Here is a 55,324-nt window from a genome sequence, read left to right as displayed (position 1 = left end):
CCGGCACAATTCGACGACGCCTACACCGCGACCGCGTGGGTGGGTGCGCATGCGGACGAACTGCGCATCGACGCACAGCGTGTGGCGGTGGCGGGCGACAGTGCCGGTGGGACCCTGGCCGCCGGGGTCGCCTTGGCCGCCCGCGACCGTGGCGGTCCGCATCTCTTCGCTCAAGTGTTGATGTATCCGGGCGTCGATAAGGACCTCAGCGTCCCGTCGGTGCGCGCCATGGCCGATGCACCGATGTTGAACCTCGCCGACATCGAGTACATGCACGAGTTGGCCGACGGGCCGGACCATCCGTACGCGGTTCCCGCCCGCGTAGCGGACCTGTCCGGGCTTCCGCAGGCGATCGTGGTGACCGCGGAGGCAGATCCGATACGCGACTGGGGCGAACGCTACGCGCAGCGACTCCGCGATGCCGGCGTGCAGACCACCGTCACTCGGTATCCCGGTGTCTACCACGGGTTCCTGATGCGCTCGGAGGCAACGGCCCGCGGACGCTTAGCGGTAGCCGAGGTGGGCGCGCTGCTGCGTGCCAAATTCACCAACCCGCTTCCGTTCTAGCCCAGCGAGCAGACGCCATAGTGCCGCACTCCGGGCCGAGTTGGACACCTTTGCGTCTGCTCGCGCGAGATAACCGGTGTCCCGATCACCGGACACCTCGCACCCTCACGCAGACCCGCCGCGCCAGAATCAAGCCATGCTTACCCAACAGCAGCGGATGGAGCTTTCCGACGTCCTGCGGCCGGCCTCGCCACCCCGGGAGATCGACAACGTCTACACAGACGACCAGCGCGAGCGCCTTCTCGATGTGGTTCGCACCAAGGGACCCTGGCGGCTGATCATCGCTCAGCACTTCGCCTCTCCGGAGGAGTTGATGGCCACTATGAGCGGGATGTTCCCCGATGGGTTCACCCCGTCGCTGGACCTCTTCCTGACCGCGACGTTTCGCGGGTACCTGGCGAACTACGGCACGGTGCTGTACCCCGAGGTGCACGACTGCTTCTACAACCAGCGGTTCGTGGAGTACGCCAAGAGCTACTGGAATGCCGAGTACGCCAAGCCGGAACTGATGCTGTTCAACATCAACGGCCCGTGCGCCAACCGCGATCCCGGCCACCTCGACTCCCCCAGCTTCCGTGGCGTTCGCCACGAGAACGCGCCGACCTGGTTGACCAGCGTGATGGGCAAGTCCGGACTGTTCCGCGACTACCTGATCAAGATGGCGCAGGTGATCACCTGGTTCTCGCTCGACGAGTCCAGCGGATTCACCTACTGGCCCGACGGGCCGCTCAGGCCGCCACAGCGCCTCCTGCCGCCGGTCTACAACCGGGGTGTGCTGGTGCAGAACGAGATGATGGTGCATCGGGGCGAGGCCAAAGGCCCTCTCGAGCAGCAGACCCCGGCGGGCCTGGCGTTCGACACCGTGTTCACCGGCGACCCGGCGGACAGGAACTCCTGGCTGTTGAAGAACGGGAACGACGTCATCGCCCGCCACCACACCGACGAACTCCGCTTCCTCGTGCACTGGTCGGCTGAGGTGTTCGCCGACTACGACGAGCTCAAGAAGAACATGGACGGCAGTGACGATCTGACGATCGACAAGGCCATCGACATGCTCGTCGACGACGTCCGCAACAAAGGCATCAAGCTCGACGTGCCCGGCGAACCGCTGCACGACCCCGAATTCATCGCCGCTCTGAATGCGGTCTACGACCTCGGCGGACCCGCGGAGTATCCGAAGGAAGCCCCGCTGTCGGCTTTCCAGTTCGCCTGATCCGAAAGGGCTTGGCATGGAACGCTTCGGCGATCGGCGCATCATCGTGACCGGTGCCGGCTCCGGCATCGGTGCGGCCATCGTGGCTCGGCTACTGGACGAGGGTGGCACGGTGGTCGCGTGTGACGTGTCCGCGGACGGATTGGCGTCGACACGCTCCGCGGCTGATGAGGCCGGGACCGGTAAGAGACTCACCACCACAACGCTCGACGTGTCAGACGAACATGCGGTGGCCACGGCGGTGGATGCCGCTGTCGCCGACATGGGCGGACTCGACGTCCTGGTCAACGCCGCGGCCATCCAGCGGTGTGCGCACACCCACGAGCACACACTCGACGACTGGAGCGCCACGCTGGCGGTCAACCTGACGGGCACCTTCCTGATGACGCGGCGCGCCCTGCCGGCGCTCATCGACTCGGGACGGGGCGTGGTGGTGAACTTCACCTCGACGGCGGCCTCATTCGCACATCCCTACATGGCCGCGTACGCCGCCAGCAAAGGAGGGGTGCTGGCCTTCACCCACTCTCTGGCACTGGAATACTCGAAGCAGGGCCTGCGCGCGGTCAACATTCAACCCGGCGGCGTGGCAACGGCTTTGGCGATGTCAACGCTGGACAAGATGCCCGATGGTTACGACCTCGGCCTCTGGGCCAAGCAGACACCACTTCTGCACGGTGCCGAGAACGAGATCCTCGGCGACCCGAGTTCGGTCGCGTCGGTGATCGCGATGGTCGCCTCCGACGACGGCGCATTCATCACCGGCACCGAGATCCGCGTCGACGGCGGCGCCCACGCCTGACGGGCGCCAGGTTCGTCACGTTGAAGCCTCGTCGACGATCGGCAGCGCTCCTCGGCGTGCCGCGTCCTCTATCGAGTCACGCAGTTTGAAGCAGACCAGGAAGGGCCGGTCGGTGCGCTGAAGTGAATCCAGTTCGCGGCGTTGGACACACCGCGACTCGGCTTCGCGGTTCCATTGCACGCTCGTCTGCTGCCAGGAACTCTTGCGCGCCATCACCTCAGCCCCGCAGGCACCGCAGACCACCGGCACCATCGGTAAGTCCTCGAGCCGGTTGTCTGGACGAACGGTCATCTCGCGCTCGTCACCGACGACTTGGCGGCCAGGTTCGCTTCGACCTCCTTCATCCACTCCTCGCGGGGACGGGTGGTGTCGATCTCGTACTCGAAGCGGTCCACCATGTCCGGGGTCACGTCGGCGACATCGACATAGAACTGCTCATACCAACGCCGGAGTTGGTAGACGGGACCGTCCTCTTCGCACAGCAGCGGATTGTCGATGCGTGCCTTGTTCTTCCAGATCGCGACGTCCTGCTCGAAACCCATCTTGACGAAGTCACCGAGTCCGATGGCGGTCTGCATAACCAGATCCTCGGGCAGCGTCTCGGACTTCTTGACGATGATCCCGTACTGCAGCACGAAAGAGTTCTCGTCGATCGGATAGTGGCAGTTGATCAACACCGTCTTGTGGTCGACGTTGGTGTAGTGATAAGTCAGGTCGTCGATCATGAAAGAGGGCCCGAAATACGAAGCGACCGAGGTGGTTCCGAGCATCTGCGTCTCACCCGGTTCGCCGATGTCGGGACGGCCGGCGCTGTTCATGTACTGGGTCGCCACATGGCCTTCGAAGATGTTCTTGAAGTGCGTCGGCAACGAGCCGTGGATGTAGAAGAAATGCGCCATGTCCACGACGTTGTCGATGATCTCGCGACAGTTGATGTCGACCACCGTGGTGTACCAGTGCCAGTCGGTCCACTCGTCACTCATCGCACCCTCGATGCGGGGGATGGTGACCTCCGGTGGCGGCGGGTTGCCTTCCGGATCGTTCCAGACGAACAGCATGCCGTCCTGCTCGAGTGTGGTCCATGTGGCCGTCCGGGCCAGTCTCGGTACCCGCTTGCTGTACGGCACCTTCCTGCATCGTCCGTCCCCACCCCAGCGCCAGTCGTGGAACGGGCATGCGATCTCGTCGCCCTTCACCTCGCCTCGTGAGAGGTCTCCGCCCATGTGCCTGCAAAACCCGTCCAGCACATTGATCTGACCGTCCCCGCCACGGAAGGCGACCAACTTCTTACCGAAGGCGCGCACGGCGTGTGGCGTGCCGTCTCCGAACTCCCGGAGTAGGCCGAGGCAATGCCAGCCGCGGGCGAATCTCGCCGGCGCCGCATCAGCTTCGATCTGGCGGACCTCGATATCGGAATCCAGCGTCATACGGCCGTTCTAGCAGCCGGTGAGGGCTGCGGTCAGGATCTGTTCCGCTCATCAGGAGACGGGTTCCGCCCGGTGCGCCGTCCATCTAGCTTTGCATCGTGAGCAGTGCACACGGAGCGACGATCCCTGACGGCTTGCCGGTCGCCGACACCACCGTCGATCTGCTTGTCGTCGGGTCGGGCACCGGTATGGCAGCAGCCCTGGCCGCTCACGAGAGAGGCTTGTCGGTCCTCATCGTCGAGAAGTCCGTGTACGTCGGCGGCTCGACCGCCCGCTCCGGCGGGGCACTCTGGCTCCCTGCCAGCACGGTGATCAGCGAAGACGGTGGCAGCGACACCGCGCAGCGGGCTGAGACGTACCTCGACGCCGTGGTGAATGGGACGGCGCCGACGGAACGCTCGACTGCGTTCCTGGCCCACGTCGGCGCGACTGTCGATCTGCTGCGCCGCGCGACACCGATGCGCCTCTTCTGGGCCAAGGAGTACTCCGACTACCACCCGGAGGCACCCGGTGGCGCCGCCGTGGGCCGCACCTGTGAATGCCGGCCACTCGACTCGACGGTGCTGGGCGAGTACCTGTCGCGGCTGCGGCCCGGCGTGATGGAAGTCAAGATCCCGATGCCGACCACCGGCGCGGATTACCGCTGGCTGAACCTGATGTCGCGCGTGCCGCGAAAGGGTCTTCCGCTGGTAGCCAAACGGCTCGGCCAAGGCGTCGGCGGTCTGCTGCTCGGACGGCGATACGTCGCCGGTGGCCAAGCACTGGCCGCGGGCTTGTTCGCCGGCGTGCTGGGCGCCGGAATCCCGATCTGGACGCAAGTCACGCTGCGGCGCCTCGTCACGCACGCTGACAGGGTGACCGGTGCGGTGCTGAGTCATGGCGGCGCGGACATCACCGTGACCGCGCGCCGCGGCGTCGTGCTCGCGGCCGGCGGGTTCGACCACAGCATGGACATGCGGTGGAAGTTCCAGTCCGAATCGTTGGGCGAACACACGAGTCTCGGCGCGGAGACCAACACCGGCGACGCCATCAGAATCGCGCAGGATCTCGGCGCGGCGATCGACCTCATGGACCAGTCCTGGTGGTTCCCGGCGGTCGCCGCGCTACCCGGCGGGGACCCGAAGGTGATGCTGGCCGAGCGGTCACTGCCCGGCTCGTTCATCGTCGATCAGACCGGCAATCGCTTCGTCAACGAGGCAACCGACTACATGTCTTTCGGTCAGTGCGTGCTGGATCGCGAACGCTGCGGCAATCCGGTGGAGGCGATGTGGATCGTGTTCGACCAGAAGTACCGGAACAGCTACGTCTTCGCAGCCGACCTGTTCCCCCGGATGGCGATTCCAAAGTCGTGGTACGACGCCGGCATCGCCCATCGCGCCGACAGCATGGCCGAATTGGCGGCCATGATGGGCGTCGACGAATCTGCGTTCGTGGCGACGATGACCCGGTTCAACGAAAATGCCGACGCCGGAACCGATTCGGACTTCCAGCGCGGTGCAAGCGCCTACGACCGCTACTACGGCGACCCGACCGTCACCCCCAACCCGAATCTGCGCGCGCTCGACCGCGGCCCGTTCTACGCCGTGAAGATGGTGCTCAGCGATCTCGGCACCTGCGGCGGCCTGCGCGCCGACGACCGCGCCCGGGTCCTGCGGGAGGACCGCAGCGTCATCGACGGTCTGTACGCGATCGGCAACACCGCGGCCAACGCGTTCGGAGCGACCTACCCCGGGGCCGGGGCGACGATCGCTCAGGGCTTGGTCTACGGCTACATCGCCGCTGCCGACACCGCCGGGTAGTCAGTCGTCGGCTTCGGCCTTCTTCTCGATTTCGTACCAGAATTCGGGTGTCGGCCAGGGGATCCTGCTGCCACGCTCGATCCCGGCTTCGGCGAAGGTCGCCTCCGCTTCATCGAGTTCCTTGAGCATCTTCAGTGCAAGCTCGCGTTCGGAGGCGTAATAGCGTTCGGCCCACTGCAGCGCGACATGGGCGTAGGCCCAGGACGGCTCGACGCCGGACCACTTGGCATCCTTGGCCGCCTGGCGCTGCATTTCGTCGGCGTAGGCGACGTGCTCCTGAAGAATCTCTTTCAACCGCGCGGGATCGGTCAGGTGTCCGAACGTAACCCGCAGCAGCGGATTGTGCTTGAGCACCGGCGGATCAACGGGTGCCTGGTTGGCCCACCGGGTGACCGCCTCGAGTCCTGCCTCGGTGATCTTGTACAGCCGGCGATTCCTGGTGCCGCCGGTGTTCTCGACCCGCGATGTCAGAAACCCGAGTTGCTCCAGCTTCTTCAGTTCGGAGTAGATCTGGCTGTAGGCGGGGCTTCCGTAGAAGAACCGCATGCTCCACTCGATCCACTTACGAATGTCGTAGCCCGACAACTCGTGCTCGTACGACAGCATGCCCAACAACGCCCAACTGGTCGCCGCCAGATTCGGCTTCGCCCGAGACGCGTCGTCACTCACCCGCCCAGCCTAACAACGCCTGCTCACGCCGGTCGTCAAGTCACCACTGGCTGGGACGATGCGTTGCGGCGCGCCATCGGCATATGCATTCTGAGGCCATGACCATCCCACAGCTCCACACACCTGATGCGGTGGGGATGCGCGCGATGCTCGGCCATTCTGCACGGGTGTCGCCGTGATCACCGACCATGACGGGCAACGGCTTGCGGGGTTCACCCGCCAGTCCGTGACGTCGGTGTCTCTGGGTCCGCCGTACGTGTCGTTCTGCCCGGGGCGAAGCTCGTCGAGCTGGCCCGCGATCCGATCGGTGGGACGGTTGTCGATCAATGTCCTGCCCGACGACCAGCGCGATGTGTGCGCCGCACCGGCATTGGACGGCGTCCTCGCCACTATCGAGGCCGAACTCGCCTGTGAGCACGACGCCGGCGACCACACGATCGCCGTCGCGCATGTCACCGGTCTGCGCGTGCATGAGGAGCGAAAACCGTTGCTGTTCTACCGCGGCGGCTTCGGCGGCTTCGAGGACGCCGCGACAGATGCCTGAGTTACGGGCGCTGCGGTCGGTCTACGAACCGCTGGCGCAATCCGTGCGGCGACTGATCGACGTCAGCATCCGCAGCGAAGCCGATGCACGGACCGTCAAGTCCGCGATGGACAAGATCGACTCTGCCGCTGCCGAACTCGGCACCTCGCTGCACGAAGGCTCCTTCGGACTGCAGCACTCCAGCGACGGGCAGGCCATGGTGTGGGGCAATGTGGTGATCGGCTTGCGCAATCCGGCCGCCCCACCGCTGACCGTCCACCACGAGGCAGACGGCACGGTGTGGGCCGAGTTCACCTTGGGCGCCGCGTACGAAGGCCCGCCGGGACATGTCCACGGTGGTGTCTGCGCCATGATCCTCGACCACGTCCTCGGTGCCACCGCGCACAAGCCGGGAAGGCCCGCGTTCACCGGCACCCTGAGCGTCCGCTATCTGCGTGGCACGCCGCTGGGGCGGCCGCTGCGAGCGCAGGCCCGCATCGAGCGGGTCGAGGGTGCGAAGACGTTCGCCGCCGGGCACATCTCCGACGACGAGGGCGTCACCGTGCAGGCCGAGGGGATCTTCATCCATCGCAGGGACGACGCACGTCGTTGACTTCGCCCCCGCGGCGGCCAATTGTGTTAGCGGGACTCACGAGAGGTGACGATGACGAACAACGCGGTCGGCAGAGTGGCCGGCAAGGTCGCATTCATCACGGGAGCCGCGCGCGGCCAGGGCCGCGAACATGCCGTCCGGCTCGCCGAGGAGGGCGCCGACATCATCGCCGTCGACATCTGCGAGGACATCGACGGCGTCGGCTATCCCGGCGCGACGGAGGCCGACCTCGACGAGACCGCGGCGCTGGTCGAGAAGTCCGGCCGGCGCATCGTCACCGCCAAGGCCGACGTGCGCGACCTCGACAGCCTCACGGCCGCGCTCGAGCAGGGAGTGGCCGAGGTGGGCGCCATCGACATCGTCGTCGCCAACGCCGGCATCAGCGGCACCCCGGCCCCGGCGGCGATGATCGAGCAGTCCGCGTGGCAGACGATGCTCGACATCAACCTGACCGGCGTGTGGCATACCGTCAAGGCGGCGATTCCGCACATGACCAACGGGGGCGGGTCGATCATCCTGGTGAGCTCCATGTTGGGGCTGCGCGGCGGCGGTTACATGGCTCACTACGCATCGGCCAAGCATGCCGTCGTCGGCCTGATGCATTCGCTGTCCAACGAGCTTGCCCCGCAGTGGATCCGGGTGAACTCGATTCACCCCGGCAACATCCGGACACCGATGCTGGACAACGAGCAGTTCCGCCGGATGATGCGGCCGGACCTGCCCGACCCGACCGTCGACGACGCCGGCGATGTGGTCGGGCAGTTCCACATGCTGCCCAAGCCGCTGATCGAGCCGCGCGCGGTCAGCAACGCGGTGTTGTTCCTCGCCTCCGACGAGGCACAGTACATCACCGGTGCGGCGCTGCCCATCGACGCGGGGGCCGTCGCGAAGTTCTGAGTGCCGGCACGACCCTTCGCCGAGTGTGAAGCCACGGTGAGGATCCGGCCGGAATCTCGCTGTGGTTTCACACTCGCGATCGGGGGCAGCGGAGCGACGGGCGTCAATTCATCGCGATGCGAATATTCTTCGTCTGCGTGAACTCGTGCAGGCCGTCGACGCCCCCGGTGCGGCCGAAGCCGCTCTGCTTGTAGCCGCCGTAGGGTCCCTGCGGCGAGATGTCGCTGAAGGTGTTGACCCACACCGATCCCGCCTCGAGACGCCGGGCGACGTAGTGCGCGCGGTTCAGGTCCCTGGTGTGCACAAAGGCGTTGAGGCCGTAGCTCGTGTCGTTGGCGATATGCACCGCTTCGGCGTCGTCACCGAACCTGATGACGGACACCACGGGCCCGAACGTCTCGTCCTGCGCCAGTTTCGAGGCGTTGTCGACATCGGTGAACACCGTCGGTTCGACGTAGTAACCGGCCGCCAGCTCGCCACCCATCCGCCGGCCTCCGGTCAGCAGCGTGCCGGCGCCGCACTGAACCGCGTCCTCGACCGTCTCGAGGATGCGATCCGCGGCGGCCTGGCTGACGACCGGACCGAAGCTGACCGCGGGGTCGAAGGGGTCACCGATCTGCGCGGCGCCGATGACGGCCAGGAACCTCTCGAGGAACGCATCGTGCACCGACTCGTGCACCAAAATGCGACTGGCGCAGGCGCAACTCTGACCGGACTGCATCAGCGGTCCCTGATGCGCCGACAGCATGGCGGCGGTGTCGAGGTCGGCGTCGGGGAAGATGAGATTCGCTGATTTGCCGCCCAATTCGGTGACGACCGGGGTGAGATTGACCGCCGCGGCCCGCAGGACACTTCGGGCGGTGGCACCGCCACCGGTGAAGTGGATCTTGCGGATACCCGGATGCCGGACGAGAGCATCGCCACCCTGCGCATCGGCGGGCACGACGTTGACGAGTCCCGGGGGAAGACCTGCTTCGAGACAAAGCTCACCGAAGCGCAACGACGCCAGCGGCGCGATATCGGACGGCTTGAAGACGACCGCGTTGCCGGCCGCCAGCGCCGGGGCCACACACGAACCGGCGACCGCGAGTGCGCCGTTCCACGGTGCGACGACGCCGACGACGCCGTAGGGCTCACGCTCGACGAGGTTGATGTCGAACGAGCCGTCGACGGGCGTGCTCGCGCCGTACGCCTTGTCGACGTAACCGGCGAAATGGCGAAGGAACCGCTCGAGCATGATCGCGGTGCCCGCGAAGGACACCGGAACGGCGTAGTCGTGCACGTTCAGTGCCGCGAGCTCGTCGAGGTGCTCGTGGACGGTGTCGGCCAGTCCGATCAGCAGGTCGCGGCGCCGGTCCACGGTCAACGCCATCCACTGCCGCTGCGCCTCTCCCGCCGACGCGACGGCGCTGTCGATCTCCGGCGCACCGGCCAGTGCGACGGTGGCGTTCACGTGACCGGTCGCCGGGAAGATGTGGGCACGGGACGGCACGGAGGTCGCCGTGACGCGGTCACCTCCGATCAGCAGGCCGTGCGGATCGCTCGCCGTCAGCGCCGAAACAGTGGCGGCCGTCATGACGCGGCCCCCTCTTCCTGCGCCCATTCCGCGGTGACCCGCCGCTTCTGCTCCTCGATGACCTGGCTGAGGTGCGCGGCCTTGGGCCAGCCGTAATAGGCCGCGAAATGCAGTGCCAGTTCGTCCATTTCGTCGAAGCTGACGTCGCGGCTCTTGAGCGCTGCGTAGACGTGGCTGAGGATCGGGATGGGAGCGTCCTGGAACGCCACACAGGCCACGGTCACCAGCCGTCGCTCCTTCATCCCGAGCCCCGGGCGCAGCCACATCTCGCCGAACACGAAGTTGAGGATCCCCGCACCGGAATACGGGTTGTCGCGAACCGGCGCGAACGGAATGCAGTTGATGTCTTTGAACGACTGCTCGCCGACCACCAGTCGGGCCTCGGGGTCACTGGGTGTGGTGAGCGGGAGCAGCGGCTCGGGCGGCGGCGCCTGCTCCCCGCGGTCGCGATGGATGCGGTCCCACTGTTCGTCGACGACGATGTTGAACCGCGACGCCTTCGGCCATCCCGCGTACACCGCGAAATGCAGTACGGTCTCCTGGATTTCGCCGATCGTCAGATCACCGCTGTTGAGTGCCGCGTACACGTGATCGCGCAAGGGGCCTTCCGCGTCGGCGGCCGCGACGCACGGCAGCGTGACGAAGCGACGGTCGCGGCGGCTCAGCCCGGGCCGTGGCCACACCTCGGCGAAGACGAAGTCGAGCATCGCGGCCTCCGCGGGACTGGAGTCCTCGGGCGGCGTGAAGGTCATCACCTCAGCGAAGTTGCCTCGGCTCGCCTCGTGTCGTTGCGCCTCTGTCGTGATCACGTCATCACTCTCTTTTCAGCGGTCAGCGCAGGGTGACGCCGGCGTCGACCTTGAACTCGAGCCCGGTCACGTAGCGGGACTCGTCGGAGACCAGGAAGAGCACCGCATTGCTGATGTCGATCGCCTCGGCCATCGCAATGGGCAAGGCGTTGAGGAAGATCGGCACCAGATCGGACCGTTTCTCCCCGAGCAGGCCGTGCAGCGACTCCGGCTGCATGCCCGTTGCGACGCCGGTCGGATGCACGGTGTTGACGCGGACATTCTGAGCGGCGACCTCGTTGGCCAGCGCGCGGCACAGCCCGACGACTCCGTGTTTGGACGCCGTGTAGGGAAGGTGCAGCGGCGTGCCCTTCAACCCCGCCGAGGAGCTGATCAGTACCAGGCTGCCGCCGTGGTTGACGAGATGGGGCAGCGCGGCGGCGCAGGTGTTCCACGAACCGATCAGGTTCACGTCGACGACTGTGCGCCATTGTTCGGCGGTGGTTTGGTCCCACGTGCCGACGGTCAGCACGCCGGCGTTGGCCACCGCGGCGTCCAGGCCGCCGAGTTCGGCCACCCCGGCATCGACGGCCGACGCCAACGCCGCGGAGTCGCGCACGTCGACGACGTGAGTCACCGCGCGGCGGTTGTGCTTTTCGACCAGGCGGGCGGTCTCCTCGAGGTCGTCGCGCGACGCCAGCGGGTACTCGACCTCCGGCAGCGACTCGCAGATGTCGATCAGGATCAGGTCCGCACCCTCCTCGGCGAGCCTGACCGCGTGGCTGCGTCCCATGCCCCGCGCAGCGCCCGTGACCAGGACGCGCTTGCCGTGGACCCGCCCGTGCGGCGTGGTGCTGTCGCTGCTCATAGCTTGTTGCAGAACCCTGCGTCGACCGGGAACGTCACTCCGGTGACGTACTTGGCGGCGTCGGATACCAGGTAGGCGATCGCGGCGCTGATGTCCTCGGGCTCCAGCAGTTCGACCGGCATGGGGTTCTGCAGATGCGGCCCGCCGTCCGGGTAGTTCTCGAGGAACTCCGTCATGGCCGGGTTCACCGCCATCATGGTGTTCACCGCCGTCGGGTGCACGGTGTTGACCCGGATATTCGCCGGGGCAAGCGCATTCGCGAGGGTGCGCATGAGACCGACGATGCCGTGCTTGGAGGCCGCATAACCCAGGCCGCCGCCCTGCATGCCGCCGAAGCCCTTCAGCCCCGCTGTCGAGCTGGTGAACACGATCGCCCCACCGCGGTTGCCGGCGAGCAGGTGCGGAATCGCCGCCGATGCAGTGTGATACGCCCCGTCGAGATTGACGCCGACCGCCGCTCTCCACTGCGCCAACTCTTCTTCGACGGTCAGTTCGCGGAACGCCACGGGGGCAATGCCAGCGTTCGCCAACACGATGTCGAGGCGACCGAACTGTTCGACACCTGCGTCCACGGCCGACTTGACTTGGTGGAAATCGCGCACATCGGCGACCGAGGCCGCGATCTTGCCGCCCTCGGCTTCGACGAGCGCCACCGTCTCGGCGAGGTCGGCACGAGTGGCCATCGCATAGTGATTGGCGGGAATGTCGGCGCAGATGTCGATTCCGATGATGCTCGCACCGTCTCGGGCGAGCCGGACCGCATGGCTGCGGCCCTGGCCCCGGGCGATACCGGTGATGAAGGCGACTCTGCCGTCAAGCTGACCCACGACGTCCTGCTTCCCTGTCGACTCGTCGGCGCGGACGACGCGCCGGTAACACGGTTACTCAGACAGCAGAGTAACATGGTTACCGTGCCTGCGAAAGAGGGTCTGCGCGAAGTCGCGACCGTTCCCCCCGCACCCGGCGAGGACGCCGATCCGATCATCACGACCGTCGTGGAATTGCTAGATACCGAAGGAGATGAGGCCGTCCAGCTCCGTGCGGTGGCCCGGCGGGCACGGGTGTCGTTGTCGACCATCTACAAGCGGTACTCGACCCGCGACGAACTGATCGTCGCCGCGCTGCAGTGGTGGATGGAGACCAATCGGTACGCGGGCTTGCCGGCGCCGGCCGACAGCGCCTCGACGGGATCGCTCTATGCAGACCTGATGCGGGTGCTGCGCACGATCTTCGAGCCGTGGGAGAAGCACCCCATGATGCTGAGGTCCTACTTCCGGGCGCGCTCCGGCCCCGGTGGCGACAGGCTCATCCAGCGAGGAGTCGACGTCGTGGTACCGGTCATCAGATCGATTCTCGGGCCGGTGGATTCGGACTTCGCGCAGGACTTGGAACTCGTTCTGACCGGTGTCATCTATGGCTTCCTGGGCCGCTTCGCCGAGGGCGAGATCGAGGTGACCGAAATAGTGCCGGGGCTGGAGCGGGCGGTGTACTGGATGACGGCCGCCTACGAGAGCCAGCCGCGGAGATAGCAGCCGACCGCCCGCCCCGACCCGTTACGCGCCGGTCTTGGCCGCCTCCACCTTCTCCGGATCCGGAATCCCGTATTCAGTTGTCCTGCAGAGGAATAAGCGGCGGCTACTTCAACATACTGCCGGCATCGATCGTCATGGTGAGTCCGGTGACGTAACGCGACTCGTCGGAGGCCAGGAACAGCACGGCATTGCTGATGTCCACCGGATCCACCCAGCCGACAGGAAGCACATGCATGAACTGTGCGGCGACGGCCAGGTCATCGGGTCCGGGGTTCTCGAGGTCGGGCCGGAAGAGCTTCATGGTGCCCTCGTTCATGAACAAGGGCGTATCGACGTTGGTCGGGTGAACCGAGTTGACGCGGATCGAGTGGGCGCCGAGTTCCACGGCGAACGTGCGCATCAGTCCCACCACGCCGTGTTTGGCGGCGATGTAGTGGCCGGTGTGAGGGTAGGCCTTGAGCCCGCCGACCGAACTGGTCAAGATGATCGAGCCGCCATGACCCTGCGAAATCAGATGCGGTACCGAGGCTTTGACGGTCTTCCAGACCCCCGACAGATTCACGTCGATCATGTCCGACCAGTCGGCCTCACTCGTTTGATCTAGTGTCTGACCGCCGTTGCCGATACCGGCGTTCGCGCAGACGATGTCGAGCCTCCCGAGTTGTTCGACGCCGCTGTCGACGGCCGACTTGACCGCGTCGAAGTCGCGAACGTCGACCTCGGCTGTGACAATGCGCCGGTTGAGGCGTTTGACCAGATCCGCGGTCTCGGCGAGATCGTCCACTGTGGCGGGGGCGATCTGCGTATTGCTGCTGACCGGACCACAGACATCGACCGCGATGATGTCGGCGCCTTCCTCGGCAAGGCGAACCGCATGGCTGCGGCCCTGACCGCGGGCCGCCCCGGTGATGAACGCGACCTTGCCCTCTACCCGCCCCGGCACTCGTGGCTCCTGACTCTCGACAATTTGATCGATCGATCAGGAACATTGGCACATGCGGGCAGACCTGTCAACGGTCGGGTTCTCGCCGACCGCCGGCACTCAGCGGTGCGCGCACAAGATCAGCGCCGCGTGTCGTTCGGCGCCGAAGGAGGTTGGGCGGTTAGCCGCGGACCGTCGCGGCGGGCTTGGTCAACGCTTCGATCTGGCGGTCGACGAGCGCCCGCAGCTCATCGTGTCCCTGCGTCACCCCCACGGCTACCTCGTTGGCGAGACTGCGCGCGATCTGCGCGACGATCATCGCGATGGCGACGGGCGGATACGCGTTCAGGTCGATCCCGTTGGCCCTCAGTACCAGGGTGACGGCCGCGGTTTCGATATCGCGCACCCGTTCGGCGTAGGTCTTGAGTTCCGCACCTATCACCTTGCGATGGTTGGCAAGTGCCATGAACTCCGTGTTGAGGATGCTGCGCCGGGAGTCGCTGTTGAGTCGCCACAGGGCGCGCAGCGGATCATCGTCTGTCAACGCCGCTCGCATCTGCCCGAGCGCGATGTCGGCACCGGTCCTGAGCACCTCCACAAAGAGGTCGTCCATCGTCGGAAAGTAGTAGTAGACCAACGCCTGCTTCACACCCGCCTTGGCGGCGACCCGCCGCGAGGTGGCAGCGGCATAGCCCTCGTCGTGCATGATCTGCGCGGTGGCCTCGATCAATCGGAGTCGCGTGCCACCGTCGTCGGTCTTCGACTTTCGGGAGGCGGCCACTCAGCGCCTCACTGCTGAGTTGGTTGACCGTGCTCCGCGGCGCGTGCTAAACATGCGACACCATACCATTTTGGTCGATCGACCAACTTGGCAACGGCTTGTGTGGAGAGGCCCGCCATGACACAGCTCGCCGACGTCGACTACTTCACGGACGCCGACATCGCCCAGGATCCGTACGCCTACTGGGATCACCTGCGCAGTCAGGGACCGGTGGTTCGCGAACCGCATCACGGGGTCGTGGCCGTCACGGGCTACCAGGAAGTGCAGGCGGCGTTCAAGGACGTCGAACACTTCTCGGCGGTCAACGCCATCGGCGGTCCGTTCCCGCCCCTGCCGTTCACCCCCGAGGGCGACGACATCAGCGAGCTGATCGAGGCGCACCGGCACGAGTTCCCCATCTTCGAGCACATGGTAGTGATGGACCCGCCCGAGCACGAGAAAGCCCGCTCGCTGCTGTCGCGGCTGCTGACGCCGCGCCGCCTGCAGGAGAACGAGGACTACATCTGGCAGCTCGCCGACCGCCAGCTCGACGAGTTCATCGCCGACGGCCACTGCGAGTTCCTCGGCGAGTACGGCAAACCCTTCGCCACCCTGGCGATCGCCGATCTCCTCGGGGTGCCGCACGGCGACCGGGCTCAGATCCGCCGCAATCTCGGCGCCGGAAACGCGCCGGGAGCCAGGGTCGGCGCCCTGGATCACGAACCGGTCGGCAGCAATCCGCTGCAGTACCTCGATGACCTGTTCAGCGGCTACATCGACGACCGGCGTCGCGAACCCCGTGACGACGTCCTCACCGGCCTGGCCACCGCCACCTACCCCGACGGCTCCGTTCCGCCGCTCCTGGAAGTGGTGCGGCCGGCCACCTTCCTGTTCGCCGCGGGGCAGGAGACCGTCACCAAGCTGCTGAGTTTCGCGGTGCAGGTGCTCGGCGACCGCCCCGACATCCAGGAGCGGTTGCGCGCCGACCGCAGCCTGATCGGGCAGTTCATCGAGGAGTCGCTGCGCCTGCAGAGCCCGACCAAGGTGGACTTCCGGCTGGCGCGCAAGACCACCATCCTCGGTGGAGTGCCCATCAAGGCTGGCACCGTCCTGATGCTGTGCCTGGGCGCCGCAAACCGGGATCCACGAAAGTTCGACGATCCCAACGAATTTCGCATCGACCGCAAGAACGTCCGCGAACACATCGCGTTCGGCCGCGGCATCCACACCTGTGCGGGCGCTCCCCTGGCCCGCGTCGAGGGCCGCGTCACAGTCAACCGCCTGCTCGACCGCATGCGCGACATCACCATCAGCGAGGCCAAGCACGGCCCGCCCGGGCAGCGCTCCTACGCCTACGAGTCGACGTTCCTCCTGCGCGGGCTCACCGAACTGCACATCGAGTTCACCCCGACGGACCGACCCCGACGGACTTCTCGAGATCGCTCAGTGCATCCTCGAGGTGGGTGAGCAGCCGCTGCAGATGTGGCACACTGCGACGGCAGCCGACGAGCCCGAAGTCGAGATTGTCGGCGTTGTTGGTCAGCGTGATGTTCAGCGCCTGCCCGTCCAGCGCGATGGAGAACGGGTAGTTGCCGTCGAGCCGGGCGCCGTTCCAGTACAGCGGCTCGCGGGCGCCGGGCACGTTGGAGATGACGATGTTGAACGGCGGCGGCGCCGAGGACACGAACCCGGGCACCAGGCCGAGCGCGATGCCCGACATCAGGAACGCCGACAACGCGAGCGCCTGGTTGCGGGGCAGCTCGGCGAACACCTTCTTGTTGTCGCGCATCGAGGTGCTGATCGCATCGAGCCGCTTGGCGGGATCCACCATGTCGGTGGCCAGATTGCACAGGATGGTGCCCACCATGTTGCCGCCCGCATCGATCTCGTCCTGTGCGCGGAGGCTGACCGGAACCATTGCCACCAACGGCGTTTCGGGCAGCGCCTCCTGCTCGATGAGGTAGGCGCGCAGGGCTCCCGAGCACATGGCCAACACCACGTCGTTGACCGTGACCCCGGCCGCGGACTTGACGGCGCGGATCCGCGCCAGCGGATACGACTGGGCGGCGGTCCGCCTCGCCCCGCCGATGGGGACGTTGAACATCGTCTTGGGCGCACGGAACGGCAGGGTCAGCTGCTGCTCGAGCAGTGCCGCCCGGGCCACGGTGAGTGCCGACGGAGCAAGCCCCGCAACCGAACTCACCGTGCCGGTGAGCGACTGCAGCAGGGATCGCGACTCGCCGGTGTCCTTGCTTCTGCGCTTCGGTCCGAGTGCCCACGGCACCCTGACCTCACGGTCGTCGGGGTCGGGCGTCATGGACCGCATCATGAGGCGCTGGGCCGAAATCCCGTCCAGCAGCGAGTGATGGATCTTCGTGTACACCGCGAACCGACCGTCGTCGAGGCCTTCGACGAGGTTCGCCTCCCACAGCGGCCGGTGCCGGTCGAGCAGGGTGCCGTGCAGACGCGACGTCAACTCGAGCAATTCGCGAACCCGGCCGGGCCGCGGCAAGGCCGACCGGCGCAGGTGGTAGTCGATGTCGACCTCGTCGTCGAAGGCCCACGCGAGGTTGGAGATGCCGCCCAGCAACCGGCCCGGGTGCTTGCGGAACGTCGGCTGTAGGTCGTCGTTCTCGACGATCGTCGCGTGCAACTCCCGGATGAACTCCGGGCCGCTGCCCTCGGGCGGCTCGAAGAGTTGCAGGCCCGCGACGTGCATCGGGTGCTCGCGGGATTCGCCGACGAGGAACAAGGAGTCGGTCGGCGAGATGATCTTCATCGTCGTGACGGTACCCACATCGCCTGTGATCTACGCATCTTCGCGGGGATATGCGGGTTTTGTCACCGTGGCGTCATGCGTGCCGCAGCACCAGCAGCTCGCCGGTGAGCGCGCCCCGCCCGAGGAGCCGTCCGATTCTCGCGCTCTGCCGTTCGGCCAGTTGCCAGGCCCGGGTATGGCCGTACCGCTCGGCGAGCGCGGTGGTGACGGTCTGTTCCCGCTCGGTCCATGCCGACGGAATCGCGGGCAGGTCGGCGGTGCCCAGGCGCTGCTGCACGCGCAGATCGGCCTTGGCGACCAGCTCGGCGAGCCGGCTCGGCGTCGGAAAGTGGTTGTCCTCAAGCTCATCGGCCGGAATGCGCCGCTGGGCGACGAAGGCGAGCAAGCCGATCCGTCCCCCGGGCCGCACCGTGCGCCGCAGTTCGTCGAGCAACGCCTGTTGGTCCGTGGTCGTGCACAGCACGCCCAGCGACCAGGCGGCGTCGAAACTGTCGTCGCCCATCGGCAGCGCCGAACCCACCGCCTGGACAACGGGATGGTCGAACAGCGTCGCCGCGGCGCGGCACGCGCCGCGCTCGGGGTCGACGAGCACCGGCCGCACCGAGCGCGACATCGCGGCGTACGCGGCGGGACCACCGACACCGGCCCCGCTGTCCAACAACGCCTGACCGGGCGCCAGGCGCATCTGGTCGATGAGCCAGTCGAGGGCGGCGGGGCTGCCGCTGCCCCGGCAGGCCGCGGGCACGAAGTACTCGGGCCCCAGGTCGGCGGCCACCTCAGCGGTCCATTCCGCGACGGTGTCGAACTCCGCCTCCATCGCCTCGCTCACAGCGCCTCCGCCCTGACCCGCCGACCGACCTCCGCCTTGATCTCGGCACCGGCCCGTGCGCCGGACGCCGACGCGAGGCCCGAGACATTCACTCCCTCAATCCCTTCGATCGCCAGCAGCGCCCGCGCCTCGGCGACGGCCGCCGCGATTCCGGCCGACACCGGATCCGCGGCGCCGAGCACCTCCCGCAGAACCGCGTCGTCGAGGTCCAGGCCGGGCAACCCCTGCAGCACCGCCGCCGACACCTCGTCGGTGAAGACGGCGACGGCGGCGATCACCGGGATGGTGAGGCCCACTGACCGGGCCGACTTCATGAACTCGGCGATGAGATACGGATACGGCACGTGGTTGAGCACCGCCAGGCTGGCACCCGCGCGCTGCTTCTCGACCAGGCGGGCCGGCCGACCCGCAACCGGCGGGGCGGTCGGCGTCTCGGGCACCGCCGCGGTCATCCCGATCGACGCGGCCAATGCCACCAGGCGTGGCCCGTCGAGGTCGAAGGTCTGCGTGACGTCCGGCCGGACGTCGTAGCCGCGGCCGTCGCCGGTCACGCAGAACACCGTGGTGGCCCCGACACTGCGCAGCCCGCGCAGTTCCTGCTCGAGGACCACCCGGTTGCGGTCGCGGCAGGACAGCGTGACCCACGGTGTGACGCCCGCGTCGAGCAGCAGCCGGGCCATCATCGTCGGCGGGAAGTCGGGTTTGTTCTGGTGCTCACCGACGAGGACGGCGTCACAGGACGGCGCGAGGACGGCCGCCGTCGTTGCGAGGTCGGCCTCGTCGAAGGGCAGGCAGCTGAAGTCCGTCAGGACGGTGGGCGCCGGGGCCTGCCGCGGCTCGGGCGCGGGTCCCGACCACGGCACCACCGCGGGGAACGCGCACGGACCGTCGCGCATCTCGCACTGCCCGTCGGGCCGCACCCCGCCGCACGGTCCGAACACCATTTTCTTGGGGCACGCCGCGGCCCGCGTCGTCCCCGCCTCGCCCACCGGCATTCGCAGCCTGTACCCGGCGGACGGTTGCTTGAAGCGCAGGCCCCTTGGGTGCGCGGGGCACCGGCGTCGGAATTGGGATCGGTAGCCACCGCGCGGGGCTGTACTGATCGCATCGGCGACGCCGCGCAGGGCGCCGCCCCGCGAAAAGGATGCGAACGATGAAGCGAGCGGCGCGCGTAGCGACGACACTGCTGGTCACCGGCGGCATGGGCCTGGCCGGACTCGGTCTGGGCCCCGGCGTGGCCACCGCCGAGCGGGGACCCCATCAGTGGTGCCCGGGCGACGAGACGGGCGGCTGGGGCGGCGGCTTCAACACGCCCGCCGACGCCAGACCCCGCTGGGACTGGAACGTCTGCCACACCTACCACTACGTGAATCAGGGTCAGGGCAACGTGTCCTCCACCGTCTGGGAGGGCGATAACCCGCCGCCTCCCTACCCCTGGCAGGCCCCGAACATGTGCTGGTCGCTGTTCCTTCCGCGGCCGTGCCAGCAGGGCGTCGACTTCTGACGATGCCCGGCCCGGCGGCTCGGCCAATACATGTATGTGCTATGCATATTTGGTGCCGGATCGTCGCTATGACCACCTCGACGAGCTGCTGACCCGAATCCACGTCGTGCGGCAGCGGCCGGACTGGCGGCGGCGACTGCTGGGCAACCCCGCGCCCGTGACCTCGGTGTCGACGCTGCGGGTGCTGCGCGCCGTCGAGCACGCCCAGGCCGTCGGGGACGGCGCGTCCATCGGCGACGTCGCCGAGTACATGGCCGTGGAGCATTCGACGGCGAGCCGCACGGTTGCGCCCGTGGTGACCGCCGGACTGCTGACCAAAACCCTTGCCGCCGATGATCAGCGGCGCTGCGTGCTGGTGCTGACCGACGCCGGCCGCAACGCACTGGCCGCCGTGACCGACCGCCGTCGCGAACTCGTCGCCGACGTCGTCGCCGACTGGGCCGACGAGGACGTCGACGCGTTGGTGTCGCTGCTCGACCGGCTCGTCGCGGACTTAGAGCGGGGTGTGCGTTCATGACCGCGCAGACCACCGCGGTGCCGCCGCGGACGCGCGGCGCGCTCGGCTTGATGTTCGACCCCGTCTTCGGGGCCCTGTTCTGGGGCAAGATGTTCTCGGTCGTCGCGGTGTGGACCCACGGCATCGTCGCCGCGATCGTCATGTACGACGCCACCCGCTCGGCGCTGATGGTCGGCCTGGTCGGCGTGGCGCAGTTCGCACCGCAGCTGATCCTCAGCCCGACGAGCGGCAAGTGGGCCGACACCGGTAACCCCGCGCGTCAGATCCTGATGGGCCGGGTGCTGTGCGTCCTCGGTTCGGGCACGGTGGCGTTGTGGCTCGCACTATCCGAGCAACATGCCGCGATGGCCGTGCTGGCCGGGACGCTCCTGGTCGGCATCGGCTTCGTGGTGGGCGGTCCGGCGATGCAGTCGATCGTGCCGAATCTCATTCGCGACGGCGAACTGTCGACGGCCATGGCGCTCAACAGCATTCCGATGACCATCGGCCGGATGATCGGGCCGGTGATCGGCGCCTATCTCGCGGCGAATCTCGGCGCGGCCGAGGGTTTCGCGGTCAGCGCGGGACTGCACGTCGTGTTCGCGGTCTTCCTTCTCGCGGTACGCTTCCCCGCTCCCCCGCCACGGCGGGACGGCGCGGACTACCGCGTTCGCGCCGCGCTGAAGTACGTGTGGCACGACAAGCCGCTGCTCTTCGCGCTGCTCGCGGTGACCACCGTCGGCTTCGCTTCGGACTCGTCGATCACGCTGACGCCGTCGCTGGTCGATCAATTGGGCGGTGACACGCAATTGGTGGGGGTTCTGTCCGCGGTCTTCGGCGTCGGCGCGGCGCTGGGGATGGCGGCGCTGGCGTTGATGCGCGGCCGGGTGGTGTCGGGACGGGTGTCGTCGATCGGGTTGTGGGTGCTCGCCGCGGGGTGCGCGGTGCTGGCCGGAGCGCCGGTGACGCCGGTCGCCATGGGCGGATTCGCGCTGGCGGGATTGGGCTTCGGCTGGGCGCTGACCGGGTTGAGCACGGTGGTGCAGGAGCGGGCGCCCGACGAGTTGCGGGGCCGCATCATGGCCTTGTGGCTGGTCGGCTTCCTCGGGTCGCGACCGATCGCCGCGGCGGTGCTCGGCGGTGCGGCCGACGTGCTGAACGTCTATGTGGCGTTCGCGGTCGCGGCGGCGGCGGTGGTCGTCGTCGCGCTGTTGTGCCGGCCGTCGACGCTGACCGGCACGCTGCCGGCCCGCGCCGCCGACATGCCGGCTACTGAGTGAACACCTCGATCGGCCGCCCCGTCTGCAGCAGCACGACCGGAATGTGCCTGCTGGTCGACCGCTGGTAGGAGACGTACGGCGGATACAGGTGGCTCATGTACTCCCACACGTCGTGGCGTTCCGTGCCTTCCGCTTCACGCCAGGTGGCCTCGAACGCCTGGGTCGCGATCTGCACGTCCACCGTCTCGCCGGCCGCGATGTTCAGGTACCACTCCGGATGGCTGTCGGCGCCGCCCTTGGACGCGACGATCACGATCTCGCCGCCGACGTTGCCGTAGATCAGCGGCTTGACGTAGCTCTTGCCCGTCTTGCGACCGGTGTATCGGATCAGGCAGTGGGTCGTCATCGCCCGGCCGCCGACTGAGCTCAGGTCGACGATGTGACCTCGGACCCCACCCGAGTCGAGATACATCGCGAGATGCTCACGCATCCAGTCGGCGCGGCCGGCCCGGATCGCGGCGGCGTCGGCGTCGCCCATCTGTTTCTCCGTTCGACGGTAAATCGGCTGAGCCGACCATACGGTGCCGCGACGGGCAGCAGACCGCGGGATTGAATTGTCACCGGGCGCCCATTGGCCGCTGCACGGGCGTCAACTCGCTCTCTGGTGACCGAGGGCGATACGCTGCGCTGTCGGGCAGCCAATCGCGAGGGATTCGAGGACGTTTTGAGCGATCGCTCATCGGCGGTAAGCGCGACATGACCATCGAAGATGCCGAGACGGTAGCGCCGCGGCTTGGTCAGGATCAGCACACCGCACGTAGTGACGACGACCTGCCTCAAGTCCTCGCCGACACCGTTACCGACCTCCTCGGCGTGCCACGTGCCCGCGGCTGGATCCATCTCTGCTCGGCGGCCGTGTTCATCGTGATCAGTGCCGCCCTGGTGCCCGTCGCTTGGATCGCCACGTCGCCGACCGCCGGCTGGGCGACATTGGTCTACAGCGCGACCATCGTCGCGATGTTCAGCGTCAGCGCGACCTATCATCTCGTGCACTGGCGCACGCCGTCGGCCGAGCAGTGGATGAAGCGTGCCGACCACTCGCTGATCTTCGTATTCATCGCAGGCAGCTACACCCCGTTCGCGCTCCTGGCGATGCCCCCCTCCGCGGGTACGCAACTCCTGATCGTCATCTCCACGGGTGCGGCCGCAGGAGTTGCCCTCAAGATGCTGTGGCCGTCGGCCCCAAGGGCCATCAGCGTGCCGCTCTATCTACTTCTCGGCTGGGTCGCAATCTGGTACGCCCCGATCCTTCTGGACGGCGCCGGCGTCGCCGCGGTAGCGCTACTGCTCATCGGAGCGGTGCTGTACAACATCGGGGCGATCCTCTATGCGCTGAGCTGGCCCAACCCCTGGCCGCTGACATTCGGCTATCACGAGTTCTTTCACGCCTTCACGGCAGTCGCAGCGGGCTGTCACTTCATCGCCATCTGCCTCGTCGTCGCTTAGCTGCCGGCCGGCCTCGTAGCTCGCCCGACGGTCAGCCGCCCCTCGAGGCCAAGCACATCATCGCGTTGACCGGCTCCGCCGCCGTCCTGATGGGGACGACGGTGCCGGCCTGAGGCGGTTCCGTTCCCACGGCCACGTCATCAAGGCCCAGACCGCGCAGACGATCACCATCTCGGCCAGCAGGTAGAACGGCCACGGACCCAGGACATCGAGCACCGACGCCGTCGGCGGTTTGCGATTGAGGTAACCGTAGTTGGTTCCGGCGATCGCGTTGAAGCCGAAGGTGAAGGCCACCCAGACCAGTGTCACGACGATGGTGAACCGGTAATCGCGCCACCGCGGCCGGTTGCGCCGCCCCCACGTGAGGTAGACGGCCGCCCACACCGCCAAGACATGAAGGGTGAAGAAGGTCAAGAAGAGGTGATGCGGGAAATCCGGCGCGCCTTCGGCGGGGGTGCCGACATCCGGTGTGATCAACGCCTGCGAACTCAGCAGAAGGCACCAGTAATAGGTGAGCGCGAACGCCCAATGCCGTTGTGACCACAGCGCGTAGGCTGCGGTGAGTTCGGCGACGTCGCACAGTTGCAGCGGCACCGACGTCTGCAGGTCCGGCCGGATGATCTTGTAGGCCAGCGCCACCAGGAAGGCCGCGACGATGAGCAACGCGAAGGCCCGGCCGAAAAGTCGCGCCTGAGACTCGCTCAGTCGGCGTCCCGCCCACACCAGAAGCACGGCGCCGACGGCGAACACCACCAGGACCACCAGGTGCGATGGCCCGTACGCCGAGAACTCGCGCTGTGCAGTCAACAGGTCGGCCCACCTTTCGATCGCACCGGTCGACAACTCCATGTTCTCAATCCGCCCGGGCGACGACGGGGATTTGGGCAGGGAATGCCGCTCGCCGGGATTGCTTACCCGACGGATAGAAAACCCTTCCCGAGCAGTAGGCGATTCTGGCCGCCGCGGTGATTACGCCGCGGCTGAATCCTCACGACTATTTCCCTCATGGCTTCACAAGCCCGACCAACCATGAGGGGCAGGCAGATGTCGATCGGATCCGCGGACACGGCGAGCGTCGTGCGCATCGCGCTCGTCGGGATCGGTGTGGGTGGCACGCTCACGCTCAGCCGACTCGCCGAGCAGGCCGACGACTCCTGGCGCGGAACGGTGCTGGAGATCGTCGACCGCCCGGAGAACCTGGGCCGCGGAAGCGCTTTCGGCAGTGATATCGCCGCCGCCGCGGTGAACACCTCCCAGCACCGGCTCAACGCACTCTCGCCGTCCCTGCACTCGTTCCACAGTTGGCTCGACGGCAGTAAGAGCCCCGCCACGAACCTCGACGAGATGCCGATGCCGAGGTCGGTGTACGGCGATTACCTGGCCAGCACCCTGGCCAAGGCGCTGGACCGGTTGCGCGCGTATGGCGTTCGCGTCCGGTTCTCCCCGATGCACGCGACGTCCCTCCAACCTCGAGTGGATGGGATGGCCGTGCTCGGTGACGGCGCCGAACTGCCGCCGGCCGACATCGCGGTCGTCGCGCCCGGTGTGTGGTCGCCGGCCCCGCCTGCCACGGTCAACCACCTCGTGAACCCCTATCCCCTCAGCAGTCTGCGGGCCCGCGTCGGCGCTCAGCGTTCGGTCGCCGTCCTCGGCAGCGGGCTGACCGCCGTCGACGTCGCCTGCGCGCTCGACGACGGGGAGACACGCGTCCACATGCTGTCCCGGTCCGGGACGCTGCCCCGGGTGCAGGTGGAGGCGACCCGGGACGACGCCGCCCCAGTGCATCTCACCGAAGACGCGGTCATCTCGCTCGCGGTCCGCGACGAGCTCACCGCGACCGCGGTGCTCGGGTTGCTGGACCGCGAGCTCGCCCGCTTCGGGTTCACCATGTCCGACGTTCTCGACGACGCCGCGCACACCGAGCATTGGGCCGATCCGCTGGCCGATCCCGCCGACCTCGCCTGCCATCACACACTCAGCGCCACGAACCACGCGCTCAACAGCGCGTTCGCCCTGATGCCCCAGCCGCAACAGCGGGCGCTGCGCGCCGCCCTCGGCTCGAAGTGGTTCCGGTACCGGGTCCGGCTGCCGTTGAGCCGGTGGCGCCAGCTTCGTCGCATGCAGGACGCCGGGCGCCTGATCGTGCATGCCGGCGTCGACGCCAACGACGGCCGGCTCGACGGCGTCCTGGCCGACCTGGGTGTCGAGACCGTCATCCCCGCCCTCGGCCAGTCGTCGGATCTGGCGCAGGGCCCGGCCCTGATCGGCGACCTCGCCGCGTCGGGCCTGGTCGATGTCGACGCCGCGGGCCAGGGCCTGGTCGACCCCGCGACTTGCCGCGCCCTCGTCCCGGGCGGCGGGCCGCGCGACGACCTCCTGCTCGTCGGACAGGTCTCCGCGGGCAGCTACTTCACCGTGTCCGCGCTCGACGTCATCGTCCGGCAAGCCGGTCATGCGGCCCAGACGATCGCCGACACGATCACCACTCGAACCCGCCTGCAGATGCCGTCGGCAAGCGAGGCGGCCTGACATGACGACCTCGCATCTCGTCGTCGTCAGCGGCAACGACTCGAGCCTTCCGGTGGTCCGCCCACCGCACACGACCATCACCCTGATCCAAACCGCGGACCGCGCAACGGATTTCCAGCGCGCAACGGTGGATAGGTTCATCGAGGTGCCGCAGATCTCGGCGCAGTCCCTCACCGATCTGCTGCGGCCGGTCCATCAGGAGTCGCCCGTGACCGCGTTGGTGTGCTTCCTGGAGTCGGCCATCCTGGCGGCAGCCATCGCCGCCGACGCGCTGGGCATCCCGTCGAATCCGGTGGACGCGGTGCGCACCGCGCACAACAAGGCGCTCACCCGCCAGGCACTGGACCGCCACGGCGTTCCGCAACAGCCGTGGCGCCTGTGCCGCAGCATCGACGAGGTCGTCGCGTTCCGGACCGCCCTGGCGGAGGCCCCGATCGTGGTCAAGCCCGTGACCGGCGCCGGCAGCGCGGGTGTGCGGTTGATCCGGGACGACGAGGATCTGCGTACCGCCTGGGATTCGATCGGCGGGCTCAAATGGTGGGCGCTGCTGGACAATCCGGACAACGCGGTGATCGCCGAGGCGGTGCTGCCCGGTGACGAGTTCAGCGTCGAGGCCGTGAGCGTCGACGGACGTCACGAAATCCTCGCTGTCACAGGGAAGCTCACCACCGGCGCGCCGGAGTTCGTCGAGCTCGGTCATTGGCAGCCCGCGCGGCTGCGCCCCGACCAGCGGGACGCGGTCGTCACCCGGACGGTCGAGATCCTCGACGCGATCGGGCACCGCTCGGGGCCGAGTCACACCGAGGTGATGGTCGACGGCCTCGACGTCGGACTGGTCGAGACCCACACCCGCTTCGGGGGTGACCAGATCTGGGAGCTCACGCAGCTGACGACCGGACGCCACATGGCGACCGAGGCCATCTTCGCCCTGCTCGGGCTGCCCGCGCCGGAACCCGGTGACCGGCATGGCGCCGCGGCCATGCGCAAGCTCGACTGGGCCGACCCCGCGCATCTCGACGACGTCGACGGGCGCGCAGGAGTGGTCCGGGTCGCCCTACCCAGCAGGCAGCGCCCCGGCGACGTCACGCCGATCACGGATTCCTCGGACCTCAACGGCTACGTGCTGACCGTCGGCGACGACGTCGGCGAAGCCTGGGCGCGCGCGGAGGAGTCGTGCGCCGCGGCGAAGGGACAGGCCGACACCGATGCCCCGGTTCTGGTCATGAGCCCGGCCAAGGTCGTCAACCATTTCGGACGGGCGCGGTTCGCCTCGGTCATCCCCGCGGGATCGGTGCTGATCACCTCGGGACCCGTCGACGTCGACGCGACGCGGTTGGCCGACGTGATCGAATTCGCCGACTACACGACGAACGACGAGATCCCGCTGGTGGCCGATGAGATGGTTGTTCGGCACGGGCTGCGGCGCGTCATCGTCCTGGCCGAGGCCGACGTACTGCGTGCCGCGGAAATCCGTTCGCGCAGAGGCATTCCCGGCCAGCTGCCGGGCGATGCGCTGCACTTCCGCGACAAGACCGTGATGAAACGCGCGGTGCGACGCGCCAACGTCGCGGTGGCCCCGCACCGTGAGGTCCGATCCGCTCTCGAGCTTGCCGACGCGGTCACCGAGCTCGGATACCCGTGCGTCGTCAAACCACCGCACGGTCGCGGCTCCTCGGGAGTGTCCGTGCTGGACGACGCCGACGACCTGAATCGCTTCCTGCGCACCGGTCCGTTCAGCGACCAGGGCCGGACGTACCCGTGGCTGGTCGAGGCCTTCCAGGAGGGCGAGCAGTATCGGGTGGACGGGATCTGCCGCGACGGGCGCGTCGTGTTCTCGGCGGTCGCGGTCTACGTCAACACCCACCTCGACTTCCTCGGCGGCGGCTACATGGGGTCGGTCATGCTGCCGGCGGACAGCCCGGAGGCGCAGAGCGTCCTCGAATTGGCCAGGGCGGTACTGGAAGACGGGCTGCCCGCGTTCGACGGCGCCTTTCACCTCGAGGCGTTCCTCACCCCGGCGGGCCCGGTGTTCAGTGAAGTCGGGTCGCGCATCGGCGGCGGCTCCATCCCCGAGGAGGTCGAGCTCTCCTACGGTGTCAACCTCGTCGAAGAGTCCATCCTCGCCCAGCGCGGAAAGGATTTCGGCCACGTGTCGGTGCGCCAGCGCGGACTGGCCGGGCAGCTCAACATCTCCCCCGTGCCGGGGGTGCTCGCCGAAGCCCCGCAGCGTTTCGACCATCCCGACGTCGTCCTCTCCGAAATCGCCGAGCCGGGCCTGCGCTTCTCGGCGATGACCCACACGAACGCCGAGTTCGCCCGGGTGGTGTTCCGCGCCGACTCGGTCGAATCCGGCCGCATCACGATCTCAAAGCTCCTGCACCACATCGACACAACGACGAAATGGAAGGTAGACGACTATGTGGCGACAGCTTGACCTGGATCACTACGAGGCGGTCACCGCCTTGCGCGATACGGTGCTGCGCACCCTCCCGGACCCGGACTTCTATGTCCGCGAGGACGACGAGGAGACCTTCGTGCGCGGTCACCTGGGCGAGTTCGGGGAATCGCTCGGATACTTCATCGGCGACCAGCTGGTGGCCTACCTCGCGCTGACCACCGATCTGGTGGCCTCGGGCGAGGACGTCGAATTCGCCGCGTACGCGCCGACATCCGACGACGTCGTGTTCGCCGCCGCGATGGTAAATCCCGCGTACCAGGGCCATGCGCTGCACCGCGCCGGAATAGCCCTGCACATCGCGACGGCGAAGGAGCGCGGGGCGCGTCGCGGCTTCGCCCAGATCTCGCCGCGCAACCACCGCTCGCTGCGCAACTACTTCACGCACGGCTTCCGGTGCACCAAGGCGGTCACCTACCCCGACGGTCGCCGGCGCCTGCTGGTCGAGCGTGACCTGGTCGGTCACGTCGGCACGACGTCAATCGACGACATCGCTCTCGTCGACATGGACGACTTCACCGGTATCCATCGCGCGCTCAGCGACACCCGGGAGGGCCACCGCCTGCTTCCGGTCGGCTCCAGCGCACTGATGGTCGTCGGCGCCGGCGGGTCCGCCGCATGACGCACCTGCTGGTCGTCGGTGGCATCGCGGCGGTCCACGCCGTCGCCCGCCGACGCGGAGCCGAGTTGACCCTGATCAAGACGGGAGCCACGCAGACGATGCTCGCCCCCGACGCATACACCCGGATCGTCGATCTGTCCGAGCACGATGATCGGGATCGGTTGGTGGACAGGGCGGTTGAGGCGGTCGATGGAACGAGGTTCGACGGCATGCTCTGCCTGCACGACGAGGCCGTCGAACTCGGTGCACTGGTGGCCCGCAAGCTGGGCCTGCCCTTCCCCGGCCCCGAGGTGGTGCACCGCACGGTCGACAAGTCCGCGATGCGCACCCGCCTCGACGCAGTCGGCCTGGGATCGGTGGCCCACGGCGTCGTCGTCGAGGGACGCGTCGAATGGTCGGGGCCGGTTCCGGCGTCGCAGCTCGTGCTCAAGCCTGCCGACGGCCGGGCCAGCAGAGGAGTGACGTTCCACCGTTCGGTGCACGACCTGCAGACGGCCCTCGATGCCTGTCCGGGTGCGTACGACGGCTACGTCGCCGAGGAGCGAAAGCTCGGGCGGGAATTCAGTGTCGAGTCGCTGATCGTGCGCTCGGGCGCCGCGTGGCACGGAGTGACGGCCAAGACCACTGTCGGCGCAGTCGAATCCGGACACCTGCACCCGGCGCCGCTCGAGGATTTCGAGTGGAGTCGCGTCGTGCACGCCGCGACCGCGTGTGCCGAGGCGCTGGGCATCGACCGCGGGCTGCTGCACACGGAGGTGATCCTCGACGACGCCGGTGCGGCGCACATCGTCGAGACCCACCTGCGCGGCGGTGGCGACATGATCCTGGACCTGGTGCGGTCGGCAACCGGCCTCGACCTCGTCGACCTCTACGTCCAGGACCTGCTCGAGGGGCTCGACGACATCCCGGCCCCGGCCCATTTCGGCTTCGCCAGCAGTCAATTCGTCTTCCCGAGCCGGGCCGGTGTCATCGCGAGGTGGGACGGTGTCGAGGAGGCGCGGTCGATGCCCGGGGTGGAGATCGTCACCCCGCTGCTGGCGGCGGGCGAGCGGGTCTCACCCGAGGTCGGTTCCAGCTACGGGAGATCGGTGGGCGCACTGGCGCACGCCGACGATCCCGCGCAGGCGTGCGAACGGGCGCGCGTCGCCGCTTCGACGCCGACACCGGTTCTGGAGCCGGCGTGATGTCGTCACCGGTTCTCCGGTGGCCCGGTATCCGACTGCTGGCCGGGTCCACGTTGTTCAACGTCGCCTCGGGGTGCTTCACGATCACGCTCGGTCAGGCACTTTTCGAGAAATCCGGTTCGGTCTCGGCGTTCACGGGCGTGGTGGTGATCGAGTTCCTGGTCCCGGTACTGCTGGGCGCCGTCGCAGGCAGTGTGGCGGACCGTGTCAACCCGGCGGTGGTGTGCGCCGTCGCCTCGGTGATTCCCGCTCTCGCGTTGCTGGGGTATCTGGTCACACCGGCGGGCCTGGTGGCAGTCGGCATCGCCATCGGCCTGATCGTCAACCTCGTTCGCCCGTTCTACCGGGCCGGTATCTTCGCGGTCGGCCCGCGGTCCGTCGCACCGGCCGACCTCCCCCGCTACAACATGCGCTGGACCGTGTCCGTCCAGGCCGGGCAGATCATCGGCGGCGCGGTCGCCGGCGCCGTCCTCTGGGCCGCGGGGCCCAGGTGGGCCTTCTTCGCGGCGGCCACCGGCTATGCGCTCGCCGCGTACGCGCTGGCGTCGGCGCGCTGCGCCATTTCGGCGATCCACGACGACGACGACGTCACCAAGGAGGGGTGGATGTCGGTGCTGCGAGAGGCGCTCGACAGTCCCCGCTCCGTCCTGTCCCTGCTCCTGCTCGGGGTCGACTTCCTGACGATCGCGGCGTTCAACGTCGCGCTGGCTCCGCTCGTCGACCAGCTCTACGGAAACCAAGCCTGGCTGGGAACTTTGGATGTGTGCTTCGCGGTCGGGGCGATCACCGCCCCGAACCTGTGGGCGCGATTCTCGTCGCGGGTGTCCAGCAGAGGAGCCGTCACGGCCGGGTTCGGCACCCAGATCGCGGGCTTCGCGACGATCGCGCTCGGGCTCGGATGGGGTGGACCGGTCGGGCAGGCGTCGGTGCCGCTGGGCGCGGTCCTCCTCGGACTCGGCGTCGCGGTGTCGTCGAGCCAGCAGGTGAGCATCCTGCAGGGCGGCGCCAAGGCGGCCACGCTGGGCCGCATCGGCGCCTTGCGGCAGGCCGTCATCGGCCTGACGACGGCGATCACCCTGCCCGTGGTCGGACACCTGGTCGACGTCGACCTGGTGGCGGCCTACGGGATGGTCGTGGCCCTGCTGGCCCTCGGGGTGGTCGTGAACGTTTGTGTCGCCCGCCGGGACGTCGTGGCGGTTGTATCGATGTAGTCGGTGTTCGACAGATCCGGCAGACCACTGCGGGCTGAACAACTATGTTCGCAACTGTGGAACCGCCCCACAGCTACCTACGGGACGCATCCGCGTCGGTGGTGCACCACGGGGACTACCTCAACAGCCGCGACGACCACGCGCTCTGCGGAATTGTGTTCGAGAACCCGATCAAGCTGGACCAGGCCGAGCCGCCGACCGCGGTGTGCGGGAACTGCGAGACCAAGTTGGTGCAGTACCACCTCAACTGGTGGCGAGAGCGGGCCGAGGCGGTGACCGCGGAGCTCGACGCGCTGCGGTTCAAGTACCGGCAGCTGGCGGGTGACGCCGACGATCGACGGGCTTCGGCGGCCCCTGTCCCGGCCGAAGCAGAGCCGACCACTCTGCTCGGGCATGCGCGAAAGGAACTGCTGCAGCTCTGTCGGCAGTTCGACGACGCGGTCCCCTACCGGCGGGTGAAGAACGCCATGCAGGCGTTCAGCGACGGGTTGAGTACCGACGAGCGGGTCCTGCTCGCTCAGGAGATCGGCGCGGATGGATCTCTAATACGGTGGAGCACAAGAGAAGCCGAAAGCCTGGGTTGGGACGTGACGGACAACCCCATGCGCGGGGAACCCGAGGACATGTGGGACGCCTGGACCCGGGATTCGTACCAGACGCCGAAGCAGGGCAGATGGCGGTTGGGCCGGTCGCGGTCGCACCACGGAGGCTGAGTGCACGTGACCGACGCCGTGTCGCAGGAGATGCTAGACGAATACCAGCTACGCAAGCTTGTCCACGCCTACTGCCGCGCCGTCGACCGGGGTGACATCGCGCAGCTCAAAGACCTCTATCACCACGACGCGCTGGACGACCACGGCGGATTCTCGGCCGGTCCTGCCGACGAGTTCCTCGAGCAACTCGCTGCGGCGCGCCCTTACATCCGATTCATGCAGCACAACATCACCACGATGAACTTCGCGATCTCCGGAACCGTTGCCGAGGGCGAGATCTACTCGATCGCGGTGCACACGCTCGCCGGAAGCGACGGCGACGTCGATGTCGTCGTCGGTGGGCGTTACCTCGACAGGTACGAAAAGCGGGACGGCACATGGAAGTTCGCCCAGCGGACGATCGTCACCGACTGGGCATTGACGAACGACCCGTCATCGATGAACCTGAGCCATCCGATCACGAGGGACACACCCAAAGGCACGCTCGGCAGCGACGATCCGTCGTACCGGTTCTTTTCGTTGCTGAACAGGACGCCGATACCGCCCGGACCGTGTGAACACGGTCCGGGCGGCTCCGGTTGAGAAGGAACGCGCGGCTCAGAAGAACGTCGTCACCGTCGTGCTCGTCCCGTTGTCACAGGTGATCGTGACGGTCCAGTCCCGGAACCGCGGAATGGCCGGGACGATCCTCAGGTCGTAGGTGGAGTTGGCGGCAAGGGCGAAGGCGCGGTTGACACCGTCCGTCGCATACGTGCACTGCGACGACACCCCACTGCGGTCGGTGATGTGAGCCACCAAACCGCCCACGACCGTGTCGAACGAGACCGTCGGCCCCAGCTTCGGCGCGGGCGGCGGAGGCGGATCGTTGGGCGGCGGGGGCGGGGTGCTGCCGTTCGCGCAGCCCGACACGATGATCTTCGCGCCCTGCTGGTTCTCCAGCATGCTCTTGGCCTTGCTCTGCGCGACGGCGAGCGACGGGTCGGTTGCGCCCGTCCGTTCGCCGTAGTCGTTGGAGGCGGCCGCCGCACATTCGTTCTTGGCGATGACCTGAGTCACGCAGTGGCTGGCGCCGTTGCCCGAACAGTTCGTCAGCGATCCGATGCCGGCCTGGTCCTGGGTGGCAGCGATCGCCGAGCCGCCGGCCATCGTCACCGGGGGATTCTCGTTGACGAATCCGATGGCCAGTGCGATGTACTGATCGGCCGCGTGCGCCGGCGCGGCTACGCCGAGCATGCCGACGCTGGTCGCGGCCGCGGCGAGCAGGACGGCGCCGATCCTCCGGCCTGACCGGCCGACACGGCGCTGGTATGTGGTTGTCATGGTCTTCTCCTGTGTTGGTTGGCCCTACGGTGCGGGTGTGCTTGCGAGTTCGCTCACCCGTCCTGCAATCGTCGGGCGCGGCAAACGACGGGGTAATCGCCGGGAAGCCAGAATCCGTCGAGCCGGGCGAAGGATTTCCTATCCGCAGGGTGAGAGCTCGGTTCCCGGCCTGCTGACATCTCGGTCAATAAATCGGCGCGGCAGGCCCACGAGCGATGGAGCACTTATTAATCTGGTCTGATGCCGGAGCGTGAACCGGCCTGGGGGGCGGTCGTCAAGCTGGCAGCGTGCTGCCTGATGGCGGGCATCCTGCTGGCCGCTGTGATCTTCCCGTTCGCGGGCGGGTTCGGCCTGTTGTCCAACCGCGCGTCCGACGTGGTCGCCAACGGGTCGGCCCAGCTGGTGGAGGTGGATGTGCCGCAGGTGTCGACGATGGTCGACGCCGCGGGCGATCCGATCGCGTGGATCTACAGTCAGCGGCGCTTCGAGGTGGCCAGCGATCAGATCGCCAACACCATCAAGTTGGCCGTGGTGTCGATCGAAGACAAGCGGTTCGCGGAGCACAACGGTGTGGACTGGCAAGGCACCCTGACCGGCCTGTCCGGTTACCTCTCGGGCAACTTGTCCACCCGCGGCGGTTCCACCATCGAGCAGCAGTACGTGAAGAATTTCCAGTTGTTGGTGACGGCGCAGTCGGACGCCGAGCGACGGGCCGCGGTCGAGGTGACGCCTGCGCGCAAGCTCCGTGAGATGCGGATGGCACTCACCCTCGACAAGACATTCAGCAAGGCGGAGATCCTCACCCGCTACCTCAACCTCGTGGGATTCGGCAACGGGGCGTTCGGCGTGCAGGACGCCGCGCAGACGTACTTCGGCATCAACGCGTCGCAGCTGAACTGGGAGCAGGCGGCGTTGCTGGCCGGCATGGTCCAGTCCCCCACGTCGCTGAATCCCTACGTCAATCCACAGGGCGCGCTGGAGCGCCGGAACCTGGTGCTGAGCACCATGATGCAGAACCTCCCCCAGCACGCTGACGAGCTACGCGCCGCCAAGGCTGCGCCACTCGGCGTGCTGCGGCAGCCCAACCAGCTCCCGGGCGGATGCATTGCCGCCGGCGACCGGGGCTTCTTCTGTGAGTACGCCTTGGCGTATCTGGCGCGGGCCGGAATCGGCAAGGAACAGGTGGCCCGCGGCGGCTATCTGATCCGCACCACGCTCGATCCGAAGGTCCAGAGTTCGGTCAAGCAGGCGATCGACAAGGTGGCCGATCCGACGCTGGACGGGATCGCCAGCGTGATGAGCGTGGTCAAGCCGGGCAAGAAATCGCATCGCGTGATGGCGATGGCGAGCAGCCGCAAATACGGTCTCGACGGTGACGCCGGGGAAACGGTGCAGCCGCAACCGTTCTCGCTCGTCGGCGACGGAGCGGGCTCGATCTTCAAGATCTTCACCACAGCGGCGGCGCTCGACATGGGGATGGGCATCAACACCCAGTTGGCCGTGCCGGGCTCGTTCCAGGGCCGGGGTCTGGGCAGCAGCGATACGCCGGGCTGTCCCGAGGAGACCTGGTGCGTCAGGAACGCCGGCAACTACCGCGGCTCGATGAACGTCACCGACGCGTTGGCGATGTCGCCCAACACCGCCTTCGCCAAGTTGATCCAGCAGGTCGGGGTGCCGCGCGCGGTCGACATGGCCGTCCGGTTGGGCCTGCGCTCGTACGCGGTGCCGGGATCGGCGCGGGCGTACGACCCGACGAGCAACGAAAGCCTGGCCGACTACATCAAGAAAATCAACGCCGGGTCGTTCACGCTCGGCCCGTTTCAACTGAACGCGCTCGAGTTGTCCAATGTGGCGGCGACCTTGGCATCCGGGGGCGTGTGGTGCCCGCCGAGCCCGATCGACAAGATCATCGACCGTCACGGCAACGAGGTGACGTTCAGCACGGAGGGATGTGAGCAAGCGGTACCCGAGGGCCTGGCGAACACGCTGGCGAACGCGATGAGCAAGGACGACCGCGGTGCCGGGACGGCGGCGTCGGCGGCGGGTTCGGTGGGCTGGAACCTGCCGATGTCGGGAAAGACCGGCACCACCGAATCCCACCGGTCCTCTGGCTTCCTGGGGTTCACCAACCAACTCGCCGCGGCCGTCTACGTCTTCGACGACTCCAGCGCGCCGTCGGAGATCTGTTCGTTCCCGTTGCGCAAGTGCTCCAGCGGCAACCTCTTCGGCGGTAACGAACCGGCGCGGACGTGGTTCGAGGCGATGAAACCGATCGCCACCGACTACGGCGAGGTGCGGCTACCGCCGACCGATCCGCGCTACGTCGACGGCGGCCCGGGCGGCGAGGTGCCGAGCGTGGCCGGCCTGAAGGTCGACGCGGCCCGTCAGCGGATCAGGGAGGCCGGTTTCCAGGTCGCCGAGAAGACGACGCCGGTCAACAGCGGGGCGTCCTACGGCGCCGTCGTCGGAACCACACCGAGCGGGCGGACGATTCCCGGTTCCGTGATCACGATCCTGACCAGCAACGGAGTCCCGCCGCGGCCGGAGCCGGTGGAGCCGGTCGACAAGCCCGAGGAAAGTCCTCCACCTCCCCCGCCGGTCGATCCGATGCTCGTGCAGATACCGGGGCTGCCGCCGCCGTTCCCATTGCCGTTCTTCGGGCCGCCGCCGCCTCCGCCGCCCGGCCTTCCGCCACCTCCGCCGCCACCTGGCCTACCTCCACCTCCGCCACCGCCGGCGCCTGCTCCGCCTCCGCCGCCTGCCCTGCCGCCGCCTCCGCCGCCGGGTCTGCCGCCGCCCGGTCCACCGCTCTAGAGGCCGAGGGCCCGCGCCGCCGTCGTCGCGATCTCGCCGCGCAGATCGTTGAGCGGTGGACTGCCTCGAAGATGGATCGAATTGGCAAGCACCACGATGTAAGTGTCGGAGCCGGGGTCCAACCACAAAGAGGTTCCGGTGAACCCGGTGTGGCCGAAGCTGCCGATGGGAAAGACCATTCCCCTCGGCTGGGATGCGGCGGTATCGATGTCCCAGCCGAAGCCCCGCAGATTCTGTCCCTTGATCGCCGGATAACTCGGTGCGAGCAGCGGATCTGTTGTGTTGGGCCGCTTCTCGAGGGTTTCTCGGGCAGCGTCGTTGGCTGCGTCGAGTTGGTAGGCCGTATGGCCGGGCTGCTGAGGCGTCGTCATCATCTTCAGCGTCGCTTGCCTGAGTGGGAACTCGCTCGGCCGGCCCGCGAGCCGATCAAGCAGGGCTTGCGCATAGAGGCTCACATCGTGTGCCGTCGCGAACACGCCTGCGTGTCCGGCCACTCCACCCATGCGCCGCGCCGTCGTGTCCTGCACGGTGCCCCGAAGCAGGTGGTCGAGGTCGGGATTGCGGCTCGGGTCGGCTCTGCCCTCTTCGTCGCGCGCTGTCGGTGCGATGCGCACCAGAAGACCCGTGCTCCACGAATCCGCCGGACACTCGGCAGGCAAGTTCCCTTGCGCCCATGCGATCGCGGCACCTCTGACGGTGTGCGGACCACAGGCCTTCGCAAGGGGAAGGAAGCCGGTGTCCGTCATGCCGAGCGGGGAGAATACGTGCCTTTCGACGTAGACGTCTTCTGTCTCGCCCGTGATCTTCTCGATCAGCGCGCCGAGCAATATGAAATTGATGTCGGAGTACCGGAGAGACTCACCGGGAGCCGATTCGAGCGGCGAGGTCAGCGCGCGGTGGATGCCTTCCGGCCTGTCCACGCGGTCCAGTCCCCACGGATCCCCGAGATCGACGTCTCCCCTCTCGCCCGAAGTGTGGGTGAGCAACATGCGGACGGTCACCTTCGCGCGCTGGGGATCGTTCGATGCGTTGAACTCGGGTAGATACCGTTGCACGGGTTCGTCGAACTGCACCAGACCCTGCTCGTGAAGTTGCATGACGGCGGTCGCGGTGGCCAGGCACTTCGTCAGCGACGCGAGGTCGAAGACCGTGTCCTCGGTCATCGGTTCCGCCGGTGCCGGTACACCGTCGAGCCCGGGTTCCCCTGCGGTCTTGCGCGAGCCATAGGCCTGGCGGAAAACGACCTTGCCGCCGTGCCCGATCGCCACCACGGCACCGGGCAGCCGGCCTGCCGCGATCGCATCGTCGACCAGCTTGGAGACGGCGGCGAAGTCAGGTGCAGGAGCCGCGTTCGGCGCCTGGGCAGACGGGGGCTGCTGCGTCGTCGGCGGTGGTGCACTGACTCTTGGTTCGGCCGCCTCTCCGCACGACGTTGCGAGCACAAGCATTCCGACGGCAACGAGCCTGGAAACAGTCATCTTTGCGAACGTGAGGCTCACCTCGCCGGGTCGATCGTGCGCGGGTACGCCGCGTCCGGGCCGCGTCTGCTGGTCAGCATAGGGCGAAGGCGGCGAGACCAGCACACCGTTACCCACACGGGCGATCTGCACCGAGCGCCGGTCATATGTTGTTACCATCGCGCCGTGTCCGGCTCGGCTGCACCATCTGAACCTGGCGAACCGCGGTCCAAGTCGCGGCGCGAAGTCCTCAAATACGCCATTTTTGCGCCGATTTCAGTGGTTCTCGGAGCGGCGGCCGCGACACTTCGCGCGCGAACGGCATCAGCGGCCCCGCTGAGGCTGATCGACTTCACGCACCGACTGGTTCCGGCGGATCAGATCAGGTCGGCCGGCTATGACGGCGCACTCGTCTACGTGTCCGAACTACGCCCGGGGGCCGACTTCGATTTCAAGCCGGTGACCCGGGAGTATGCGGATGCGCTCCGCGCCGAAGGTCTTCACGTCGTGAGCTGCTATCAGTACGGCAAACCGGGCTGGCCGACTCCATCGGACTACACCCGCGGGTACGACGGCGGTGTGGCGGACGCCCAGACAGCACTGGCGCTGCACGCTGCGGCCGGGGGCCCGGAGTCGGCGCCGATCTTCTTCAGCATCGACGAGGATATCGACCTCGAAACCTGGAAAAGCGTTGCCAGTCAATGGCTTCGAGGGATCAACTCAGTGCTGGGCGTGCACCGCACCGGCGTTTACGGGCACAACCGCACGTGTGCGTGGGCGATCGACGACGGGGTCATCGGGCAGTCCTCGACCGAAGGACACTGGTGGGCGTGGCAGACGAGGGCGTGGTCTGGTGGTGAGCGCGAGCCCAGGGCCGTGCTGTATCAGGCCGTGGTCGTCAGCGGGTCGGAGCCGGGGATCGCCATGGGCGGCACCCACGTGGACAGCAACGATGTCCTCGCCGCCGACTTCGGCCAGTGGGATCTCGACAGACCGTAGGGCACCGAGCCGAAGGGTACCTTTGGCGCCTGCGCTGGGTGGCCGACTTTCGGACGCAGACGGCGGGTCGAAATCCCCTGTTGCCGGTTCTCGACCGAGGGCACCATGGTGACCACCAATGGGGGCGACGTGCAGCACACAGCCGTGACCGCTCGACGCTACGACAGGAGAGATCATGCCCACATCCCGATACGTCCGGTTCTTCGACGAGGTCGGCATCGACGACGTGCCGCTGGTCGGCGGTAAGAACGCCTCCCTCGGCGAGATGTATCAGAAGCTCTCCGACCAGGGTGTTCGAGTCCCGAACGGGTTCGCCACCACCGCTGAGGCATACCGCTACATGCTCGAGCACGCCGGTGTGTGGGAGGCGCTGCACAAAGAGCTCGACGACATCGACCCCGAGGATGTCACCGCGTTGGCGCGCAAGGGCAAGCGCGCCCGCGAACTCGTCTACGGCGCGGGTCTTCCCGACGATCTGACGGCGGAGATTCTCGACGCGTACCGCAAGCTGCAGGACGAGTACGGCGAGGACGTCAGCCTTGCCGTCCGCAGCTCGGCGACCGCCGAAGACCTGCCAACCGCCAGCTTCGCCGGGCAGCAGGACACGTACCTCAACATCAGGGGGGACGAGAGCCTCCTCGACACCTGCCGCAGGTGCTTCGCCAGCCTGTTCACCGACCGCGCCATCCACTACCGCATCGACCAGGGCTTCGACCACTTCAAGGTGTCGCTTTCGATCGGCATCATGAAGATGGTCCGCTCCGACCTCGCCGCGTCGGGCGTCATGTTCTCCCTCGACACCGAGTCCGGTTTCCGCGACGCGGTGTTCATCACCGGGGCGTACGGCCTCGGCGAGAACGTCGTGCAGGGCGCGGTCGATCCCGACGAGTTCTACGTCCACAAGCCGACGTTCCTCGCCGGACACCGCGCGGTGCTGCGCCGGCTGATCGGCGACAAGGCGGTCAAGATGATCTTCGTCGAGGGCGACACGAAGTACACCACCCGCAACATCCCGACGCCGAAGGCCGACCGCGCCCGGTTCTGCATCACCGACGACGACGTGCTCGAACTTGCCGACTACGCGTGCATCATCGAACAGCACTACGGCCGGCCGATGGACATGGAGTGGGCCAAGGACGGTCTCGACGGAAAGCTCTACATCGTCCAGGCCCGCCCGGAGACCGTCGCTTCCCAGCGCTCCGGCACGATCCTGGAGAGTTACGTGCTCGACGGGCTCGGCGAGGTCGTCGCCGAGGGACGCTCGGTCGGCGAGAAGATCGCCTCCGGCGTGGCGAGGCGGATCGACAACATCGCGCACCTACCCGACTTCCAGCCCGGCGAGGTACTGATATCCGATATCACCACACCGGACTGGGAGCCGGTGATGAAGACGGCCGCGGCGATCGTCACCAATCGCGGCGGCCGCACCTGCCATGCTGCGATCATCGCCCGCGAACTGGGCATTCCCGCTGTGGTGGGCGCCGGCGACGCGACTACCAAAGCGCCCGACGGAGAGACGGTTACGGTGTCGTGCGCCGAAGGCGACACCGGGCGGGTCTACAAGGGCGAGGTGCCGTTCCGCGTCGACCGCACGGAGGTGGGGGACATCGAGCGGCCCCGCACCGAGATCATGGTCAACCTCGGGAATCCCGATCTCGCCTTCAAGACGTCGTTCCTCCCCAACGACGGTGTGGGGCTGGCCCGGATGGAATTCATCATCAACGAGTACATCAAGGTGCACCCATTGGCCCTGCTCCATCCGGACAAGGTCGACGACCCCGAAGCCCGCCGGACGATCGACCGGCTGACCTACAACCACTCGGACGGAGCCGACTTCTTCGTCGAACGCCTGTCCGAAGGCATCGGCACGATCGCGGCCGCGTTCTGGCCCAAGCCGGTGGTGGTCCGCATGTCGGACTTCAAGAGCAACGAATACGCAACCCTGATCGGCGGTGCGGCCTTCGAGCCGGATGAGAGCAACCCGATGATCGGCTTCCGCGGGGCGTCACGTTACGCGCACCCCGCCTACGCGGAGGGCTTCGCGCTGGAGTGCCAGGCGATGAAGCGCGTCCGGGAAGAGATGGGCCTGACGAACGTGGTGCTGATGATCCCGTTCGTGCGCCGGGTGATAGAGGCCGACCTCGTGCTCGAGGAGATGGCCAAACATGGCCTGCGGCGCGGTGATAACGGGCTCAAGGTCTACGCGATGTGCGAGATCCCCAACAACGTGATCCTGATCGACGAATTCGCCAAACGGTTCGACGGTTTCTCGATCGGATCCAACGACCTGACTCAGCTGACGCTGGGCGTTGACCGGGACAGCGAGATCGTCGCGTTCGACTACGAGGAACGCGACGAAGGCGTCAAGGAGATGATCCGGCTGGCGGTGGAAGGTTGCCGCCGCAACGGAATTCACTCCGGGCTGTGCGGGCAGGCGCCGTCGGACTACCCCGAAATGGCCGAGTTCCTCGTCCGCGTGGGCATCGACTCGATGAGCCTCAATCCCGACACGGTGGTGAAGACCACACGGCAGGTCCTGGAGGTGGAGGAACAGCTCACGCCCGTTCAATGAATCCGGTCTCGAGGCAGCGGTGACGCTCGATGTTTTCCGCGCAGTAGTTTGGACCGATGGCCGCGGTCTTTGATCCGCGCAGCTTGGCGGTGCCGATTGTGCAGGCCGGCATGGGGATGGTCGCGGGACACGAACTGGCGGCGGCCGTGTCTGAAGCTGGCGGCCTCGGGACGGTCGCTGGTGCGCGAACGAGTATCGCTGCCCGAGATAGCCGCCGCGCGCCGGCTCACCGGACGGGCGATCGCCGTCAATCTGCTGCTGCCGTTCGTCCGACCCGGCGCGTGGAGGCAGCAGCCGCGGCGGACGTCATCGTGACGTTCTGGGGCGTGCCTCGCCGGCTCGCCGCCGGCACCTGGATCCACCAGTGCGGATCGGTCGAGGAGGGCGGATGCCGTGATCGCCCAAGGCGTGGAGGCCGGCGGTCACGTCCGTGGGACCACTGGCGCGCTCGAGTTGCTCGAGCGGATTCGCTCCGCCGTGAAGATTCCGGTTCTGCTTGCCGGCGGCATCGTCGACGCCCCGGGTGTGCGGACCGCGCTCGATGCGGGCGCCGTCGCGGCCGTCGTCGGCACCCGCTTTCCGGCCAGCGAAGAAAGCCTCGCCCACGCCGAATACACACGGCGCTGCGTCGCCGCGGACGAAACCGTCCTCACCGAGTTGTTCGGACTGGGCTGGCCCAACGCACCCCACCGGGTCATTCCCCAACGCCGCAACCCGCCGCTGGTTGGGGCACGAGGACCGGGGTCCCAGCTGGATTCGGACGGCCAACCAAACCCTCAACCGCCTCACTACGGCGATGCCGCCCGCAGCGCAGGACCGGCTGCTCCAAGCCCAACCGCCACGGCTACCGTTCCTCGTACCCGAACCGCCGACGGAGGACCGACCCGAGAGCCTCGTTAACTGGCGACCCCTCTACGCAGGCGCGAACGTCGGTCGCATCGCCGACATTCGCACGGCCAGAGAGCCGATACCCATGCCGAACGAGTCGCAGACTCTCGATGAGAGCAGGAGCGTGACGTCTCCGCAACTGACGAATCGCGCTATCTCGTCGGGGTCATCTCAGGTGGTTGCGGGGTGATCCGTCGGGGCGGGTGAGGGCTGCGGTGAGGCCGGTGAGCAGGAGGTCGAGGCCACGGTCGAGCTCAGCGGCCCCGTCATACGACGCCAGCGCGGGCGCCAAGGAGCGCAGCTGGGGGAAGTCGGTAATCGGAAGCCGATGCAACCCGAGCTGTAGGACGTGATCGGTTTCTTCGGGTCGTTCGACTATCTCCTGCAGTTCGTCGAGTACGTGACCGTGCAGGTAGGCGAACAACACGCGGTAGATATGGAGAGCGTCGACGCCGGTGAATCCTGCGGAGGTGAGCAGGGTCAGGACGTCTTCAAGCGGCCGCAGCGTGCCTGGTGGCCGCTGCCCAAGGGGGGTTGCCAGGGGCCGAGTAACCAGAAGCGGCACCACATTCGGGTGTTCGAGAGCCAGCGCACGGAAGCGATGGGCGACGACCCGCAACTGGCCCGCCCAGTCGCGGTCGGTGGTGTCCACCGTGAGCTGACTCAAGACGATTTCAGCGACACCGTCGAGCACCGCGGATTTGCTCGCGACGTGCCGGTAGAGCACCGTGGTGTCACGTTCCACGGCTTCGCTGAGTCGGCGCATGGAAAACGCCTCCACACCGTCACTGTCGATGATCCTCAGCGCGGTTCGCAGTATGACCGATCGCGTGACCGGACCGCCGGCGCGGCCGGCCGCAGCGGCCGACTCGTGGGCAACCACGGGTGTTGTCGGTTTCGTCATCAGGTCATCCTCCAACGACACTGTAGACCAACAGTGTGGGTCAACACTGTTGACATGCCACTCGGTTAGGCGTCTACTGGAGATCTAGCACCGGAAATCAGAGGCGTCCCCATGATCGTCATCATCGGATCGATCGTTTTGCTCGCCGCTGTAATCGTCGGGATTGTCGGGGTTCTCGGCAACGCCGGTTCCGCGCACTCGTTGACAGAGAGCTTCGCTGTGTTCGGCTATCACGTCACCGGGTCGACGGGCACGCTCTTTCTGTTCGGCATCGTCGTCGGAGCGGTGGCCATGCTGGGGATGAGCGCGCTGTTGGCCGGTGCCCGCCGCGCCGCTAGCCGCGGCCAAGACGCACGCCGCGAACTCGCACGGTCCCGACGCGAAACGGCCTTCCTGAACCGGGACCTCGCCATCCTGCACGACCATCAGGACACCGGTAATGAGTCCGGCTCAACGACGAACGCGACGGACGCTGAGCCGCACACCTCCGCCGCCTGGGTTCAGCCGGGCCGGACTCAGGATCGGTCTTTCCGTCCCTGGGCACGGCTCCGGCGCCCGGCCGCCCACGTTCGACGCGATGCAACCAGGTAGCACTCTCACAGGTAGCACTCTCACGTCGAGTACCTGTCCCCGTTCGCTCTGCAGTCACAACAACAAAAGGAACGCCGCATGAGTATTGGCAAGAAGCTCGCCAACAAGACCGAATCGGTCAAGGGCGCCACCAAGAAGTACTTCGGCCGCGCCACCGGCAACACCCGGCTACGCACTGAAGGACGCCTGGAGCAGGCCAAGGGCAACACCAAACAGGTTGGGGCGAAGGCCAAAGACATCTTCAAGCGCTGACCGCTTTACACCACCAATAAGGAATCAGGTAACACTCGTGATCGTTCTCGGAATTATTCTCCTGATCGCCGGTTTTCTCCTCGACATCTCGATCTTGTGGACCATCGGCATCATCCTCCTCATCGTTGGCATTGTCCTGACCGTGATGGGATCGATGGGTCACGCCGTCGGCGGCCGTCGCACCTATTACTAACTCACAATCCATTCCTCAACGCCCACAACTCAATTCGAGCCCATCTACTCTCTCGACCAACTCTAGGAGTCACTATGACCACCAGTACCATCATTCTGATCGCGGCCGTCGTGGTCGTCGCAATTCTGCTCATCGCCGCAGTCGTGTGGGTTACGCGGAACAAGCGCACCCAGCACCATCGCGTCGAGGCCGGCGAAATCCGCGACAAAGCCACCGAACACGCCCATCAGGCGGGGCAACGGGAGGCGCTCGCCGAGGAGACCGCCGCCAAAGCCCGCGCCGCTCAGGCCGAAGCCGACGCCAAGGCAGCGCACGCGACCGGCCTGCAGCACCAAGCACAGATGCGTCACAGTGATGCGGCCACTGCGCGCGACGAAGTGAACCAGGAGTTCGACCGCGCCAACAAGATCGACCCGGACGCGCACGACGACGCCACCACAAACGCGGAGACCCCAACCCGTGAATCGGCTCGAGACGCGTCCACCTCGTACAAGCAGGGCCCACCAGCGATGCCCCGGGCCAGGTAGTCCACCCAGAACGGCAGCGGCGGCCGGGTGCTGATTCATCCGGCCGGTTAGGAGCGAACCAATGTTCGACCAGGCCTCATCCTTCACCGCGACCGAGATCGTCCAGAACAGCATCTTCGAACGATTCGCCCGAGCCGGCTACGTCGTGAGCGGCCTGTTGCACCTCACTATCGGCTATCTCGCCATCCGAATCGCCTTGGGCAGTAACGTCGGCGACGCTGATCAATCCGGCGCGCTCTCGGCAGTGGCGGCCCAACCCGGCGGCATCGTCGCACTCTGGATCGCCACCCTCGCGTTCCTGGTGATGGCGCTTTGGCGGCTAGTCGAAACAGCGGTAGGCCGTTCGACCGACCCGAAATCGCAACGCGCAGCATCGGAAATCCTCGATCGGGCGAAGGCCTTCGCGCTCGCGGTCGTCTATTTCGCGCTCGCGTACTCGACATTCGGATTCGCCCGTGGCGCCGGGAAATCCACCGGTGTACAGAACTCCGGGATGAGCGCCCGCCTGATGCAGACCGGCGTCGGCACCATAGCACTCATAGCCGCCGGACTGGTCATCGTCGCGGTAGGCGGCTATCACGTCTACAAGGGAGCCCGCAAGAGCTTCCTCGACGACCTGAAGGGCAAGTCAAGTGACATGGTGCGGCGACTGGGCACAATGGGTTATGTCGCCAAAGGCCTGGCCATCGCAGGCGCCGGAGTACTCGTCATCGTCGCCGTCAGTCGTACAGACCCGAACCAGGCAACCGGGATTGACGGCGCCCTCAAGACATTAGGGGCCCAACCCTACGGAGCTGCGATGTTGATCGCGGCGGGCCTGGGCATCATCACCTACGGTTTCTACAGCTTCGCCATGGCCCGATACACCAAGATGTAGGCCGTGCCACGCGAACACGATCACCTCTGAGAAAGCAGGAAAAAAGAATGCACAGTCGTCTCGACAGCTTGTGGTACGCAATACAGCATCCGCTGGGGCCGTCACGGGAACTGGGCACATACGAAAACCATCAGGAAAGCGTGGACAAACTCATCCGCGAGATGACCATACGAACCCATCCCGACGATTAGACGTCGGCTCGAATTAGCCGGGGCCTCAGGCGTTCCGGTGTGATCTTGACATCCGCGGAGAGGTCGTCGACCAGCACGTCCGCGTAGCCGGCCAAGCCTGCGGCGTCGATGCCGTATCGCCCCGTGTCGTCGACGGCAAGGGCGGCCGATGCACGGCGAAGTACGGCCACCGCCCCCTGTTATTGCCGCGCTGGACATGGGTGATGCCGACCGCGACCTGGGCAAGTGCTTGCCACAGTGTCTTTTCGTCGTCCGGACCGTTCTTCCACGCGGCCTCGAGCACTTCGTGTGCGTTGAATGCCAGGCCCCGGTCCAGCAGATCCTGGGCGAAGGTCAACGCATCGCCCGCAGACATCTCGAGGTCGTGCAGAATGCGCGGAATGCCTCGCTGCCCTGCGGAAGCGGTCGACCGAGCGCGTCGGGGACGACGGCTTTGTGGCCTGCCGAATTCGTCGCGATCACGCTCAGTCACGCGCTCATCATGGCATCGCCGGCGATTCACCCGGCGAGCGGGAGCACGCTGATCATCCCCGCGAAGAGGGCTGCAACATCGCCTGCGGGACAACCGATCCGCCAGCTGCGCAGGGCTCAGAACTGGGCGCAGAAGTCGGCGATCAGCGCGTTGACCTCATCGGCCAGCTCGATCTGCGGGAAATGGCCGGCCCCGGGCAGCGTTACGACGGTGGCCCGGGGCACGTGGGCAAGCACGAGGTCGATCCAGGCTGAATTCTGGCCTGGTTTGAGCGATACGCGCTCGCGTGCCGCGTCGAGTGTCGTGCTCTGGATCGCGAGCAGTGGGACACGGACCGAGTCGAGGGCGCTCTCCACCTCGGCGGCATCCCAGCCGGCCAGGTTGGTCAGCAGGTTCCTGCCAATCGCCGCGGGAAAGTCGAGGGCCCGATGGATGATCGCCTCGGCGAGAGCGGGGTCGCTCGAAGAGACGAACATCGATTCGAAGAACTGCCGCATGAATCGCGAGTAGCCGTCCCCGGCGAGTTCGTCGGCCATGGCCCGCTCGGCGGCCGCGGGATCACCCTCGCCGATTCGGCTGCCGTCGATGAGTATCAACCCGGACACGGCGCCGGGCTCCACCCGGTTCGCCTCCAGAACTACCCGACATCCCATGCTGTGGCCCACGAGGATCGCCGGCGGCAACGTCAGCTCCGTCAGGCCTCGGGCCAGCGCCGCGCCGTAGCCCTCGATGGTGCAGTCCGTCGGTGTGCCTGGGCTGGAACCATGTCCAGGTAGCTCACATACGACGACGGTGGTCCTTGTCGCGAACGAGCCGACCTGGGCCTGCCAGTTCGTCGCATCGCAAGCGAGCCCGTGCACGAAGACCAAGGGCGGGCCACCGGTGCCGGCTCTGGACATTCGCATGCTCGGAGCTCCTATTGCTGCGGGTGGAGCTGTCCAGTCTCCCCGACGTGGCGTGTCTTTTGCATGGATCTGGCACAGCGGCGTCTTCCCACGCTCGCATCGCAGTCATCCACCCTGGTCGCGGCTCGGATGTTGTTACCATCGCGCGGTGTCCGGCTCCCCTACGCCACCCGCGCACAGCGGACCGCGATCGCGACGTGAAGTCCGCAAAGATGCCATGTTCATACCGGTTCGTGGTCATTGTGGTGGCGGACGGTCAGACAGCGTTGCGGCTGCACGCTCCGGCCATGGAAAAGCGTTGCGATGCAATGGCTTCGAAGCACCGATCTGTGCTGGGTACGCACCGTACCGCCGTCTCCGGACACTCACGACTGTGTGCGCGAACGAGGTCCTCGCCCCCGATTTCGGCCAGTGGGATCCGGACAGATCGAGGTGACGAAGCGGCTCGCGCTGCCCCTCGCCTTCGCCTTCACCGTCATGGCGGATCCGGTGTCTTCGGTCGCGTACGCGATCGAGGCTGCACTGCGGTCCCTGCACGGCGATCTTCGCAGCCTCGTCCCCACCATGGCGGCCGTCATCGCGATCATCGCCGTGATCTCGGCGACCTATCACGAGTTGATCAAGCGTTTCCCGAACGGGGGCGGCGGCCCGGAAGCGATCGCTCGTGCCTTCGGCGAGGGGTGGGCGTTCATCCCCTTGGGGGCGCTGCTGGTCGACTTCACCCTCACGGTGGCGGTCAGCTGTGCCGCCGGAGCGTCGGCGTTGATCGCGTACCTGCCGGAGCTGGAAGAGTTCCGCACTCCGATCGGACTGGCCCTTGTCGTGCTCGTCGCAGGCGGTGTCCTGCTGGGTCAAGCGGGCCGGGTCGTGTTCGCCACCGCCACGGTCGCGTTCATCGCATTGTCGGTGTGCGTGCTCGTCTCAGGGCTCATCGGCTCGCCGGCGCCCGGGCCGGCCGCGGTCCCTGCGGTCGTCGGTGAGACGCCGTTGCTGGCCGCTGCCGGACTCGGCCCGACACTGCTCGCCATCCCGCTCGGGATGGCTTTGGCAACAGGGGTGGAGTCCCCGTCGAACGCGATTGCCCAGCTGCCGCAACTCGACGATCGCGGGAGGCGGCGAGTCGGGCGCCTGACACTGTGGTTGATGGTGGGGATCGTGGGCACGTTGACGATCGGGTTCTCGATGCTGGCTGTCCATCTCGGCACGGATCTGCCTCCCGCGGATTCCACCCTGATCGCAGAGGTGGCGCGCCACAGCACTGGAGGAGGCTGGCTGTTCGTCGCCTTCCAGGCGAGCAGCGCCCTGCTGCTGCTGGCCGCCGCCGCCTCCTCCTACCTGGCGGGATCGGGTGTACTCAAGGCCTTGGCGACGATCGGCAAGGACGGCGGCGAGGGGTTGGTGCCGAGCCGTTTCCGGCGCCTGAACCGCTTCCTGATTCCGGAATGGGGCGTGGCATTGGTGCTGGTGGCCGCGGCAATGCTCGTCGCAGCCAGTGGGCGTGAGCAGCGCCTCGTTGGGTTCTATGCGGTGGCCGTCTTCGCCAGCTTTCTTGCTGCGACCGTTGCGTGCGCCCGTCTGTCCTATCGGGACGGCCGGCGAACCGCGCTGGTACTCAACATCGTCGGGTCGGTGCTCGTGGCAATCGTCCTCGCGATCAACGCAACTCGCCTCGACGGCGTGATCGCCCTGGTCGCCTCGGCCGCAGTGGCGGCCTATCTGTGGCGAGTCTGGGTGCTGCGTGGCCGACCCCGCGGGGTGGCGGGCGCCGGCGCCCAGTAGGCGAACCGAATCGAGCGTCTTGGAGTTTTCCGCGCAAGCCCGGGATGCGGCCTACTGTTGCCGTACCCGACGCCAAATGCAGAGCTGGAGGTGCGCCGTGGGTGAGCGAGTCGACGCTTCCGCACTGGCGCACGGCCGCGGAGATGAAGTGCAGCGCAGGCTTCACCGCTGCGTTGCCGCACTGAAAAGCATGATCGACGGAGGGTGGTTCGTCGGCGACGAACACACCGTGGGCATGGAGGTGGAACTCAATCTCGTCGACCCGTTGGGCAGACCACGGTTGGTCAACGACGCGGTCCTGGCACGGCTCGAGCGGACCGACATGCAGCACGAGCTCGGCCAGTTCAATGTCGAACTCAACGTGGCCCCGCGCAGGCTCGTCGGCCAGGTCCTGCGACACACCGAAGCAGAGCTGGTCGAGGTCCTCGAAATCAGCCGGGCCCGGATCGAATGCCTCGGCACGCGGATCGTCGCCGTCGGCATGCTGCCGACCCTCGGCGCCGAGCACCTGACCGTCGAACGGATCTCGGCCAACCCGCGCTACGCGTTGATGAATCGCCGCATGCGCGCCGCTCGGCACCGGCCCTTCAACGTGAGCGTGATCGACTCGTGCGAGCCGTTGGAATTCACAACGGACTCGGTGGCCCCCGAAGCCGCCGCCACCAGCCTGCAGCTACACCTACGAGTACCGCCCGACCGGTTCGCCCACTACTACAACGCCGCGCAGATGATCGCCGGTGCCCAAGTTGCGGTGGCGGCCAATGCGCCGTTCCTGCTCACTCGCCTGGCTTGGCAGGAAACCCGAATCACGTTGCTGGAACAGCTCCTCGACACCCGGCGCCCCAGGGAGGTCAAGGCCAATGCACCATCGAGGGTGAGGCTCGGCGACCGCTGGATCAGCGGCCCGGTGGAACTGTTCGACGACCTGGTTCGGCTCTACCCGCCGATGTTCCCCATCCTCACGGATGAGGATCCCGACGCCATGCTGGAAGCGGGACACGCTCCCGCGCTGCGCGAGCTGAGACTGCACAACGGCAGCGTATGGCGCTGGAACCGTCCCGTATACGACGTACAGGACGGCCACCCGCACTTTCGGATCGAGAACCGGGTGCTGCCAAGTGGACCGACAGCGATCGACATGGTGGCCAACGCTGCGTTCTACTACGGCCTGGTGCGTGCGCTCGTCGACCACGAGCCCTTCCCGTGGCGAGCGGTGCCGTTCGCGGCCGCCGAGCGGGATCTGCATCGCGCCGCGCGCGACGGACTGGCGGCACGGCTCTACTGGCAGGGCGAAGAGCACTCCGTCGACAAGCTCACTCGCGACGTGCTCCTACCGGCCGCTGCTGCCGGTCTCGATTCCTGGGGCGTCGACGGAACGGACCGCGATCGATACCTGGGTGTCATCGAAGACCGAGTGCGAACCGGCCGTACCGGCGCTGCCTGGCAGACCGCGACGGTATGCCGCCTCGAGAATCGCGGACTTGGACGGATCGCGGCACTGCGCGAGATGACCCGGCGATACGTCGAGCACGCACGCACCGACGCCCCGGTGCACGAGTGGCCTCTGCCCTGACGATGACTTGGTGTGCACCGATTGGCGGCGCCCAATCAATGGTGTGGCTTGATCCACCGCCACTGCGTCGACCACCAACGCTGCGCGTCGGGCAGCGCATCTGCGACCGCCTGCACCACGCCCGGCCAGTTCCATTCGTCGTAATCGTCGCCGGACAACCAGCCCCCGCCTTGCACCTTGGGCGCCCAGGCCGCGATATCGGCGCAGACGCTCGGATAGTCGTGACGGGCGTCGATGTGAATCCAGGCGAAGGACTCGTCGGCGAACAACTGAGCCGCCGCCACGGAATCGCTGATGACCAGTTGAACAGAGTCGGCGAAACCGCAGGCGATCACGTTGCGGTGCAACAGTCCCGCGAAGGTTCCACCGCCGTGCTGGACGGCGGGGCCGTGTGCATTGGAGCGCTGGGGCCCCTCCGGCCCGCTGCCGCGCGCGGTGTCGACGCCGATAATCGCGATGCCACGGCCGGCATCCCGCACCGCCTCGGCCAACGAACAGATGCTCTTGCCCAGATAACAACCGACCTCTGCGAAGCGAGCGCCGTCCCCGAAGTGCGCCACGGCTTCTTGCTGAGCCGACCTCCACTGGAACCACCCAGGGATGTCCTGCCACCGGCGTACCGGCTCGTCGAAGCCGGACATCGCGCGTGATCTACCGGTCATGGCGCTCCTCGGTGTCGTCCGTGATCGAGATCTGCTTCCAGAATGCGGATTGACCGACTCGACCATTTCTACCCACACGACTGGACCCAACGGTTCGCTCGAGTGCGGCGCGATAGTTTGGACCGATGGCCGCGGTTCTTGATCTGCGTAGCTTGGCGGTGCCGGTTGTTCAGGCCGGCATGGGTCTCATCTCGGGACACGAACTGGCGGCGGCCGTATCCGAGGCCGGTGGGTTGGGGACGATCGCTGGTGCGCGAACGGATATCGCTGCCGAGATAGCCGCCGCGCGCGGGCTCACCGGACGGCCGATCGCCGTCAATCTGCTGCTGCCGTTCGTCCGACCGGGTGATGTGGAGGCGGCCGCCGCCGCGGACGTCATCGTGACGTTCTGGGGCGCGCCTCGCCGGCTTGCCGCCACCACCTGGATTCACCAGTGCGGATCGGTCGAGGAGGCCAAGGCCGCGGCTTGGGCCGGGGCCGACGCCGTGATCGCCCAGGGAGTCGAGTCGGGCGGCCACGTGCGCGGGACGACTCCGTCGCTGGAGTTGCTCGAACAGATTCGCGGCGCTGTCGATGTCCCGGTTCTCGTCGCCGGCGGCATCGTCGACGCGCAGGGTGTGCGGGCCGCGTTGGATGCCGGCGCCGTCGCGGCGGTCGTCGGCACCCGCTTTCTGGTCAGCGAAGAGAGCCTCGCCCACGCTGAATACAAACGGCGGTGCGTTCGCGCCGAGGAAACAGTCCTCACGGAGTTGTTCGGACTGGGCTGGCCCCATGCTCCGCACCGCGTGATCCACAACGCCGCAACCCGCCGATGGTTGGGCCACGAGGACCGAGGGCCGGGCTGGATTCGCATGGTCAACCAGACGTTCACCGGCCTCACCACGGTGCTGCCGCCCGCGGCGCAGGATCGCCTGCTGCGGGCCCAACCGCCCCGGCTGCCGCTCCTGGTGCCCCAACCGCCGACCGAGGACGAACCCGAGAACCTGGTGGACTGGCGGCCTCTCTACGCGGGCGCCAATGTCGGTTGCATTGCCGATATTCCAACCGCGACGGAGCTTGTCCGCATCCTCACCCCGTAGTGGGCCGTGACAACCTGCGGTGAATGCGGGACGCTAACTCGATGAGCACTGTCGGCTCCGGGCTCTTTCTTCCTCCGTTCGAGGAGCTCGCCGATCCGCTGACGGTGGCGCGCCTGGCCGCCGAAGCCGAAGAAGCGGGTTGGACGGGTGTGTTCGTCTGGGACCATCTCCGCTGGTGCGAACCGATCTCGGCGATCGCCGACCCGTGGATCACGTTGGCGGCCATCGCAACTGCGACCTCGCGCATTCGGCTCGGTCCGATGGTGACGCCACTCGCCCGCCGTCGCCCGGCCAAGGTCGCGAAGGAAACCGTCTCACTGGACCGCCTCAGTGAGGGCCGCCTGACGTTCGGGGTCGGACTCGGCAGCGACGCATACGGCATCGAGTACACCAAGACCGGCGAAGAGGTCGACGACCGTAAGCGCGCGGCCATGCTCGATGAATCGCTGGAGGTGATCACCCGCGCCTGGACGGGCGACGAGGTCGTGCACCTGGGCGAGCACTACACCGTCGACGGGGTGCGCTTTCTACCGGTACCGGTCCAGCACCCCCGGATTCCGATCTGGGTGGCGGGCTTGATCCAGAACAAAAAACCGCGCCGTCGCGCCGCACGCTACGACGGTTATTTCCCGGTGTTCTTGGAGACCCCCGACCAGGCGTCCGAGGCGATGGCCGACCTCACCGCGTTAGGCGTGGACGACGATTTCGATCTCGTGGTTCCGCTGTCGCCGGGGACGGATCCGGCGCCGTATGTCGCCGCGGGGGCGACGTGGTGCGTGGTGGAATTCCCGTGGGCGTCGACGACCGTGGATCTCGTCCGGGGAGTGATCCGCGACGGACCGTGGGTCTGAGCGGCGGGGCGCCGGCCGGTCAGCCCACCTTCGATCCCTCCAGGTAATCGCCCAACCGCCAGAACAGCCGGTTGTCCAAGCACTTTCGGAGATAGGGGACGCCGGTGGTGTAGCCGGAGCCGTTGGCCTCTCCGAGCATCCGCCCGGCCAGTGAGTGATGGGTGGCCTTCCAGCGTTGGTGGCCGCCTTCGAGGGTGGTGAGGGCGGCGTCGAGGACGTCCCATTGGGCAGGGGTGAACGCGTCGTCGCGGCGGGCGTCCAGGTAGGCACGGGAGAGATCGTCGTGGTCGGCCGCCGCGTCGGCCTGCACCGCGGGCACGTTGGTGAACGCGTCCGAGAGCAGACGCTCGTCCGACGGCGCGCCGCAGGCGATTTCGAAGCGCTTGTACTCCTCGGACTGGATCGCGCTGGCGCCCTGGGTGAACTCCCGGAAGGCGTGGAAATGCTCGAGGCGCATCGTGGCGACCAGCCGGAACAACATCGCCGCCCGGGCGAAGACCTTGTTCGCGTGCTGCAGGTGGGACACCGCATCGGTGATGCGGCCGTTGCGAAGAGTCGTCGTCGCCGTGCGCAGATCCGCTGCCAGGGTCGTGAAGACCATCTCGTGCGCCTGCAGGGCCCGCATGAAGAAGTACTCGTCGTGGGCGGTGTACACGGGCTGGACGGTCATGCCGAACCAGTCGCCGGCGGTCGTCGCGGGAGAGGCCGGCAGGGTTTCCAGGACCGCGGCGAGGTCCAGATCACCTGTGCCGTCCACGTAGCTCGCCACGAACCGCAGCGCATGGGTGATGCGCTTGCGCGACGTCGCCGCGTCCGGCCGGTCGCTGGTGCGTACCTCGGTCTCGAACCGGATGACGTCGGCCATCAACAGCGCCGACATGCGCTCCGGGTCGAGGCCGGAGAGCGGGTCGTCGCAGATCCTCTCCAGCAGCGGCAGTGCCAGGTATGTGCGGTTGTAGTAACGGCCTTCGAACTTGTCGAGGATGCCGTCGAGGAAGGCGTCGAGGAACGGGTCGCGTGCGCCGTGTCGATGCCGGATCTCGGTCAGGCGCTTGAGGATCGGAACGGAGAGGAAGTGTTTTCCGACCGCGCGGACGTGCTCGGTGACGAGCTTGGCCAGCGTCAAGCTGTGGGGCTCGTGGGCGGACGACCAGCGATCGATCGCGTCGATGATCGGCTGATCGCGCCACAGGTCGGCCGGCGACGTCACCTCGACGTGCGGCCCGCTCTCCGGTGTGGCGACGGCGCGCCCCGCGAACGGGCACCTGCCCGCGTGGGGGGCCGGTCTCATCGTCGTGGCTGCGTGCTCGGAGGTGGCCATCTTTGCTCCTTCGGGCGGTCCTGCCGCCCTGGCGGGCTGCGCTATAGGTAGGGGCGGCGCGGGCAGTGCCGTCGCACACTTTTCGGTGGTCTTTTTCCGCGACATCAACCGCGTGGCGCGGCCCAGCGATCGCCCTGCCAGCGAGAGCGGTCCTGTGGCGCGCATGGCCTCCTGCCTTTCGTAGCGGGGAGTTGTTCGAGATCAATCTTCGAGATCAGGTAGTCGTCCCCGGAATCGCCTACAGGCGGTATTTCGCGTGCGGATCGGGAAGGGTTTTCTATCCGATCGGTAAGCAGGGCAATGCAGGACGGCCGCGGGGCGACGCGTCAGTGCATGTTGTCCTGGGTTGCGGAGTGTCTGTGATCAGAAACCGGTTGAAGCCGCAAGGTGCGGGAAGACTGTTGGCGAGCGCGATCGGCCAACGTGGTGGCTGCCGGGGAAACGAGCCGCGGCGGCGAGTGCGCGGTCACCTCATTCTGACCGTATTGATACTCGTGGCGAACCTCAACGGCATCGTTGTGGCGCTGCTGTTGGTCACCGTCGCGTTTCCGGTACCGAGCGTCTTCACCGACGCACCCGTAGGGCTGACCTTTTTCCTCGCGCTCGCGTACGTCGTCGACGCTTCTGACCAAAATTGTTGTCGGTCAACCGATCTGCGCCGTGCCGCGCACTCTGCCAACTCGCCCGCGCCCGACATCCGTTGATCCGGGCAGCGGCCCACGAGTCACAACCGAAAATCCGTTAGCGCCGAGTGTCACCGGCGGCCGGCGACCTCCAGGCGCACTGGCACATGCGTGCCGGCGCCGGTTGACCACGCCCGGGCCGGAGGATACGGCCCGGGCGGATCGGGTTAACGGCTACGACGGGACTCAGAAGTACGTCGTCGCCGTCGTGCTCGTCCCATTGTCACAGGTGATCGTGACGGTCCAGTTCCGGAACCGCGGAACAGCCGGAACGATCCTCAGGTCGTACGTGGAGTTGGCCGGCAGCGCGAAGCTGCGGTTGAAGTTCTCCGCCGTGTACGTGCACTGTGACGTCACTCCACTGCGGTCGGTGATGTGAGCCTCCAGGCCACCCACGACCGTGTTGAACGAGA

General features: G+C 67.2%; 54 protein-coding genes and 3 pseudogenes (2 of these 57 only partly in view). 35 read left to right on the top strand and 22 right to left on the bottom strand.

The window, feature by feature from the left end; all coding sequences use genetic code 11:
• The 3 genes from ABGB19_RS01100 to ABGB19_RS01090 form a co-directional block, all read left to right on the top strand.
• Positions 1 to 567, top strand: partial view of an alpha/beta hydrolase gene (locus tag ABGB19_RS01100; RefSeq protein WP_347683106.1) — the 3' portion only. 378 nt of this gene lie to the left of the window's left edge; only the last 567 of its 945 coding nucleotides appear in the window; its start codon lies off the left edge, out of view; its stop codon occupies positions 565 to 567.
• Between the two features lie 136 nt (positions 568 to 703).
• Positions 704 to 1,780 (top strand): hypothetical protein, encoded by a 1,077-nt coding sequence (locus tag ABGB19_RS01095; RefSeq protein WP_347683104.1) that lies wholly within the window; start codon positions 704 to 706, stop codon positions 1,778 to 1,780.
• Between the two features lie 16 nt (positions 1,781 to 1,796).
• A complete protein-coding gene (locus ABGB19_RS01090; RefSeq protein ID WP_347683102.1) occupies positions 1,797 to 2,579 on the top strand; it encodes an SDR family oxidoreductase in 783 nt (260 codons plus the stop codon).
• 15 nt (positions 2,580 to 2,594) lie between these two features.
• Here the strand turns inward: ABGB19_RS01090 and ABGB19_RS01085 are convergent, their stop codons facing one another.
• Both ABGB19_RS01085 and ABGB19_RS01080 read right to left on the bottom strand, forming a co-directional pair.
• Positions 2,595 to 2,870 carry a ferredoxin gene (locus tag ABGB19_RS01085; RefSeq protein WP_347683100.1) on the bottom strand — a complete coding sequence of 92 codons (276 nt, stop codon included), beginning with the start codon at positions 2,868 to 2,870 and terminating at the stop codon, positions 2,595 to 2,597.
• Positions 2,867 to 4,006, bottom strand: coding sequence for a Rieske 2Fe-2S domain-containing protein (locus ABGB19_RS01080; RefSeq protein ID WP_347683098.1), 1,140 nt, complete (start codon positions 4,004 to 4,006; stop codon positions 2,867 to 2,869). Before ABGB19_RS01080 ends, ABGB19_RS01085 begins: the two co-directional genes overlap by 4 nt.
• Before the next feature lie 98 nt (positions 4,007 to 4,104).
• Here ABGB19_RS01080 and ABGB19_RS01075 point away from each other — a divergent pair, with 98 nt between their 5' ends.
• Positions 4,105 to 5,805: a 3-ketosteroid-delta-1-dehydrogenase gene (locus ABGB19_RS01075; RefSeq protein WP_347683096.1), complete on the top strand. Its 1,701-nt coding sequence runs from the start codon at positions 4,105 to 4,107 to the stop codon at positions 5,803 to 5,805.
• Here the strand turns inward: ABGB19_RS01075 and ABGB19_RS01070 are convergent, their stop codons facing one another.
• Positions 5,806 to 6,474, bottom strand: a complete 669-nt coding sequence (locus ABGB19_RS01070) for a PadR family transcriptional regulator (RefSeq protein ID WP_347683094.1) — start codon at positions 6,472 to 6,474, stop codon at positions 5,806 to 5,808.
• A gap of 175 nt (positions 6,475 to 6,649) precedes the next feature.
• Here ABGB19_RS01070 and ABGB19_RS01065 point away from each other — a divergent pair, with 175 nt between their 5' ends.
• Genes ABGB19_RS01065 through ABGB19_RS01055 form a run of 3 tightly spaced genes read left to right on the top strand, consistent with a single transcriptional unit; the run spans position 6,650 to position 8,507 of the window.
• A complete protein-coding gene (locus ABGB19_RS01065) occupies positions 6,650 to 7,018 on the top strand; it encodes a flavin reductase family protein (protein WP_347683092.1) in 369 nt (122 codons plus the stop codon).
• A complete protein-coding gene (locus ABGB19_RS01060) occupies positions 7,011 to 7,610 on the top strand; it encodes a PaaI family thioesterase (RefSeq protein WP_347683090.1) in 600 nt (199 codons plus the stop codon). Before ABGB19_RS01065 ends, ABGB19_RS01060 begins: the two co-directional genes overlap by 8 nt.
• A 51-nt stretch (positions 7,611 to 7,661) precedes the next feature.
• Positions 7,662 to 8,507 carry a mycofactocin-coupled SDR family oxidoreductase gene (locus ABGB19_RS01055; protein WP_347683088.1) on the top strand — a complete coding sequence of 282 codons (846 nt, stop codon included), beginning with the start codon at positions 7,662 to 7,664 and terminating at the stop codon, positions 8,505 to 8,507.
• Between the two features lie 103 nt (positions 8,508 to 8,610).
• Here ABGB19_RS01055 and ABGB19_RS01050 read toward each other — a convergent pair whose 3' ends face one another.
• The 4 genes from ABGB19_RS01050 to ABGB19_RS01035 form a co-directional block, all read right to left on the bottom strand.
• Positions 8,611 to 10,083 carry an aldehyde dehydrogenase family protein gene (locus tag ABGB19_RS01050; protein ID WP_347683086.1) on the bottom strand — a complete coding sequence of 491 codons (1,473 nt, stop codon included), beginning with the start codon at positions 10,081 to 10,083 and terminating at the stop codon, positions 8,611 to 8,613.
• Complete coding sequence (locus ABGB19_RS01045) at positions 10,080 to 10,835, bottom strand: carboxymuconolactone decarboxylase family protein (RefSeq protein ID WP_347684656.1); 756 nt, start codon at positions 10,833 to 10,835, stop codon at positions 10,080 to 10,082. The genes ABGB19_RS01050 and ABGB19_RS01045 overlap by 4 nt, the downstream gene beginning before the upstream one ends.
• 79 nt (positions 10,836 to 10,914) lie before the next feature.
• Entirely contained in the window at positions 10,915 to 11,739 is an 825-nt protein-coding gene (locus tag ABGB19_RS01040) for a mycofactocin-coupled SDR family oxidoreductase (RefSeq protein WP_347683084.1), read from the bottom strand.
• On the bottom strand, positions 11,736 to 12,566 hold the full coding sequence (locus tag ABGB19_RS01035; RefSeq protein WP_347683082.1) for a mycofactocin-coupled SDR family oxidoreductase: 831 nt from the start codon (positions 12,564 to 12,566) through the stop codon (positions 11,736 to 11,738). The genes ABGB19_RS01040 and ABGB19_RS01035 overlap by 4 nt, the downstream gene beginning before the upstream one ends.
• Before the next feature lie 102 nt (positions 12,567 to 12,668).
• Here ABGB19_RS01035 and ABGB19_RS01030 point away from each other — a divergent pair, with 102 nt between their 5' ends.
• Positions 12,669 to 13,268, top strand: coding sequence for a TetR family transcriptional regulator (locus tag ABGB19_RS01030; RefSeq protein WP_347684654.1), 600 nt, complete (start codon positions 12,669 to 12,671; stop codon positions 13,266 to 13,268).
• A gap of 106 nt (positions 13,269 to 13,374) precedes the next feature.
• On the opposite strand, the gene ABGB19_RS01025 is transcribed toward ABGB19_RS01030, so the two are convergent.
• Positions 13,375 to 14,214: a mycofactocin-coupled SDR family oxidoreductase gene (locus tag ABGB19_RS01025; protein WP_347683080.1), complete on the bottom strand. Its 840-nt coding sequence runs from the start codon at positions 14,212 to 14,214 to the stop codon at positions 13,375 to 13,377.
• A 160-nt stretch (positions 14,215 to 14,374) separates the two neighbouring features.
• A complete protein-coding gene (locus tag ABGB19_RS01020) occupies positions 14,375 to 14,974 on the bottom strand; it encodes a TetR family transcriptional regulator (protein WP_347683078.1) in 600 nt (199 codons plus the stop codon).
• Positions 14,975 to 15,091: 117 nt separating this feature from the next.
• Between ABGB19_RS01020 and ABGB19_RS01015 the strand changes: the two genes are divergently transcribed.
• A complete protein-coding gene (locus ABGB19_RS01015; protein WP_347683076.1) occupies positions 15,092 to 16,420 on the top strand; it encodes a cytochrome P450 in 1,329 nt (442 codons plus the stop codon).
• Here the strand turns inward: ABGB19_RS01015 and ABGB19_RS01010 are convergent.
• The 3 genes from ABGB19_RS01010 to ABGB19_RS01000 all read right to left on the bottom strand — a co-directional run bounded on the left by ABGB19_RS01010 (position 16,356) and on the right by ABGB19_RS01000 (position 19,556).
• On the bottom strand, positions 16,356 to 17,732 hold the full coding sequence (locus tag ABGB19_RS01010; protein ID WP_347683074.1) for a wax ester/triacylglycerol synthase family O-acyltransferase: 1,377 nt from the start codon (positions 17,730 to 17,732) through the stop codon (positions 16,356 to 16,358). The two genes, ABGB19_RS01015 and ABGB19_RS01010, sit on opposite strands and share 65 nt — an antisense overlap.
• A gap of 73 nt (positions 17,733 to 17,805) precedes the next feature.
• Positions 17,806 to 18,561: a methyltransferase domain-containing protein gene (locus ABGB19_RS01005; RefSeq protein ID WP_347683072.1), complete on the bottom strand. Its 756-nt coding sequence runs from the start codon at positions 18,559 to 18,561 to the stop codon at positions 17,806 to 17,808.
• Positions 18,558 to 19,556 (bottom strand): methylenetetrahydrofolate reductase C-terminal domain-containing protein, encoded by a 999-nt coding sequence (locus ABGB19_RS01000; RefSeq protein WP_347683070.1) that lies wholly within the window; start codon positions 19,554 to 19,556, stop codon positions 18,558 to 18,560. The genes ABGB19_RS01005 and ABGB19_RS01000 overlap by 4 nt, the downstream gene beginning before the upstream one ends.
• A gap of 158 nt (positions 19,557 to 19,714) precedes the next feature.
• Between ABGB19_RS01000 and ABGB19_RS00995 the strand changes: the two genes are divergently transcribed.
• From ABGB19_RS00995 to ABGB19_RS00985, 3 genes are read left to right on the top strand one after another with little or no spacing between them, the layout of a single operon-like run.
• Entirely contained in the window at positions 19,715 to 20,065 is a 351-nt protein-coding gene (locus tag ABGB19_RS00995) for a hypothetical protein (protein WP_347683068.1), read from the top strand.
• Positions 20,066 to 20,099: 34 nt separating this feature from the next.
• Positions 20,100 to 20,582, top strand: a complete 483-nt coding sequence (locus ABGB19_RS00990) for a MarR family winged helix-turn-helix transcriptional regulator (RefSeq protein WP_347683066.1) — start codon at positions 20,100 to 20,102, stop codon at positions 20,580 to 20,582.
• The gene (locus ABGB19_RS00985; protein ID WP_347683064.1) at positions 20,579 to 21,841 is read left to right on the top strand and encodes an MFS transporter; all 1,263 of its coding nucleotides are present in this window, start codon (positions 20,579 to 20,581) and stop codon (positions 21,839 to 21,841) included. Before ABGB19_RS00990 ends, ABGB19_RS00985 begins: the two co-directional genes overlap by 4 nt.
• Here the strand turns inward: ABGB19_RS00985 and ABGB19_RS00980 are convergent.
• A complete protein-coding gene (locus tag ABGB19_RS00980; protein ID WP_347683061.1) occupies positions 21,831 to 22,319 on the bottom strand; it encodes a nitroreductase/quinone reductase family protein in 489 nt (162 codons plus the stop codon). The genes ABGB19_RS00985 and ABGB19_RS00980 overlap by 11 nt on opposite strands.
• Positions 22,320 to 22,537: 218 nt before the next feature.
• On the opposite strand from ABGB19_RS00980, the gene ABGB19_RS00975 reads away from it, so the two are divergent.
• Positions 22,538 to 23,287, top strand: coding sequence for a hemolysin III family protein (locus tag ABGB19_RS00975; protein ID WP_347683059.1), 750 nt, complete (start codon positions 22,538 to 22,540; stop codon positions 23,285 to 23,287).
• Positions 23,288 to 23,344: 57 nt separating this feature from the next.
• Here the strand turns inward: ABGB19_RS00975 and ABGB19_RS00970 are convergent, their stop codons facing one another.
• A complete protein-coding gene (locus ABGB19_RS00970) occupies positions 23,345 to 24,136 on the bottom strand; it encodes a TIGR02206 family membrane protein (RefSeq protein ID WP_347683057.1) in 792 nt (263 codons plus the stop codon).
• A 195-nt stretch (positions 24,137 to 24,331) separates the two neighbouring features.
• Here ABGB19_RS00970 and ABGB19_RS00965 point away from each other — a divergent pair, with 195 nt between their 5' ends.
• From ABGB19_RS00965 to ABGB19_RS00935, 7 genes are read left to right on the top strand one after another with little or no spacing between them, the layout of a single operon-like run.
• Complete coding sequence (locus ABGB19_RS00965; RefSeq protein ID WP_347683055.1) at positions 24,332 to 25,816, top strand: FAD/NAD(P)-binding protein; 1,485 nt, start codon at positions 24,332 to 24,334, stop codon at positions 25,814 to 25,816.
• A 1-nt stretch (position 25,817) separates the two neighbouring features.
• Positions 25,818 to 28,250 carry an ATP-grasp domain-containing protein gene (locus ABGB19_RS00960; RefSeq protein ID WP_347683053.1) on the top strand — a complete coding sequence of 811 codons (2,433 nt, stop codon included), beginning with the start codon at positions 25,818 to 25,820 and terminating at the stop codon, positions 28,248 to 28,250.
• Positions 28,234 to 28,893 carry a hypothetical protein gene (locus ABGB19_RS00955; RefSeq protein ID WP_347683051.1) on the top strand — a complete coding sequence of 220 codons (660 nt, stop codon included), beginning with the start codon at positions 28,234 to 28,236 and terminating at the stop codon, positions 28,891 to 28,893. Before ABGB19_RS00960 ends, ABGB19_RS00955 begins: the two co-directional genes overlap by 17 nt.
• A complete protein-coding gene (locus ABGB19_RS00950) occupies positions 28,890 to 30,077 on the top strand; it encodes a hypothetical protein (protein ID WP_347683049.1) in 1,188 nt (395 codons plus the stop codon). The genes ABGB19_RS00955 and ABGB19_RS00950 overlap by 4 nt, the downstream gene beginning before the upstream one ends.
• Positions 30,077 to 31,288, top strand: coding sequence for a hypothetical protein (locus ABGB19_RS00945; RefSeq protein WP_347683046.1), 1,212 nt, complete (start codon positions 30,077 to 30,079; stop codon positions 31,286 to 31,288). The genes ABGB19_RS00950 and ABGB19_RS00945 overlap by 1 nt, the downstream gene beginning before the upstream one ends.
• A 56-nt stretch (positions 31,289 to 31,344) precedes the next feature.
• The gene (locus ABGB19_RS00940) at positions 31,345 to 32,001 is read left to right on the top strand and encodes a hypothetical protein (protein ID WP_347683043.1); all 657 of its coding nucleotides are present in this window, start codon (positions 31,345 to 31,347) and stop codon (positions 31,999 to 32,001) included.
• 30 nt (positions 32,002 to 32,031) lie between these two features.
• Positions 32,032 to 32,583, top strand: coding sequence for a nuclear transport factor 2 family protein (locus tag ABGB19_RS00935; protein ID WP_347684652.1), 552 nt, complete (start codon positions 32,032 to 32,034; stop codon positions 32,581 to 32,583).
• 15 nt (positions 32,584 to 32,598) lie between these two features.
• Here the strand turns inward: ABGB19_RS00935 and ABGB19_RS00930 are convergent, their stop codons facing one another.
• Positions 32,599 to 33,321 carry a DUF4189 domain-containing protein gene (locus tag ABGB19_RS00930; protein WP_347683041.1) on the bottom strand — a complete coding sequence of 241 codons (723 nt, stop codon included), beginning with the start codon at positions 33,319 to 33,321 and terminating at the stop codon, positions 32,599 to 32,601.
• Positions 33,322 to 33,561: 240 nt separating this feature from the next.
• Between ABGB19_RS00930 and ponA2 the strand changes: the two genes are divergently transcribed.
• Positions 33,562 to 36,135: a transglycosylase/D,D-transpeptidase PonA2 gene (gene ponA2 / locus ABGB19_RS00925; RefSeq protein WP_347683039.1), complete on the top strand. Its 2,574-nt coding sequence runs from the start codon at positions 33,562 to 33,564 to the stop codon at positions 36,133 to 36,135.
• On the opposite strand, the gene ABGB19_RS00920 is transcribed toward ponA2, so the two are convergent.
• Positions 36,132 to 37,583, bottom strand: coding sequence for a serine hydrolase domain-containing protein (locus ABGB19_RS00920; protein WP_347684650.1), 1,452 nt, complete (start codon positions 37,581 to 37,583; stop codon positions 36,132 to 36,134). The two genes, ponA2 and ABGB19_RS00920, sit on opposite strands and share 4 nt — an antisense overlap.
• Before the next feature lie 195 nt (positions 37,584 to 37,778).
• On the opposite strand from ABGB19_RS00920, the gene ABGB19_RS00915 reads away from it, so the two are divergent.
• From ABGB19_RS00915 to ABGB19_RS00900, 4 genes and pseudogenes are all read left to right on the top strand, one after another.
• A complete protein-coding gene (locus ABGB19_RS00915) occupies positions 37,779 to 38,591 on the top strand; it encodes a DUF1906 domain-containing protein (RefSeq protein ID WP_347683037.1) in 813 nt (270 codons plus the stop codon).
• A gap of 175 nt (positions 38,592 to 38,766) precedes the next feature.
• On the top strand, positions 38,767 to 41,163 hold the full coding sequence (gene ppsA / locus ABGB19_RS00910; protein WP_347683035.1) for a phosphoenolpyruvate synthase: 2,397 nt from the start codon (positions 38,767 to 38,769) through the stop codon (positions 41,161 to 41,163).
• A 56-nt stretch (positions 41,164 to 41,219) separates the two neighbouring features.
• A pseudogene (locus ABGB19_RS00905) lies at positions 41,220 to 41,305 on the top strand (hypothetical protein); the annotation flags it as partial.
• 38 nt (positions 41,306 to 41,343) lie between these two features.
• On the top strand, positions 41,344 to 41,478 hold the full coding sequence (locus ABGB19_RS00900) for a hypothetical protein (RefSeq protein ID WP_347684745.1): 135 nt from the start codon (positions 41,344 to 41,346) through the stop codon (positions 41,476 to 41,478).
• Between the two features lie 739 nt (positions 41,479 to 42,217).
• Here the strand turns inward: ABGB19_RS00900 and ABGB19_RS00895 are convergent.
• Positions 42,218 to 42,955 (bottom strand): TetR/AcrR family transcriptional regulator C-terminal domain-containing protein, encoded by a 738-nt coding sequence (locus ABGB19_RS00895; protein ID WP_347684648.1) that lies wholly within the window; start codon positions 42,953 to 42,955, stop codon positions 42,218 to 42,220.
• A 111-nt stretch (positions 42,956 to 43,066) separates the two neighbouring features.
• Between ABGB19_RS00895 and ABGB19_RS00890 the strand changes: the two genes are divergently transcribed.
• The 5 genes from ABGB19_RS00890 to ABGB19_RS00870 all read left to right on the top strand — a co-directional run bounded on the left by ABGB19_RS00890 (position 43,067) and on the right by ABGB19_RS00870 (position 45,395).
• Positions 43,067 to 43,546 (top strand): hypothetical protein, encoded by a 480-nt coding sequence (locus ABGB19_RS00890; protein WP_347683033.1) that lies wholly within the window; start codon positions 43,067 to 43,069, stop codon positions 43,544 to 43,546.
• A 78-nt stretch (positions 43,547 to 43,624) separates the two neighbouring features.
• Positions 43,625 to 43,798 (top strand): CsbD family protein, encoded by a 174-nt coding sequence (locus ABGB19_RS00885; protein ID WP_347683031.1) that lies wholly within the window; start codon positions 43,625 to 43,627, stop codon positions 43,796 to 43,798.
• A gap of 37 nt (positions 43,799 to 43,835) precedes the next feature.
• Positions 43,836 to 43,991 (top strand): DUF6131 family protein, encoded by a 156-nt coding sequence (locus ABGB19_RS00880; protein ID WP_347683029.1) that lies wholly within the window; start codon positions 43,836 to 43,838, stop codon positions 43,989 to 43,991.
• A gap of 74 nt (positions 43,992 to 44,065) precedes the next feature.
• The gene (locus ABGB19_RS00875; protein ID WP_347683028.1) at positions 44,066 to 44,518 is read left to right on the top strand and encodes a hypothetical protein; all 453 of its coding nucleotides are present in this window, start codon (positions 44,066 to 44,068) and stop codon (positions 44,516 to 44,518) included.
• A 61-nt stretch (positions 44,519 to 44,579) separates the two neighbouring features.
• Complete coding sequence (locus tag ABGB19_RS00870) at positions 44,580 to 45,395, top strand: DUF1206 domain-containing protein (protein ID WP_347683027.1); 816 nt, start codon at positions 44,580 to 44,582, stop codon at positions 45,393 to 45,395.
• A 187-nt stretch (positions 45,396 to 45,582) separates the two neighbouring features.
• Here ABGB19_RS00870 and ABGB19_RS00865 read toward each other — a convergent pair.
• Together ABGB19_RS00865 and ABGB19_RS00860 are read right to left on the bottom strand one after the other, a co-directional pair.
• Positions 45,583 to 46,058 (bottom strand): annotated as a pseudogene (locus ABGB19_RS00865) (DUF309 domain-containing protein).
• Between the two features lie 116 nt (positions 46,059 to 46,174).
• Positions 46,175 to 46,963, bottom strand: a complete 789-nt coding sequence (locus ABGB19_RS00860; protein WP_347683025.1) for an alpha/beta hydrolase — start codon at positions 46,961 to 46,963, stop codon at positions 46,175 to 46,177.
• 411 nt (positions 46,964 to 47,374) lie between these two features.
• Between ABGB19_RS00860 and ABGB19_RS00855 the strand changes: the two genes are divergently transcribed.
• Both ABGB19_RS00855 and ABGB19_RS00850 read left to right on the top strand, forming a co-directional pair.
• Positions 47,375 to 48,742 (top strand): amino acid permease, encoded by a 1,368-nt coding sequence (locus ABGB19_RS00855; RefSeq protein WP_347683023.1) that lies wholly within the window; start codon positions 47,375 to 47,377, stop codon positions 48,740 to 48,742.
• A gap of 190 nt (positions 48,743 to 48,932) precedes the next feature.
• The gene (locus ABGB19_RS00850; RefSeq protein ID WP_347683021.1) at positions 48,933 to 50,315 is read left to right on the top strand and encodes a glutamate-cysteine ligase family protein; all 1,383 of its coding nucleotides are present in this window, start codon (positions 48,933 to 48,935) and stop codon (positions 50,313 to 50,315) included.
• A gap of 35 nt (positions 50,316 to 50,350) precedes the next feature.
• Here the strand turns inward: ABGB19_RS00850 and ABGB19_RS00845 are convergent, their stop codons facing one another.
• Positions 50,351 to 50,977, bottom strand: coding sequence for a class I SAM-dependent methyltransferase (locus ABGB19_RS00845; RefSeq protein WP_347683019.1), 627 nt, complete (start codon positions 50,975 to 50,977; stop codon positions 50,351 to 50,353).
• A gap of 125 nt (positions 50,978 to 51,102) precedes the next feature.
• On the opposite strand from ABGB19_RS00845, the gene ABGB19_RS00840 reads away from it, so the two are divergent.
• Together ABGB19_RS00840 and ABGB19_RS00835 are read left to right on the top strand one after the other, a co-directional pair.
• On the top strand, positions 51,103 to 52,056 hold the full coding sequence (locus tag ABGB19_RS00840; protein WP_347683017.1) for a nitronate monooxygenase: 954 nt from the start codon (positions 51,103 to 51,105) through the stop codon (positions 52,054 to 52,056).
• A gap of 41 nt (positions 52,057 to 52,097) precedes the next feature.
• Positions 52,098 to 52,907, top strand: a complete 810-nt coding sequence (locus tag ABGB19_RS00835; RefSeq protein WP_347683015.1) for an LLM class flavin-dependent oxidoreductase — start codon at positions 52,098 to 52,100, stop codon at positions 52,905 to 52,907.
• A gap of 19 nt (positions 52,908 to 52,926) precedes the next feature.
• Here ABGB19_RS00835 and ABGB19_RS00830 read toward each other — a convergent pair whose 3' ends face one another.
• On the bottom strand, positions 52,927 to 54,228 hold the full coding sequence (locus ABGB19_RS00830; RefSeq protein ID WP_347683013.1) for a tryptophan 2,3-dioxygenase family protein: 1,302 nt from the start codon (positions 54,226 to 54,228) through the stop codon (positions 52,927 to 52,929).
• A 446-nt stretch (positions 54,229 to 54,674) separates the two neighbouring features.
• On the opposite strand from ABGB19_RS00830, the pseudogene ABGB19_RS00825 reads away from it, so the two are divergent.
• A pseudogene (locus tag ABGB19_RS00825) lies at positions 54,675 to 54,839 on the top strand (hypothetical protein); the annotation flags it as partial.
• A gap of 258 nt (positions 54,840 to 55,097) precedes the next feature.
• Here the strand turns inward: ABGB19_RS00825 and ABGB19_RS00820 are convergent.
• Positions 55,098 to 55,324 carry the end of a DUF4189 domain-containing protein gene (locus tag ABGB19_RS00820; RefSeq protein ID WP_347683011.1) on the bottom strand. Its footprint extends 499 nt past the window's final position, so only the last 227 of its 726 coding nucleotides appear in the window; its start codon lies beyond the right edge, outside the window — the gene reads right to left on this strand; its stop codon occupies positions 55,098 to 55,100.

This window comes from Mycobacterium sp. B14F4 (genome assembly GCF_039871645.1).
Lineage (GTDB): Bacteria > Actinomycetota > Actinomycetes > Mycobacteriales > Mycobacteriaceae > Mycobacterium.
Note: the sequence above shows the minus strand (reverse complement) of the source record. Positions and strands in the feature narration are given on the sequence as shown.

Excerpts from the sequence above, each read along its gene's own strand:
- ABGB19_RS00920 (WP_347684650.1), bottom strand. The coding sequence starts at position 37,583 with ATGCTTGTGCTCGCAACGTCGTGCGGAGAGGCGGCCGAACCAAGAGTC.
- ABGB19_RS01010 (WP_347683074.1), bottom strand. The coding sequence starts at position 17,732 with ATGAAGATCATCTCGCCGACCGACTCCTTGTTCCTCGTCGGCGAATCC.
- ABGB19_RS00850 (WP_347683021.1), top strand. The coding sequence starts at position 48,933 with ATGATCGACGGAGGGTGGTTCGTCGGCGACGAACACACCGTGGGCATG.
- ABGB19_RS00960 (WP_347683053.1), top strand. The coding sequence starts at position 25,818 with ATGACGACCTCGCATCTCGTCGTCGTCAGCGGCAACGACTCGAGCCTT.
- ABGB19_RS00975 (WP_347683059.1), top strand. The coding sequence starts at position 22,538 with ATGACCATCGAAGATGCCGAGACGGTAGCGCCGCGGCTTGGTCAGGAT.
- ABGB19_RS00985 (WP_347683064.1), top strand. The coding sequence starts at position 20,579 with ATGACCGCGCAGACCACCGCGGTGCCGCCGCGGACGCGCGGCGCGCTC.
- ABGB19_RS00935 (WP_347684652.1), top strand. The coding sequence starts at position 32,032 with ATGCTAGACGAATACCAGCTACGCAAGCTTGTCCACGCCTACTGCCGC.
- ABGB19_RS00840 (WP_347683017.1), top strand. The coding sequence starts at position 51,103 with ATGGCCGCGGTTCTTGATCTGCGTAGCTTGGCGGTGCCGGTTGTTCAG.
- ABGB19_RS01045 (WP_347684656.1), bottom strand. The coding sequence starts at position 10,835 with ATGACCTTCACGCCGCCCGAGGACTCCAGTCCCGCGGAGGCCGCGATG.
- ABGB19_RS00890 (WP_347683033.1), top strand. The coding sequence starts at position 43,067 with ATGATCGTCATCATCGGATCGATCGTTTTGCTCGCCGCTGTAATCGTC.
- ABGB19_RS00965 (WP_347683055.1), top strand. The coding sequence starts at position 24,332 with ATGTCGATCGGATCCGCGGACACGGCGAGCGTCGTGCGCATCGCGCTC.
- ABGB19_RS00845 (WP_347683019.1), bottom strand. The coding sequence starts at position 50,977 with ATGACCGGTAGATCACGCGCGATGTCCGGCTTCGACGAGCCGGTACGC.
- ABGB19_RS01050 (WP_347683086.1), bottom strand. The coding sequence starts at position 10,083 with ATGACGGCCGCCACTGTTTCGGCGCTGACGGCGAGCGATCCGCACGGC.
- ABGB19_RS01000 (WP_347683070.1), bottom strand. The coding sequence starts at position 19,556 with ATGCCGGTGGGCGAGGCGGGGACGACGCGGGCCGCGGCGTGCCCCAAG.
- ABGB19_RS00835 (WP_347683015.1), top strand. The coding sequence starts at position 52,098 with ATGAGCACTGTCGGCTCCGGGCTCTTTCTTCCTCCGTTCGAGGAGCTC.
- ABGB19_RS00875 (WP_347683028.1), top strand. The coding sequence starts at position 44,066 with ATGACCACCAGTACCATCATTCTGATCGCGGCCGTCGTGGTCGTCGCA.
- ABGB19_RS01015 (WP_347683076.1), top strand. The coding sequence starts at position 15,092 with ATGACACAGCTCGCCGACGTCGACTACTTCACGGACGCCGACATCGCC.
- ABGB19_RS01060 (WP_347683090.1), top strand. The coding sequence starts at position 7,011 with ATGCCTGAGTTACGGGCGCTGCGGTCGGTCTACGAACCGCTGGCGCAA.
- ABGB19_RS00950 (WP_347683049.1), top strand. The coding sequence starts at position 28,890 with ATGACGCACCTGCTGGTCGTCGGTGGCATCGCGGCGGTCCACGCCGTC.
- ABGB19_RS00830 (WP_347683013.1), bottom strand. The coding sequence starts at position 54,228 with ATGGCCACCTCCGAGCACGCAGCCACGACGATGAGACCGGCCCCCCAC.
- ABGB19_RS01090 (WP_347683102.1), top strand. The coding sequence starts at position 1,797 with ATGGAACGCTTCGGCGATCGGCGCATCATCGTGACCGGTGCCGGCTCC.
- ABGB19_RS01095 (WP_347683104.1), top strand. The coding sequence starts at position 704 with ATGCTTACCCAACAGCAGCGGATGGAGCTTTCCGACGTCCTGCGGCCG.
- ABGB19_RS00970 (WP_347683057.1), bottom strand. The coding sequence starts at position 24,136 with ATGGAGTTGTCGACCGGTGCGATCGAAAGGTGGGCCGACCTGTTGACT.
- ponA2 (WP_347683039.1), top strand. The coding sequence starts at position 33,562 with ATGCCGGAGCGTGAACCGGCCTGGGGGGCGGTCGTCAAGCTGGCAGCG.
- ABGB19_RS01055 (WP_347683088.1), top strand. The coding sequence starts at position 7,662 with ATGACGAACAACGCGGTCGGCAGAGTGGCCGGCAAGGTCGCATTCATC.
- ABGB19_RS00895 (WP_347684648.1), bottom strand. The coding sequence starts at position 42,955 with ATGACGAAACCGACAACACCCGTGGTTGCCCACGAGTCGGCCGCTGCG.
- ABGB19_RS01040 (WP_347683084.1), bottom strand. The coding sequence starts at position 11,739 with ATGAGCAGCGACAGCACCACGCCGCACGGGCGGGTCCACGGCAAGCGC.
- ABGB19_RS00885 (WP_347683031.1), top strand. The coding sequence starts at position 43,625 with ATGAGTATTGGCAAGAAGCTCGCCAACAAGACCGAATCGGTCAAGGGC.
- ppsA (WP_347683035.1), top strand. The coding sequence starts at position 38,767 with ATGCCCACATCCCGATACGTCCGGTTCTTCGACGAGGTCGGCATCGAC.
- ABGB19_RS00870 (WP_347683027.1), top strand. The coding sequence starts at position 44,580 with ATGTTCGACCAGGCCTCATCCTTCACCGCGACCGAGATCGTCCAGAAC.
- ABGB19_RS00995 (WP_347683068.1), top strand. The coding sequence starts at position 19,715 with ATGAAGCGAGCGGCGCGCGTAGCGACGACACTGCTGGTCACCGGCGGC.
- ABGB19_RS00980 (WP_347683061.1), bottom strand. The coding sequence starts at position 22,319 with ATGGGCGACGCCGACGCCGCCGCGATCCGGGCCGGCCGCGCCGACTGG.
- ABGB19_RS01080 (WP_347683098.1), bottom strand. The coding sequence starts at position 4,006 with ATGACGCTGGATTCCGATATCGAGGTCCGCCAGATCGAAGCTGATGCG.
- ABGB19_RS01085 (WP_347683100.1), bottom strand. The coding sequence starts at position 2,870 with ATGACCGTTCGTCCAGACAACCGGCTCGAGGACTTACCGATGGTGCCG.
- ABGB19_RS00945 (WP_347683046.1), top strand. The coding sequence starts at position 30,077 with ATGTCGTCACCGGTTCTCCGGTGGCCCGGTATCCGACTGCTGGCCGGG.
- ABGB19_RS00990 (WP_347683066.1), top strand. The coding sequence starts at position 20,100 with ATGTGCTATGCATATTTGGTGCCGGATCGTCGCTATGACCACCTCGAC.
- ABGB19_RS00930 (WP_347683041.1), bottom strand. The coding sequence starts at position 33,321 with ATGACAACCACATACCAGCGCCGTGTCGGCCGGTCAGGCCGGAGGATC.
- ABGB19_RS00955 (WP_347683051.1), top strand. The coding sequence starts at position 28,234 with ATGTGGCGACAGCTTGACCTGGATCACTACGAGGCGGTCACCGCCTTG.
- ABGB19_RS00860 (WP_347683025.1), bottom strand. The coding sequence starts at position 46,963 with ATGCGAATGTCCAGAGCCGGCACCGGTGGCCCGCCCTTGGTCTTCGTG.